The 56,086-nt window shown below is 59.3% G+C and carries 55 protein-coding genes, 4 tRNA genes and 7 pseudogenes (2 of these 66 only partly in view); 22 read left to right on the top strand and 44 right to left on the bottom strand.

Features of this window, described 5'->3' with window-relative positions; translation table 11 throughout:
- From lexA to IPJ12_00615, 8 genes are all read left to right on the top strand, one after another.
- Positions 1-272, top strand: the 3' end of a protein-coding gene (lexA, locus tag IPJ12_00580) for a transcriptional repressor LexA (GenBank protein ID MBK7645708.1). It extends 334 nt beyond the left edge of the window; the window shows 272 of its 606 coding nt (coding positions 335-606); its start codon lies off the left edge, out of view; the stop codon is at positions 270-272.
- A complete protein-coding gene (gene imuA / locus IPJ12_00585; protein MBK7645709.1) occupies positions 269-1,000 on the top strand; it encodes a translesion DNA synthesis-associated protein ImuA in 732 nt (243 codons plus the stop codon). The genes lexA and imuA overlap by 4 nt, the downstream gene beginning before the upstream one ends.
- Entirely contained in the window at positions 933-2,402 is a 1,470-nt protein-coding gene (locus tag IPJ12_00590) for a DNA polymerase Y family protein (GenBank protein MBK7645710.1), read from the top strand. Before imuA ends, IPJ12_00590 begins: the two co-directional genes overlap by 68 nt.
- Before the next feature lie 38 nt (positions 2,403-2,440).
- Positions 2,441-3,250 (top strand): alpha/beta hydrolase, encoded by an 810-nt coding sequence (locus IPJ12_00595; protein MBK7645711.1) that lies wholly within the window; start codon positions 2,441-2,443, stop codon positions 3,248-3,250.
- 16 nt (positions 3,251-3,266) lie between these two features.
- A complete protein-coding gene (locus IPJ12_00600) occupies positions 3,267-6,377 on the top strand; it encodes an error-prone DNA polymerase (protein ID MBK7645712.1) in 3,111 nt (1,036 codons plus the stop codon).
- 35 nt (positions 6,378-6,412) lie between these two features.
- Positions 6,413-7,561 carry a DNA polymerase IV gene (gene dinB, locus IPJ12_00605; protein MBK7645713.1) on the top strand — a complete coding sequence of 383 codons (1,149 nt, stop codon included), beginning with the start codon at positions 6,413-6,415 and terminating at the stop codon, positions 7,559-7,561.
- A 241-nt stretch (positions 7,562-7,802) separates the two neighbouring features.
- Positions 7,803-8,378 carry a hypothetical protein gene (locus tag IPJ12_00610; GenBank protein MBK7645714.1) on the top strand — a complete coding sequence of 192 codons (576 nt, stop codon included), beginning with the start codon at positions 7,803-7,805 and terminating at the stop codon, positions 8,376-8,378.
- 91 nt (positions 8,379-8,469) lie between these two features.
- Positions 8,470-9,060: a hypothetical protein gene (locus IPJ12_00615; GenBank protein ID MBK7645715.1), complete on the top strand. Its 591-nt coding sequence runs from the start codon at positions 8,470-8,472 to the stop codon at positions 9,058-9,060.
- A gap of 198 nt (positions 9,061-9,258) precedes the next feature.
- Here IPJ12_00615 and IPJ12_00620 read toward each other — a convergent pair whose 3' ends face one another.
- From IPJ12_00620 to IPJ12_00630, 3 genes are read right to left on the bottom strand one after another with little or no spacing between them, the layout of a single operon-like run.
- A complete protein-coding gene (locus IPJ12_00620) occupies positions 9,259-9,954 on the bottom strand; it encodes a cupin domain-containing protein (GenBank protein MBK7645716.1) in 696 nt (231 codons plus the stop codon).
- 59 nt (positions 9,955-10,013) lie between these two features.
- Positions 10,014-10,865 (bottom strand): S-formylglutathione hydrolase, encoded by an 852-nt coding sequence (gene fghA / locus IPJ12_00625; protein ID MBK7645717.1) that lies wholly within the window; start codon positions 10,863-10,865, stop codon positions 10,014-10,016.
- A gap of 15 nt (positions 10,866-10,880) precedes the next feature.
- Positions 10,881-11,996 (bottom strand): S-(hydroxymethyl)glutathione dehydrogenase/class III alcohol dehydrogenase, encoded by a 1,116-nt coding sequence (locus IPJ12_00630; GenBank protein MBK7645718.1) that lies wholly within the window; start codon positions 11,994-11,996, stop codon positions 10,881-10,883.
- A 131-nt stretch (positions 11,997-12,127) separates the two neighbouring features.
- Here IPJ12_00630 and IPJ12_00635 point away from each other — a divergent pair, with 131 nt between their 5' ends.
- The 4 genes from IPJ12_00635 to IPJ12_00650 all read left to right on the top strand — a co-directional run bounded on the left by IPJ12_00635 (position 12,128) and on the right by IPJ12_00650 (position 15,965).
- On the top strand, positions 12,128-12,883 hold the full coding sequence (locus IPJ12_00635; GenBank protein ID MBK7645719.1) for a LysR family transcriptional regulator: 756 nt from the start codon (positions 12,128-12,130) through the stop codon (positions 12,881-12,883).
- Positions 12,884-12,991: 108 nt separating this feature from the next.
- Positions 12,992-14,488, top strand: a complete 1,497-nt coding sequence (locus IPJ12_00640; GenBank protein ID MBK7645720.1) for an IS21 family transposase — start codon at positions 12,992-12,994, stop codon at positions 14,486-14,488.
- On the top strand, positions 14,481-15,278 hold the full coding sequence (locus tag IPJ12_00645) for an ATP-binding protein (GenBank protein MBK7645721.1): 798 nt from the start codon (positions 14,481-14,483) through the stop codon (positions 15,276-15,278). The genes IPJ12_00640 and IPJ12_00645 overlap by 8 nt, the downstream gene beginning before the upstream one ends.
- A gap of 408 nt (positions 15,279-15,686) precedes the next feature.
- Entirely contained in the window at positions 15,687-15,965 is a 279-nt protein-coding gene (locus IPJ12_00650; protein MBK7645722.1) for a DUF883 family protein, read from the top strand.
- A gap of 538 nt (positions 15,966-16,503) precedes the next feature.
- On the opposite strand, the gene IPJ12_00655 is transcribed toward IPJ12_00650, so the two are convergent.
- The 20 genes from IPJ12_00655 to IPJ12_00750 form a co-directional block, all read right to left on the bottom strand.
- Complete coding sequence (locus tag IPJ12_00655) at positions 16,504-16,899, bottom strand: hypothetical protein (protein MBK7645723.1); 396 nt, start codon at positions 16,897-16,899, stop codon at positions 16,504-16,506.
- A gap of 271 nt (positions 16,900-17,170) precedes the next feature.
- Positions 17,171-18,268 carry an MFS transporter gene (locus tag IPJ12_00660; protein ID MBK7645724.1) on the bottom strand — a complete coding sequence of 366 codons (1,098 nt, stop codon included), beginning with the start codon at positions 18,266-18,268 and terminating at the stop codon, positions 17,171-17,173.
- Positions 18,269-18,595: 327 nt separating this feature from the next.
- A complete protein-coding gene (locus IPJ12_00665) occupies positions 18,596-19,054 on the bottom strand; it encodes a DUF1178 family protein (GenBank protein ID MBK7645725.1) in 459 nt (152 codons plus the stop codon).
- A gap of 11 nt (positions 19,055-19,065) precedes the next feature.
- Positions 19,066-19,151 (bottom strand) — tRNA-Leu (locus tag IPJ12_00670).
- Positions 19,152-19,229: 78 nt separating this feature from the next.
- Positions 19,230-19,305 (bottom strand) — tRNA-Gly (locus tag IPJ12_00675).
- Positions 19,306-19,500: 195 nt separating this feature from the next.
- Complete coding sequence (locus IPJ12_00680) at positions 19,501-19,749, bottom strand: hypothetical protein (protein ID MBK7645726.1); 249 nt, start codon at positions 19,747-19,749, stop codon at positions 19,501-19,503.
- Positions 19,750-19,927: 178 nt separating this feature from the next.
- The gene (locus IPJ12_00685; GenBank protein ID MBK7645727.1) at positions 19,928-20,116 is read right to left on the bottom strand and encodes a hypothetical protein; all 189 of its coding nucleotides are present in this window, start codon (positions 20,114-20,116) and stop codon (positions 19,928-19,930) included.
- On the bottom strand, positions 20,116-21,255 hold the full coding sequence (locus IPJ12_00690; GenBank protein MBK7645728.1) for a phage major capsid protein: 1,140 nt from the start codon (positions 21,253-21,255) through the stop codon (positions 20,116-20,118). The genes IPJ12_00685 and IPJ12_00690 overlap by 1 nt, the downstream gene beginning before the upstream one ends.
- A 55-nt stretch (positions 21,256-21,310) precedes the next feature.
- Positions 21,311-21,727 (bottom strand): hypothetical protein, encoded by a 417-nt coding sequence (locus IPJ12_00695; GenBank protein ID MBK7645729.1) that lies wholly within the window; start codon positions 21,725-21,727, stop codon positions 21,311-21,313.
- Positions 21,720-22,337 (bottom strand): hypothetical protein, encoded by a 618-nt coding sequence (locus tag IPJ12_00700; protein ID MBK7645730.1) that lies wholly within the window; start codon positions 22,335-22,337, stop codon positions 21,720-21,722. Before IPJ12_00700 ends, IPJ12_00695 begins: the two co-directional genes overlap by 8 nt.
- A gap of 100 nt (positions 22,338-22,437) precedes the next feature.
- Complete coding sequence (locus tag IPJ12_00705; protein MBK7645731.1) at positions 22,438-23,337, bottom strand: hypothetical protein; 900 nt, start codon at positions 23,335-23,337, stop codon at positions 22,438-22,440.
- 3 nt (positions 23,338-23,340) lie between these two features.
- The gene (locus IPJ12_00710) at positions 23,341-23,535 is read right to left on the bottom strand and encodes a hypothetical protein (protein MBK7645732.1); all 195 of its coding nucleotides are present in this window, start codon (positions 23,533-23,535) and stop codon (positions 23,341-23,343) included.
- A 98-nt stretch (positions 23,536-23,633) separates the two neighbouring features.
- Positions 23,634-24,161: a hypothetical protein gene (locus tag IPJ12_00715; protein ID MBK7645733.1), complete on the bottom strand. Its 528-nt coding sequence runs from the start codon at positions 24,159-24,161 to the stop codon at positions 23,634-23,636.
- Positions 24,162-24,263: 102 nt separating this feature from the next.
- Complete coding sequence (locus IPJ12_00720) at positions 24,264-24,683, bottom strand: hypothetical protein (GenBank protein ID MBK7645734.1); 420 nt, start codon at positions 24,681-24,683, stop codon at positions 24,264-24,266.
- Positions 24,684-24,694: 11 nt separating this feature from the next.
- On the bottom strand, positions 24,695-25,498 hold the full coding sequence (locus tag IPJ12_00725) for a site-specific integrase (protein MBK7645735.1): 804 nt from the start codon (positions 25,496-25,498) through the stop codon (positions 24,695-24,697).
- A gap of 154 nt (positions 25,499-25,652) precedes the next feature.
- Positions 25,653-25,726 (bottom strand) — tRNA-Cys (locus IPJ12_00730).
- A 56-nt stretch (positions 25,727-25,782) separates the two neighbouring features.
- Positions 25,783-25,858 (bottom strand) — tRNA-Gly (locus IPJ12_00735).
- A gap of 53 nt (positions 25,859-25,911) precedes the next feature.
- The gene (gene pgsA, locus IPJ12_00740; protein ID MBK7645736.1) at positions 25,912-26,490 is read right to left on the bottom strand and encodes a CDP-diacylglycerol--glycerol-3-phosphate 3-phosphatidyltransferase; all 579 of its coding nucleotides are present in this window, start codon (positions 26,488-26,490) and stop codon (positions 25,912-25,914) included.
- A 3-nt stretch (positions 26,491-26,493) separates the two neighbouring features.
- A complete protein-coding gene (uvrC, locus tag IPJ12_00745) occupies positions 26,494-28,305 on the bottom strand; it encodes an excinuclease ABC subunit UvrC (GenBank protein ID MBK7645737.1) in 1,812 nt (603 codons plus the stop codon).
- A 12-nt stretch (positions 28,306-28,317) separates the two neighbouring features.
- The gene (locus tag IPJ12_00750) at positions 28,318-28,965 is read right to left on the bottom strand and encodes a uracil-DNA glycosylase (protein MBK7645738.1); all 648 of its coding nucleotides are present in this window, start codon (positions 28,963-28,965) and stop codon (positions 28,318-28,320) included.
- A gap of 24 nt (positions 28,966-28,989) precedes the next feature.
- Here IPJ12_00750 and earP point away from each other — a divergent pair, with 24 nt between their 5' ends.
- Entirely contained in the window at positions 28,990-30,072 is a 1,083-nt protein-coding gene (earP, locus tag IPJ12_00755; protein ID MBK7645739.1) for an elongation factor P maturation arginine rhamnosyltransferase EarP, read from the top strand.
- Positions 30,073-30,110: 38 nt separating this feature from the next.
- On the top strand, positions 30,111-30,668 hold the full coding sequence (gene efp, locus IPJ12_00760; protein ID MBK7645740.1) for an elongation factor P: 558 nt from the start codon (positions 30,111-30,113) through the stop codon (positions 30,666-30,668).
- Positions 30,669-30,719: 51 nt separating this feature from the next.
- On the opposite strand, the gene nagZ is transcribed toward efp, so the two are convergent.
- From nagZ to IPJ12_00775, 3 genes are read right to left on the bottom strand one after another with little or no spacing between them, the layout of a single operon-like run.
- Complete coding sequence (gene nagZ / locus IPJ12_00765; protein MBK7645741.1) at positions 30,720-31,739, bottom strand: beta-N-acetylhexosaminidase; 1,020 nt, start codon at positions 31,737-31,739, stop codon at positions 30,720-30,722.
- On the bottom strand, positions 31,736-32,113 hold the full coding sequence (locus tag IPJ12_00770) for a holo-ACP synthase (GenBank protein MBK7645742.1): 378 nt from the start codon (positions 32,111-32,113) through the stop codon (positions 31,736-31,738). Before IPJ12_00770 ends, nagZ begins: the two co-directional genes overlap by 4 nt.
- Positions 32,110-32,877 (bottom strand): pyridoxine 5'-phosphate synthase, encoded by a 768-nt coding sequence (locus tag IPJ12_00775; GenBank protein ID MBK7645743.1) that lies wholly within the window; start codon positions 32,875-32,877, stop codon positions 32,110-32,112. Before IPJ12_00775 ends, IPJ12_00770 begins: the two co-directional genes overlap by 4 nt.
- Before the next feature lie 329 nt (positions 32,878-33,206).
- Here IPJ12_00775 and IPJ12_00780 point away from each other — a divergent pair.
- Positions 33,207-33,395, top strand: a pseudogene (locus IPJ12_00780) (ATP-binding protein).
- A gap of 188 nt (positions 33,396-33,583) precedes the next feature.
- On the opposite strand, the gene IPJ12_00785 reads toward IPJ12_00780, so the two are convergent.
- Entirely contained in the window at positions 33,584-34,456 is an 873-nt protein-coding gene (locus IPJ12_00785) for an antitoxin (protein MBK7645744.1), read from the bottom strand.
- Positions 34,457-34,477: 21 nt separating this feature from the next.
- Positions 34,478-35,552 (bottom strand): annotated as a pseudogene (locus tag IPJ12_00790) (hypothetical protein).
- Positions 35,553-35,722: 170 nt separating this feature from the next.
- Between IPJ12_00790 and IPJ12_00795 the strand changes: the two are divergent.
- Entirely contained in the window at positions 35,723-35,917 is a 195-nt protein-coding gene (locus IPJ12_00795) for a hypothetical protein (protein MBK7645745.1), read from the top strand.
- A 27-nt stretch (positions 35,918-35,944) separates the two neighbouring features.
- On the opposite strand, the gene IPJ12_00800 is transcribed toward IPJ12_00795, so the two are convergent.
- The 6 genes and pseudogenes from IPJ12_00800 to IPJ12_00825 all read right to left on the bottom strand — a co-directional run bounded on the left by IPJ12_00800 (position 35,945) and on the right by IPJ12_00825 (position 39,086).
- On the bottom strand, positions 35,945-36,373 hold the full coding sequence (locus tag IPJ12_00800) for a PD-(D/E)XK nuclease family protein (protein ID MBK7645746.1): 429 nt from the start codon (positions 36,371-36,373) through the stop codon (positions 35,945-35,947).
- Between the two features lie 594 nt (positions 36,374-36,967).
- Entirely contained in the window at positions 36,968-37,246 is a 279-nt protein-coding gene (locus tag IPJ12_00805) for a hypothetical protein (protein ID MBK7645747.1), read from the bottom strand.
- Positions 37,243-37,455: pseudogene (locus tag IPJ12_00810) on the bottom strand (PRTRC system protein D). The gene IPJ12_00805 and the pseudogene IPJ12_00810 overlap by 4 nt, the downstream one beginning before the upstream one ends.
- 52 nt (positions 37,456-37,507) lie before the next feature.
- Positions 37,508-38,252 (bottom strand): annotated as a pseudogene (locus IPJ12_00815) (ATP-binding protein).
- The gene (locus IPJ12_00820; protein MBK7645748.1) at positions 38,242-38,430 is read right to left on the bottom strand and encodes a hypothetical protein; all 189 of its coding nucleotides are present in this window, start codon (positions 38,428-38,430) and stop codon (positions 38,242-38,244) included. Before IPJ12_00820 ends, IPJ12_00815 begins: the two are co-directional and overlap by 11 nt.
- Before the next feature lie 59 nt (positions 38,431-38,489).
- Positions 38,490-39,086 (bottom strand): annotated as a pseudogene (locus tag IPJ12_00825) (PRTRC system protein D).
- Between the two features lie 1,200 nt (positions 39,087-40,286).
- On the opposite strand from IPJ12_00825, the gene IPJ12_00830 reads away from it, so the two are divergent.
- Positions 40,287-41,486 (top strand): integrase domain-containing protein, encoded by a 1,200-nt coding sequence (locus IPJ12_00830; protein MBK7645749.1) that lies wholly within the window; start codon positions 40,287-40,289, stop codon positions 41,484-41,486.
- A gap of 68 nt (positions 41,487-41,554) precedes the next feature.
- On the opposite strand, the gene IPJ12_00835 is transcribed toward IPJ12_00830, so the two are convergent.
- The 6 genes from IPJ12_00835 to IPJ12_00860 form a co-directional block, all read right to left on the bottom strand.
- Positions 41,555-41,971, bottom strand: coding sequence for a hypothetical protein (locus IPJ12_00835; GenBank protein MBK7645750.1), 417 nt, complete (start codon positions 41,969-41,971; stop codon positions 41,555-41,557).
- Between the two features lie 221 nt (positions 41,972-42,192).
- Positions 42,193-42,744 carry a hypothetical protein gene (locus IPJ12_00840; protein MBK7645751.1) on the bottom strand — a complete coding sequence of 184 codons (552 nt, stop codon included), beginning with the start codon at positions 42,742-42,744 and terminating at the stop codon, positions 42,193-42,195.
- The gene (locus IPJ12_00845; GenBank protein ID MBK7645752.1) at positions 42,741-43,661 is read right to left on the bottom strand and encodes a hypothetical protein; all 921 of its coding nucleotides are present in this window, start codon (positions 43,659-43,661) and stop codon (positions 42,741-42,743) included. Before IPJ12_00845 ends, IPJ12_00840 begins: the two co-directional genes overlap by 4 nt.
- The gene (locus tag IPJ12_00850) at positions 43,651-45,090 is read right to left on the bottom strand and encodes a hypothetical protein (GenBank protein ID MBK7645753.1); all 1,440 of its coding nucleotides are present in this window, start codon (positions 45,088-45,090) and stop codon (positions 43,651-43,653) included. Before IPJ12_00850 ends, IPJ12_00845 begins: the two co-directional genes overlap by 11 nt.
- Before the next feature lie 335 nt (positions 45,091-45,425).
- Entirely contained in the window at positions 45,426-45,995 is a 570-nt protein-coding gene (locus tag IPJ12_00855) for a hypothetical protein (protein ID MBK7645754.1), read from the bottom strand.
- The gene (locus IPJ12_00860) at positions 45,992-46,414 is read right to left on the bottom strand and encodes a hypothetical protein (protein ID MBK7645755.1); all 423 of its coding nucleotides are present in this window, start codon (positions 46,412-46,414) and stop codon (positions 45,992-45,994) included. The genes IPJ12_00855 and IPJ12_00860 overlap by 4 nt, the downstream gene beginning before the upstream one ends.
- A 132-nt stretch (positions 46,415-46,546) precedes the next feature.
- On the opposite strand from IPJ12_00860, the gene IPJ12_00865 reads away from it, so the two are divergent.
- Positions 46,547-49,411 (top strand): hypothetical protein, encoded by a 2,865-nt coding sequence (locus IPJ12_00865; GenBank protein ID MBK7645756.1) that lies wholly within the window; start codon positions 46,547-46,549, stop codon positions 49,409-49,411.
- Positions 49,412-49,575: 164 nt separating this feature from the next.
- On the top strand, positions 49,576-49,941 hold the full coding sequence (locus tag IPJ12_00870; protein ID MBK7645757.1) for a beta/gamma crystallin family protein: 366 nt from the start codon (positions 49,576-49,578) through the stop codon (positions 49,939-49,941).
- A 389-nt stretch (positions 49,942-50,330) separates the two neighbouring features.
- Here the strand turns inward: IPJ12_00870 and IPJ12_00875 are convergent.
- Positions 50,331-51,776: pseudogene (locus tag IPJ12_00875) on the bottom strand (transposase).
- An 83-nt stretch (positions 51,777-51,859) separates the two neighbouring features.
- On the opposite strand from IPJ12_00875, the pseudogene IPJ12_00880 reads away from it, so the two are divergent.
- The 3 genes and pseudogenes from IPJ12_00880 to IPJ12_00890 all read left to right on the top strand — a co-directional run bounded on the left by IPJ12_00880 (position 51,860) and on the right by IPJ12_00890 (position 54,519).
- Positions 51,860-52,174: pseudogene (locus IPJ12_00880) on the top strand (transposase).
- A 106-nt stretch (positions 52,175-52,280) separates the two neighbouring features.
- Entirely contained in the window at positions 52,281-53,786 is a 1,506-nt protein-coding gene (locus IPJ12_00885) for an IS21 family transposase (protein ID MBK7645758.1), read from the top strand.
- Positions 53,776-54,519, top strand: coding sequence for an ATP-binding protein (locus IPJ12_00890; protein MBK7645759.1), 744 nt, complete (start codon positions 53,776-53,778; stop codon positions 54,517-54,519). Before IPJ12_00885 ends, IPJ12_00890 begins: the two co-directional genes overlap by 11 nt.
- Here the strand turns inward: IPJ12_00890 and IPJ12_00895 are convergent.
- The 3 genes in view from IPJ12_00895 to IPJ12_00905 are tightly spaced (at most 58 nt apart) and all read right to left on the bottom strand, a layout consistent with a single transcriptional unit that may run on beyond the window.
- The gene (locus IPJ12_00895) at positions 54,511-55,065 is read right to left on the bottom strand and encodes a hypothetical protein (protein ID MBK7645760.1); all 555 of its coding nucleotides are present in this window, start codon (positions 55,063-55,065) and stop codon (positions 54,511-54,513) included. The genes IPJ12_00890 and IPJ12_00895 overlap by 9 nt on opposite strands.
- Before the next feature lie 19 nt (positions 55,066-55,084).
- Positions 55,085-55,801: a hypothetical protein gene (locus tag IPJ12_00900; protein MBK7645761.1), complete on the bottom strand. Its 717-nt coding sequence runs from the start codon at positions 55,799-55,801 to the stop codon at positions 55,085-55,087.
- A gap of 58 nt (positions 55,802-55,859) precedes the next feature.
- Positions 55,860-56,086: the 3' end of an endonuclease/exonuclease/phosphatase family protein gene (locus IPJ12_00905; protein MBK7645762.1), read on the bottom strand. The gene runs 1,060 nt beyond the window's last position; 227 of the gene's 1,287 nt are visible here — the last part of the coding sequence; its start codon lies beyond the right edge, outside the window — the gene reads right to left on this strand; its stop codon occupies positions 55,860-55,862.

A 56,086-nucleotide genomic window follows, 5' to 3' on the forward strand; every position in this document is an offset into this window, starting at 1 on the left:
TTCGCGGGCTGTCGATGATCGACATCGGCATGTTCGATGGCGATCTGCTTGCTGTGCACAAGACCAACCAGGCGCGTGACGGCCAGGTTGTCGTGGCGCGGATCGATGAGGAAGTCACCGTCAAGCGCCTGCAGCACCGGGACGGCTTCATCGAGTTGATCGCGGAAAACCCGGACTTCGAGCCGATAGTCGTTCGACCGGGTGAGGCCGAATTTGCCATCGAAGGTATTGCCGTCGGCCTGATCCGCGGAGCGATCTCGAAACTATCATGACCCCTATGCCGTTGCCGGTCGCTTTGGCGGATGTGCTGGCCAGAGGCGATGTCTGGCGCGGCGACACGCTGGCCTGCCTGCCGGAAAGCGCGATTCCGAGTGGCCATGCCGAACTTGATGCCGAATTGCCGGGTGGCGGCTGGCCACGCGGCAATTTGACCGAAATTCTCGTTGACCGCAGCAGTGTCGGTGAAATGAGCCTGCTGTTGCCGGCCTTGGCCCAGTTGTCTGCGGCGGGGGGCTGGTTGGCGCTGGTCGCGCCACCGTGGCAGCCGCATGGTCCGGCCTGGGCGGCGGCCGGGCTGGCGCTCGAACGGCTGGTCATTGTGCAGGCGGGCAAGAATGCGGCTTGGTCTATTGAACAATTGCTTGCCTGCGGCGGCTTTGCCGGCGTGCTGGCCTGGCCGGATGCTGGCATCAGCCCCCAAGCCTTGCGCCGATTGCAGGTAGCCGCCGAAGGGCGTTCGGTTTTTGCCTGTTTATGGCGGTCGACCGCAGCGGCACAGGCGCCGTCTCCCGCGCCGCTGCGTGTCATGCTGAATGCGGTGGCCGAGACAGGTCAGCTTTCAGTACGCATCATCAAGCGGCGTGGCCGACCCGTTTCCCGGCCACTTGATTTATCCATCCCTCGTCCCATTCCTTATCCCGGGAGATCGTCGCGTGCTGTGGCTGGCTCTTCACTTTCCCTTGTTGCCGCTCGAGGCGCTGCCGCTACGCCAGTCGCCTAGCGCAGTCGTCGCTCGCGGGCGGGTGCTGGTGGGGGATCGGGATGCCATGGGTGCAGGGGTTTGTGCCGGACAAAAACTGTCGACAGCACTCGGCCTGCTGCCCGGGCTGGCAGCTTTTGAGCGTGACGAAAAGCGCGAACGACAGACGCTGGAAAGCCTGGCCTGCTGGGCCGGACAATTTACGCCGACCATCAGTCTGGCGCCGCCGGATACCATGCTGCTCGAAATCGGCGGCTGCCTTCGCCTGTTCGGGGGCGCCGAGGCGATCATCGCTGCGGCGCTGGCCGGTTGTGCCGAACAGTCGTATTCGGCGCGTTGGGCCGCTGCGCCGACGCCGCTGGGGGCTGGCTGGCTGGCGCGGATCGGTGCGGGCAGCGTTTATCCGGACATGGCTGGCATGCAGTCGGCCTTGGCCAAGCTGCCTTGTGCCGTTCCGGGCTGGCCGAAGGAGGTTGAAAATCGGCTGGAATCCTTCGGCCTGAAGCGGCTGGGTGATCTGCTGGCCATTCCCGGCGCGGGTTTGCGGCGGCGTATCGGCCATGAGCCGGTCGATGATTTGCTGCGGGCCTGGGGCGATCTGCCCGATCCGCAAAAGTCTTTTGTCTTTCCCGAAAATTTCGCCATCGACATTGAATTGCCCGCCCGTGTCGAGCATGCCGAAGCGCTGGTTTTCGCCGGACAGCGCCTGTTCGCAGCGCTCGCCGGCTGGTTGCATGGCCGGCAGTTGCTGGTGCGTTGCTGCAGCTTGCAACTGACACATGATGAGGGCGCACCGACTTCGCTGGCCTTGAACTTTGCCGAGCCGGCGGCCGATGAGGCGCGTTTTGTCCGCCTGCTGCGCGAGCATCTTTCCCGGCTGAAACTCAAGGCCCCGGTCGAAGCCTTGCGCTTGCAGGCGGATGAACTGGTCGGCAAGCCCGGTGCCAGCGGGCAGTTGTTCGAGCAGGCGCCGGACGGTGAAGGGGCGCTGGCCTGTCTTGAGCGACTGCGCGCCCGCCTGGGCGAAGGGGCGGTGCAGGCTTTGGGTGAAGCGGCCGATCATCGACCGGAATGCGCGACGCGAGCGCACGAAGTAGCTTTCGATTTTGGCCAAAATTTCGGGTTGACCGTAGCAATGACGAAAACGTCTCAACAGTCGTCAGGAATTGGCCGAAACCGCCCGCTGTGGCTGCTCCCCAAGCCGCAAGCCTTGCCTGAACGCGCCGGCAGCCCGCAATGGCATGGCCCGCTGAAACTCCTGTCGCGCTCCGAGCGGCTGGAAAGCGGCTGGTGGGATGAAGGCGAGGATGGTGCTACTGGCGACGTTCGGCGCGATTATTTCGTCGCCCGTAATCCGCTCGGGCAATGGGCCTGGGTGTTCAGGAACGCCGACGGCTGGTTTCTGCACGGTCTTTTCGCCTGAGTTAATCTGGCTGTTGTGTCGATAACAAGGGGGTTGTGATGCGGAAAATGATTTTTGGGCTGTTGTGCTGGCTGGTGCTGTCGCCATTTTTTCTGACCCATGCCGAAATCGGGCCGGTTGGCATCGTGGTCATGCATGGCAAATGGGACAAACCTAACGGCCATATCATCGATTTTTCAAGCGCCATGGAACGGGCCGGATTACTCGTTGTGACGCCCGAAATGCCATGGTCCGGCCGGCGTTCGTACGATGCCGGCGTTGCCGCCATGGAAGGCGACATTGATGCGGCTGTCGGCCAGCTACGCCAGCGGGGTGCCCGGATAATCATTCTGGCCGGGCACAGCTTCGGGGCGGCGGGAGCCGTCCGTTATGCGGGAAGACACAAGGTGGACGGCGTGATCGCGCTGGCACCTGGCCATTACCCGGAAGGCGGTTATTTCACCAACCTGACGGCAAACAGTCGCAGCAAGGCGCAAGCCCTGCTCGATGCCGGCAAGCCGGATGAAACCGGATGGTTCGACGATCCTAATTCCGGTGGTCGCCTCAAGCAGGTCAAGATGAGCGCCCAGACCTATCTCGACTTTTTCGATCCGGCCGGCCCCATGAATTTCGGCAACAATGCGGCCGCCGTCCTGCCTGGCACCGCCGTGCAGTGGATCATTGGGCAAGCCGAGGAAAATGGCCTGCAGGCTGCGGCTATGCGGGTATTCGAACGGCTGCCCAAAGAGCTGGCGGCACGACAGATTGATGTCCCCGGCGGCCACCTGGAAACGCCAGGCAACAGCGCCAGCGTCGCACTCGACTGGATCCGTTCCCTGCAGCCTGAAGCGGCACCAGCTGCCCGCTGAGAAATGATCCGCAGCCGTGCCGCTACCCGAATACGCCGAGTTGCATTGCCTCTCCAATTTCAGTTTCCTGCGCGGTGCCTCGCATCCGTCTGAACTGGTCGTCCAGGCTGCAGCGCAAGGCTATACGGCACTGGCGCTGACTGACGAGTGTTCGCTGGCCGGCATTGTCCGAGCGCATCAGGCGGCAAAACAGGCCGGACTGAAGCTGATCGTTGGCAGCGAAATGACCACCCTCGATGGTCTGAAACTGGTCTTCATGGCCAAAAACCGCGAGGGCTACGGCAACCTGTCGGCGCTGATTACGCTGGCCCGGCGACGAGCGGAGAAGGGCAGTTATACCCTGCAGCGGCATGACCTGAACGTCGTGTCGCCGAACGGCGCAGTGCCCGATTGCCTGGTGCTGTGGGTGCCGGGCGAAGCGGCATCGGTCGAAGACGGGCGCTGGCTGGTCGAACGTTTTTCCGGCCGACTCTGGATTGCCGTCGAGCTGCATGCCGGGCCGGACGATGTCTGCAAATTGGCTGATCTAAATGCTTTGGCAGAGGCTTGCGACTTGCCGCTGGTGGCTGCTGGCGACGTCCACATGCACATCAAGGCCCGGCGGCCGGTGCAGGATGTGCTGACTGCGCTGCGCCTGAAAACCACGGTTTTCGACGCCGGCTATGCGCTGTTTCCCAATGGCGAACGACATCTGCGTTCGCGCCTGCGCCTGTCGCGCCTCTATCCGCCCGAACTGCTGGCCGAAACGCTGAAGATCGCCGACCTGTGCAGCTTTTCGCTCGACGAGCTGCGCTACGAATATCCGGAAGAGATCGTGCAGCCCGGTCATACGCCGATTTCCTGGCTGCGTCACGAAACCGAACTTGGTTTGCTGCGCCGCTATCCGCAAGGGGTTCCGGCTGAGGTTAAAAAGCTTGTCGAGCACGAACTGACACTAATCGCCGAACTGAAATACGAAGCCTATTTCCTGACCGTGTACGACATCGTCTGCTTTGCCCGCAGCGTCGATATCCTGTGCCAGGGCCGCGGTTCGGCGGCCAATTCCATCGTCTGCTTCGCGCTGGGCATCACCGAGGTCAGCCCGGATCGTTCGGGCATGCTGTTCGAGCGCTTCATCTCGAAGGAGCGCGGCGAGCCGCCGGACATTGACGTCGATTTTGAGCACGAGCGGCGCCCCGAGGTCATCGCCTACATCTACAGAAAATATGGCCGCGAGCGGACAGCGCTGGCCGCGGCAGTGATCACCTACCGGACCAAGGGCGCGCTGCGCGATGCGGGTAGGGTGCTGGGTTTCGAGACGGCGCGCATTGACGCGCTGACAGCTTCGCTCGCCTGGTGGGACAAGCGCGAGCAACTGCCGGAGCGCTTTGCCGAGCAGGGGCTGGACCCGGCCTCGCCACGCGTCGAAAAATGGTTGTGGATTGCCGGGCAACTGCGCGGCTTTCCGCGCCACCTGACGCAGCATGTCGGCGGTTTCGTGATGTCGCGCGGGCCGTTGGCCCGGCTGGTCCCGGTCGAAAACACGGCGATGGCGGAACGCACGGTGATCCAGTGGGACAAGGATGATCTCGATGCGGTCGGCCTGATGAAGGTCGACGTCCTGGCCCTCGGCATGCTCTCGGCGATCCGCCGGATGCTTTCAATTTTGGCCAAAATTTCCGGTCGACCGTGGCATTTGAAGGATATTCCACCGGAAGACCCGGCCACCTACGAAATGCTCTGCCACGCTGACAGCATGGGCGTCTTCCAGGTCGAGTCGCGCGCCCAGATGGCCATGTTGCCGCGCCTCAAGCCGCGCAACTTTTACGATCTGGTGGTCGAAGTCGCCCTCGTTCGCCCCGGCCCGATTCAGGGCGACATGGTGCATCCCTACCTCAAACGGCGGCAGGGCAGGGAGCGCATCGACAAAGTCTCGCCAGCCGTCGACGCCGTGCTGGCGCGCACCTACGGCGTGCCGATTTTTCAGGAACAGGTCATGCAACTGGCCGTCGTCGCCGCCAATTTCACCCCCGGCGAGGCCGATCAGCTGCGGCGGGCGATGGCCGCCTGGAAGCGCAAGGGCGGTCTCGAACCCTTCGAACAAAAGCTGCTCGCCGGCATGGCTGCCAACAACCTGCCGGAAAGCTTCGCCCGGCGCATCATTGCCCAGATTCAGGGCTTCGGCGAATACGGCTTTCCCGAATCGCACGCTGCCAGCTTTGCATTGCTCGTCTACTTCTCCGCGTGGTTCAAGCGTCACCATCCGTCCATCTTCCTGTGTGGCCTGCTCAACAGCCAGCCGATGGGCTTCTATTCGCCCTCCATGTTGATTCAGGATGCCCGTCGTCACGGGGTCAGCGTGCTGCCACCCGATGTCACCGCCAGCGACTGGGATAGCCGCCTCGACGAAAATAGTGCCGTCCGCCTTGGCCTGCGCCAGATTAGCGGACTGTCAAAAAGCGCTGCTGAGCGCATTGCTACGGTCAACCGCGCCCCGAAGGAAGTCCCCTTGGGGGAGAAAAATCACCCATTTTTGAATGTTTCCGATCTAGCCGCCCGAGCCGGATTGCAACGCCGCGACCTCGACCAGCTCGCCGCCGCCGATGCCCTGCAAAGCCTGGCCGGCCACCGTCGACAAGCCGCCTGGGCTGCCACGGCGGCGGTCGTGCAGGGCGATCTGTTCGACGCCACGCCCATGCGTGAGGCGCCCACCGAGCTTCCCGAGCCGAACGCTGGCGAAAACCTCGTCGCTGATTACCGCAGCCTGAACCTCACGCTGCGCAGCCATCCGCTGACGTTGTTGCGCCAGCCTCTGGCCGAACGCCGCTTTGTCACCGCCGTCGACCTGAAAGGCACAGGCCATTGCGCCTTGGTTCGCGCTGCCGGCATTGTTGTCGGCCGCCAGCGTCCGGGCACCGCCACCGGCATCGTGTTCGTCACGCTGGAGGACGAAACCGGGCTGGTCAATGTCGTCGTCCATCCACAACTCGTTGAAAAGCAGCGGCGCGAACTGCTCGGATCAACGCTGCTCGGCGTTTATGGGCAATTGCAGATAGAAGGCGAAGTCGTTCACCTCGTTGCCAAGCGTCTGGTCAATCTGTCGGACTGGCTCGGCCGCCTGGAAACGTCGAGCCGGGATTTCCACTGACAGCAAGGTCTGACAAACTTCGCTATACTGTACAGATGAACAGTCATCGGCGAATCGCCCACCTCGACATGGATGCCTTCTTTGCATCCGTTGAATTGCTCCGTTACCCGGAGCTACGTGGGCAGCCCGTCGTGGTCGGCGGGCGCAACGTTCATCAGCCGGTCGAGCAGCCTGACGGCAGCAAGCATTTCGCCCGGCTGCGCGAATACGCCGGGCGCGGCGTCATCACCACCTCGACCTACGAAGCGCGGGCATTGGGCGTGTTTTCCGGCATGGGGCTGATGAAGTCCGCCCAGCTCGCCCCCGATGCCATTCTGCTGCCGGCCAACTTTGACGCCTACCGCGACTACTCCCGCCGCTTCAAGGCTGCGGTGGCGACGATTGCGCCACAGATCGAAGATCGCGGCATCGATGAAATTTACATCGACCTCAGCGACATTCCAGAGGAAAGCGAATTGCTGGCGCGGCGCATCAAGCAGGCCGTATTTGAAGCCACAGGCTTGACCTGTTCGATCGGCATTTCGCCCAACAAGCTGCTGTCAAAAATCGGTTCAGACCTCGACAAGCCGAACGGCATCACCATCCTCGACATGGAACAGGTTCAGACGCGAATCTGGCCCTTGCCCGCCAAGAAAATCAACGGCATCGGCCCCAAGGCCACGGAGCGGCTGATCGGCCTTGGCATCAATACCATCGGCGAACTGGCGGCAACGCCCGTCGAGCTGCTGGTCAGAAAGTTCGGACAAAGCACCGGCGCCTGGCTACACCGGGTTTCCCACGGCATCGATGACCGGCCGCTGGTCACCGAATCGGAACCCAAATCGATCAGCCGCGAAAGCACCTTCGAGCGGGATTTGCATGCGAAGCAGGACAGGGCGGAACTATCCGAAATTTTTACCGCGCTCTGCATGCGGGTGGCCGATGACCTCAAACGAAAGGGTTACGCCAGCCGAACCATAGGCATCAAGCTGCGCTACTCGGATTTTCATGCCGTGACGCGGGATGTCACCTTGCCGGGCGGCGTCTGCGATGGCGCTGACATCAGAAAGGCAGCGGGAGAGTGCCTGAAACGGGTGCCACTGACGCAAAGGATTCGACTGCTCGGCGTTCGGGCCAGTGGTCTGGTGCCGCTGGGGTTTTCAGAGGTTGAAGCTGTTTCTGTTCAGGCCGAACTACCGCTTTAGCGAATACGTCATCTTCTGGATTTTGCGAATCTATCATCCAGATTTCGGCCAGGAGCGGTCCCTCAAGAAACGGCTCCATAGCGGATATTTGGCTCTGTCCGTATGATTATTGATTGATAAGGAGACCCGTACCGGATAATCTCCATGTCATTCAAAAGCTTATGAGCGATTCAGCTGTGTCCGTACTATTAGCAATAACCCAGACGTTTCTGCGCCTGAATAACAGTTGGGCGTCTTAGCCATGCAGCATTCTGATCAGCCATCACTTGAACTTGCTAAGGCGCGAGCTGCCATTGGTGAAATGCGCGACGCGAAAACACTCGACGCGCTCGAGGAGGCGTGGAAGGAGTTTCTTGGACGCTTGGAGCGAGTTTGGAACAAAGGAGTAAGTCACTTCGGCAAGAGTCCGAAATGGAACGGATGGAAAGGGCAATTTGAGGGTCTCCGAAAAACTGACCCGCTGCTTTCTTATCTCGTCAACGCTCGCGGTGCAGACGAACACACGGTTAATGAAATTGTTGGCAGAGAGGCTCCTGGCATAGGAATCAATCCTGCTAAGGGGAACAGCCTTTATATCGAACGCATGGAAATCAACAACGGCAACATCTTTATCCAGTCACCGCAGAAGATAAGAGTCGATTTTCTCCCGGCAAGAACTACGCTCCTACCGGTAACAAATCGCGGTCGTGTTTACGCCGTTCCAACATCGCACCTCGGCAACCCTGTCGATCTAATGAATGTCATCGCGGTTGCTGACGTAGCTGCTGAGTTCTACGAAAATTTCCTGGCTAGGGCCGAGGAATTCTTCGTCAAATGAGAGCCAACGGACGACGCCCAATCCACCATTCCACCGGACCTGCGCATAAAGCCGCGCAGGCCGGTGAATTCCAACGTTTGCCTCACAAGACATGCTAATCGCCGACCAAATCAACCTCGCAATTGCGATTGTGTCAGGCTTGACTGCGCTTGCCTCTTTAGCCGTCATGCTTGCAACATTCAAAATACTTCAGGCCAACCGTGAGTCGGTGGCAGTTATGCGAGAGCAGGTGCGCTCCCTTAGCCGTCCATACATCCAGATTACACCGTGGGTTCGAACTGGCAGCACCCTTATAATGCTCACGATTCGGAACGCTGGATCAACGAACGCTAGAAATCTCAATCTATCGATGGATCGCGATTTCTACTTCAATGGCGACATGGGGGCAGGTAAGAATCTGCGAGCGTTCTCCGCATTCACTGAAGTCATCGTGTGCTTGCCACCTCACGCAGAGCTAGTCTTTCATCTCGGCGTCGGCCATGTCGTTTTCAGAAGCCAAGAGCACTGCCCAACTCGATTCACGATCACCGCCGATTACGACTTCGAAGGCGAACACGCTTCCGAAGCCACGGTAGTAGATCTTCAACCATTTCAATTCACCGCACAGCCCATTGACCCGGTGGCCGAGCAGATAGAAAAGCTCACGCAGGCGCTCAAAGAAATTGCGCGAGACGCGAAGTGAGGCCGAACTGGCGCTTAGAGGGGACCGCCTCCAAGTTCCGCCCTCCGGCGGCCCCTCAAGCTGAATGTTCCTGAGCGGTCGCTTTTCCAAGGTTCGACCGGCTGCAAAGGGCACCCAGTTGTCGTTCGACTTTGGCTGACTATCGCCAATGCAATTGGATGGTCTAGTTAATACGATTCCCCTAGCACCGCTTGAGCTCTACTCAATTCGCAGCATGGGCGCGCCAAGGTGCCCGACCTTGACGTAAATGAGCGCCCCCTCGCCACCTGTGAACGGGGTGTGATTGCTCCAGCGCGGGTTTCGCAGCCAGGTTCCGGCCGGGTACTCCCCGAATTCATCATGAAATACGCCGTTAAGGACCAGAATTTCCTCGCCGCCGGGATGCGTATGCGCATTGAAGCGAGTGTGGGGCTTCCATGTCACCAAGGCCGTACTTACTCCGTCGAACTCATGAAGCGGCATCACTGACAAGCCCGGTACAAGGCCGGGGCGCCAACTCGTGGTGTTGGTGTCGAGCACAACTTTCTGGGTATCTCCCGGGGAGAACTGCCATAGCTTGGCGAAAATTGTGCAGCCTTCCCGGGTGAAGGGCGTGTGCTTTGAGCCCGGTGGATTTCGCACGTAGGTGCCGGCCGGGTAATCGCCATGCTCGTCGGAAAACACGCCGTCAAGCACCAGAAACTCTTCACCGCCGCCATGTGTGTGCTCGCTGAACTGCGAACCGGGCGCATAGCGCACGATGCTTGTGGCGCGGGCGATCTCGCCGCCAATTCGATCAAGCCGATGCCGCCAGACGCCGGGGCAGGGGGAGGGTACCCAGGCGTCTTCTGTCACCGGCGGGATGACGACACGTTGATCAAAATCGGCGTTGATGCGGAGGTCGGTGTCGTTCAAAACAGTCTCTGGGTAGGTTCAATGCAGATAAGAGTGAGCATTCGGCAAATCGTTCTGCTTCAGGCTTTCCCGTTCAGTATCCTGGCGTGATAGCGCAGATGGTCTTCGATAAAGCTGGCGATGAAATAGTAGCTGTGGTCGTAGCCGGCCTGCATGCGCAGCGTCATCGAATGGCCATTCGCCTTGGCAACCGCAGCCAGCACTTCGGGCTTCAACTGGATCGCCAGAAAATCGTCGCGGTCGCCCTGATCGATGAGGATCGGGAGTTTTTCGGCAGCGCTGGCGAGCAGGGCGCTGGCGTCCCATTCACGCCAGGCCGAACGATCTTCGCCCAGGTAGCGGGAAAACGCCTTTTCACCCCAGGGTGCCGTCATCGGATTGCAGATCGGCGAGAAAGCCGAAACCGACTGGTAGCGCCCCGGATTGCGCAGGGCGCAAACCAGCGCGCCATGGCCGCCCATGGAGTGGCCACTGATGCAGCGTTTGCTGGAAACCGGAAAGCTGGATTCGATCAGCGCCGGCAATTCATGCACCACGTAGTCGTGCATGCGGTAATTTCGATCCCACGGCGCCTGCGTTGCATTCAGATAGAAGCCAGCACCGAGACCGAAATCCCAGGCGCCATCAGGGTCCCCGGGAACATCGGGGCCACGCGGGCTGGTGTCCGGCGCCACGATGATTACCCCCAACTCGGCTGCCATCCTTTGTGCGCCGGCCTTCTGCATGAAGTTTTCGTCGGTGCAACTCAGGCCGGATAGCCAATACAGCACTGGCAGCTTTTCGCCTTGTTCGACCTGCGGCGGCAGATATACGGCAAATACCATGTCGCAATTCAGCACTACAGAGCGATGTCGGTAGCGTTTGTGCCAACCACCAAAGCTTTTCTGAAAGGAAATGTTCTCGAGCGTCATCAGGGACTTTCCAGCTTAGAAGTGAATGACGGTACGGATGCTCTTGCCTTCGTGCATCAGGTCAAACGCGGTGTTGATTTCTTCGAGCGGCATGGTGTGGGTAATGAAGGTATCAAGCGGAATTTCGCCCTTTTGCGCCTTTTCGACGTAACCCGGCAACTCGGTGCGTCCCTTGACCCCGCCGAAGGCCGAACCGCGCCAGACGCGGCCAGTGACCAACTGGAAGGGGCGTGTGCTGATTTCCTGCCCGGCGCCCGCAACGCCGATGATGGTCGATTCGCCCCAGCCCTTGTGGCAGCACTCAAGCGCCGCTCGCATCAAATGCACGTTGCCGACGCACTCGAAGGAATAATCGACGCCACCATCAGTCATTTCGACGATGACTTCCTGGATCGGCTTGTCGCAATCCCTGGGATTGACGAAATCGGTCGCACCCAATTCCTTGGCGATGACAAATTTGGAGGGATTGATATCGATTGCGATGATGCGCGAAGCCTTGGCCATGGTCGCACCGATGATCGCCGCCAATCCGATGCCACCAAGGCCGAAAATGGCCACCGTTGCGCCTTCTTCAACCTTGGCGGTGTTGAGCACGGCGCCAATGCCGGTGGTGACGCCACAACCCAGGAGGCAGACCTTTTCCAGCGGCGCTTCCTTGGGAATCTTGGCCAGCGAGATTTCCGGCAGCACGGTGTATTCGGAGAAGGTCGAGCAGCCCATGTAATGGAAGATCGGCTGTCCCTTGTAGGAGAAACGGCTCGTACCATCCGGCATCAGGCCCTTGCCCTGCGTAGCACGCACAGCCTGGCAAAGATTGGTCTTGCCCGACAGGCAGAACTTGCATTTGCCACATTCGGCGGTGTACAGCGGAATCACATGATCGCCAACGGCCAGCGAAGTAACACCATCACCGATGGCTTCGACAATGCCACCGCCTTCATGGCCGAGAATGGTCGGGAAGATGCCTTCTGGATCGTCGCCGGAAAGCGTGAAGGCATCGGTATGGCAGACGCCGGAAGCGACGATTCTGACGAGCACTTCACCCGCCTTCGGCGCCTCGACATCCACTTCAACGATTTGCAAGGGTTGGTTGGCGGCAAAGGCTACGGCGGCACGGGATTTTATTGTCATGGAAGCGCTCTCAGGATGGATGTGATGGGGACATTATAATTATTGCCAGTCGGCTAATGAATCACCATCGTGCAATTGATTATTGTTCATACGGGATAATGATCGAATGAATATCTGATGGAGCGTCATACATGAACCGCTGGGATGGTCTCGATGAATTTGTTGCCGTTGCGGAATGTGGAAGTTTTTCCCGGGCGGCAGAAAGTTTGCGTGTTTCGTCGTCGCATGTGAGTCGGCAAGTTGCCTCGCTCGAAGAGCGCCTGCAAGCCCGCCTGCTTTATCGGACGACCCGACGGGTTTCATTGACCGAAGCAGGGCAGACGTTTTTTGCGAAATGCCAGCGACTGATTGAAGAACGCGACGAAGCCTTCTTGACCATGGGTGACCTGCAAAGCGCACCAACAGGCTTGTTACGCATGACGGCGGCAGTAGCTTATGGCGAGCGTTTTATCGTGCCATTAGTAAATGAATTCATGGCTCAATATCCAATACTTAAAGTAGATATTGAACTTACCAACCGCGCGGTTGATATGGTCCATGAAGGTTTCGACCTGGCCATACGCCTTGGCCGACTCAATGAATCCAGCCTGGTCGCAACACGCATTGCGCCGCGAGCCATGTATCTATGTGCTGCGCCCTCATACCTTCGGCGCTACGGGCGTCCGCATACCCTGTCGGAGCTCGGGCAACATAACTGCCTGATCGGCACCAGTGATGTCTGGCTGTTCCAGCAAGGTGATCGCGAGGTTCAGTTCAGGCCGAGTGGCAACTGGCGTTGCAACAGCGGTCCGGCGGTACTGGACGCAACGATGCGTGGTTTCGGTATCAGCCAGCTGCCGGACTATTACGTACTTGATCAATTGAAAAAAGGAGCGCTGGTGTGTTGACGCTCGTTGAAAACTGACCAGAAAAGCGAGGTTGTGCGCGCTGAAAATTGACCAGGGTGATTAACTAGTCCGCTCATTTTTTGAGCAGGATTTTAGGAGATGATCACCATGAAGGATCTGGGAAGGATTCGGCGGTTGTTTTACCGGGATGGCGTGTCGCTATCCGAGATTTCGAGGAAGACGGGGTATAGCCGGAACACCGTCAAGCGTTGGTTACGGACGCCGGAAGGCACGGAGCCGAAGTACGAACGGGAGAACCCGAACGTCAAGATTGCGCCCTATGCGGCGCGACTCATCAAGGCGCTGGAAACGGATGCTCGGCGCCCGAAACGGGATCGGCGTACGGCGCTGAAACTCTTTGGTGAATTGCAGGCGGCCGGATTTACGGGCACCTACTGCCGGGTCACTGAGTTCATCCGGCGCTGGCGTTCCGATGGTGGCGCGGCGGTCAGCAAAGCCTTCGTTCCGCTCCACTTTGAATTAGGCGAAGCCTTCCAGTTCGACTGGAGCGAAGAGCATTTGGTGATCGGTGGTGTCTGGCGCAAGATTCTCGCCTCGCATCTGAAGTTCTGTGCCAGTCGGGCCTTTGTGGTTCAGGCCTACCCGACGCAAGGCCACGAAATGCTGTTTGATGCCCATACCCGTTCGTTTGCGGCCTTGGGCGGCATTCCTCGGCGCGGCATCTACGACAATATGAAGACGGCCGTGGATAAGGTGCAGAAGGGCAAGTCCCGTATCGTCAATGCCCGCTTCTCGGCCATGGCCTCCCACTACCTGTTCGACCCGGATTTCTGCAATGTCGCCAGCGGCTGGGAGAAAGGCGTTGTCGAGAAGAATGTCCAGGATAGCCGGCTGCGGCTCTGGCAGGATGCCGGCAAGGAACGCTTCAGCTCTTTCACCGAACTGAACGTCTGGCTGCTCGAACGCTGCCGTAGCCTGTGGCAGGAATTGCGCCATCCTGAGTACGCGGATCTGACGGTGGCCGAGATGCTGGAACACGAGCAACCGAGCCTGATGCCAATGGTGGCGCCCTTCGATGGGTATGTTGAAACCCTGGGCAAAGTCTCCAGCACCTGCCTAGTCACGCTGGATCGTAATCGCTATTCGGTGCCGTGCGAGTTGGTCGGCCAGGTCGTTAGCCTGCGTCTCTATCCGGAGCGGATTGATATGGTGGCGCACGATCTGCGCATGGCCAGCCATCCACGTAGTTTCACCCGGCAACAAACGCTCTACGACTGGCAGCACTACATTCCGCTGATTGAACGCAAGCCGGGTGCCTTGAGAAATGGCGCGCCATTTGCCGACATGCCGGAAGCTTTGCAGCGCCTGCGCAGTTTGTTGCTGCGTCGAGAAGGTGGTGATCGGGTGATGGCCAAGGTCCTGTCAGCGATTGCGCAGTTCGGTCTGGAGTCTGTGCTGGTGGCGGTCGATCTGGTTCTGGAATCAGGCTTGCCCAGTGCCGAGCACGTCGAGAACATGCTCAATCGACTGAAGTCTGGACCCATGCCACCACCGGTGGAGACCCCGCTGACGATCAGCGAAGCACCGATCGCCGATACGGGTCGCTACGACCAGCTGCGCGTGGAGGTGAGCGACCATGCGTGAGCTGATGAGTGAGTTCAAGGAGCTGCGCCTGCACGGCATGGCTGGTGCCTGGGAAGAGCTATCGGCCAACGGTGGCGCCGGCATCGACACTTCTCGCTGGTTGATCGAGCATCTGCTGCAGGCCGAACATACTGACCGGGTCATGCGCTCGATTGGCTACCAGATGCATGCGGCCCGCTTCCCTGTACATCGGGATCTAGCGGGATTCGACTTCGATCAATCGAAGGTAGATCAGAAACTGATTCGGCAACTGGCCGACCTGTCCTTTACCGAGGAAGCGCAGAACGTGGTGTTCATCGGTGGCACGGGAACCGGCAAGACGCACCTGGCCACGGCACTGGGTGTTTCGGGGATTGGGCACCATAACAAGCGGGTTCGGTTCTTCTCGACGGTGGATCTGGCCAATGCCCTGGAACAAGAGAAGGCGGCCGGCAAAGCTGGCCGGATTGCCTTGGGACTGCTGCGCATGGATCTGGTGATTCTCGATGAGCTGGGCTATCTGCCGTTCAGCCAGGCTGGTGGTGCCTTGCTGTTTCACTTGCTGTCGAAGCTCTACGAGCACACCAGCGTGATGATCACGACCAACCTGACCTTTGCCGAATGGCCGAGCGTCTTCGGCGATGCCAAGATGACGACGGCGCTGCTCGACCGGCTGACGCATCACTGCCACATCGTAGAAACGGGGAATGAGTCATTTCGCTTCCGGCACAGCACGGCGACCGCCAAGTCGAGGATCAAGGCAAGGGAGCAGAGCAAGCGGGGAAATCCACCCGAGGAGGACGCATTCTGATCAGGGCCGCGTTGGGAAATCCGTTCCGGACTTCGTCCTCCACGGCTTTCCCAACGCATTCATCGTGGCTCGGAAATCGGTTGTTCTGAGCTACACTTATCCACAAGCCAACCTATGTCAGGTGGCTATCACACCTGGTCAAAATTCAACGAGCACAGGTGGTCAAAATTAAACGCGCGCCGACAGTCATGTAGTTATTTCTCCGTGAGTTGTTGAGGTTCCCGCGCTTGCCATGCAGGAATGGCGCCTATCACCATGTTATCGATGCCATCAACAAGGTCTGTTCGCCAACGCACAGACCCGTTATCTGCTAGCGAGCAACATTTGCCACAGAGGCGTGATACGGACAGCTGAAGCAAACACCGCCGTATCCCTCTCCCTCCAACCATTACAGGAATCAGGAAAAAAATGACCACAGAAACCAGCGCCATACCAGCAACGACCGAAACTTCGAAGGAAGCGGTTATCCGTGATTTCAAGCGAATTCTGGACAAGGCAGACCATCTGCTCAAGGATGCCGGACATTCCGTCGCCGAAGAGTTTTCGGCAAGCCGCCACGCCATGTCCGAGAAGGCTTGTAGTGCCGCCAATGCTACGCATGAATATGTACGCGGCAACCCTTGGAAAATTGCCGGCATCGCAGCGGCGGTCGGCGTATTCATTGGTGCCTTGATCAGCCGTCGTTGATACCACGACAAAGGGCTGCTTGCCGTCGCTGACATGCCATCAGTTGCGGTGGTATTAGAAGCGGGCTCGTAACGACCACATCGGTTATGCACGCCACCAGTCTGCCCCCTTATCACGAACTTTTGGACAATCGGCTGCTGGCCGGATAGCGGCGGTCAGTCTCGCGGAGCACGATGCCTCGCGAGACTTTTTATTTACGCGAAGGCATTTAATTGCCAACCGACTCACCGGGACATTGGCTGAAGATTTGGCAACCAATGCTTCAGGGAGATAGTGCTGCGATGCCTGCGATCTTAAATGGCCAGTTCAACCAGCGTTGCAGAATAGAGGAGGGTGGGGGGCCACGCACATCCCTTCATCGGCTCAAGCCGTCAGTGTCTGGCTAGTCCGCCATCGGCCGGTGTAACCGTCTCGACTTGGCCTGAGATAGCTTGACGTTCGGTACCGGCGTCGGGCGTCGGGCGTTGCCTTGGCCTTGAGTTTTTGTCGACAAAAAAGCCGGCAATTAGCCGGCTTCAATGAAAGAGCGGTCGCCCGATTACTTTGCTTCAGCTTCGCATTTTTTCATGAAAGAGTTCTTGGCAGCACCGACCAAAGGCTTTCCATTTTTGCTGACTGCTTTTGCTGCACAGCCAGATGGTCCTGCCGCTTTGCTGCCACCTTCGCACTTTTTGATGGAAGAGGCTTTGGCGGCGCCGGTCAGTGGCTTGCCATTCTTGCCAACAGCTTTTGTTTCGCAGTCAGATGCAGCGGGAGTTGCTGCAGGTGCCGCAGCTTCAGTTTTTACTACTGGAGCGACCGGTTTTGCAGCCACAGGCTGGGCCGGTGCCACAACGGCAGGTTTGACTGGCATTGCCGGTTGGGCGGGCGTTTGGGCATAAGCGAAGCTGACAGCAAACAAGCCAGCGACCAAACCAGAAATCATCTTGTTCATATTTCCACCATCTCTTTCTATGAAAGGCAGATTGCCTTCAGCAATAAACGTGGCGGCAGCAAATCAGTTGACGCCACTTGTGAGGTAAAAACTATAGCCATGCATGATGACGAATAAGCATCTATTGCAGCAGCCCCAGCATTTTAGGGCGCCTTCCAGATTCAACGTACCAAGTTGATGCCTGCCTGTGCCGCTTGCTACGGTCAACCGGAAAAAATGGCCAAAAATTAAATCCGGTCCGGCCGCATGTATGCGCTTTCCAAAGAACAAATCAGCTTGTCGCTGCAGTTGGCTTTTGCCATCCAAACCAGGCTACCGCCATGGCCACCAATTGAACGTAGGCAATGGCCATGACGGATGCCAGCCAGGCACCCTGTTCATAAGCAATGCCGACCACCCAGCTACCAACCGCCCCGCCAGCGTAATAACTCATGTAATACAGCCCGGTGGCCAGCGAACGGCCTTCGCTGACGCAGTCGCCAATGAAGCTGATGGTGACCGACTGGCAGATGAAGACACCGCAGGAGCAGATGATCAAGCCGAGAATGACGGCCGGTAGCGAGGGCAGGAGCGTTAGCAGCAAGCCGGTTATTGACATGAGCAGGGCGTACATCAGGGATTTCCGAAATCCAAGGCGGACCACGTGCCGCCCGATCAGCGGTGTAACGACTACGCCGACCAAATAGACACAAAAGACATTGGCCAGCCCGGCCGTAGTGAGGCTGAACGGCGGCTGGGCAAGATGCAGATTGACGTAAGTAAAGGTACCGACCAGCGAGTACAGTACGCAAAAGCCGACACCGCTGGCCGCCAACAGGCGCGGGTGGGAAAGGTGCCGGCGCAGCATCTGGAAAGCGCCGTTGAAATTGCGGTTGGCCACGAAGTGGCGTGAAGCCGGCAAGGTCCGGATGGCGACCAAGGCACCCAGCAGATTCATGAGAGCCAGGGTGACGAAAGCGCCGCGCCAGCCAATGAGATGGCCAACGTGGCCGGTAATGAAACGCCCCGAAAAACCACCCATGACGGTGCCACCGACGTAGGCAGCGGTCATCCGGGCAGCACCGATGACGCGGAATTCCTCGGCAATGTAGGCAATCAACACCACCGCAATACCAGGAATAGCAAGCCCCTGCATGAAGCGCATCAGCAGGATCGTACCGAGGCTATCGGCCAGCGATATCAACGCCGTCGGCAATGTCAGCAACAACAGCGATGTGCCGATGATGACCTTACGCCCATAGGCGTCGGACAGCATGCCGATGAATGGCGAAACCAGCGCTACAGCCAGCACCGTCGCCCCGACCGTGGCGCCGGCCTGAGCAGGCGAGGCGTTGAAATCGTGCATGACTAGCGGCACCAGCGCCTGCATCGAATACACGTTGAGAAAGGCAAAGAAACCGAGTATCCAGACCAGTAGCCGGGAAGCATTGCCGTGCTCGTCGACGAGAAAGTTGCGCAATTGATGGAAAAACACGAAAAGACGCCGATTGCTTTGTCGGTGGAAGGATGGATAAGCTAACTCAAGCACCAATATTTGGCGAGTGAGCGGCTGACGTCATCGCAAGGGAGAGCGCAGGCAATTGCTAATAAGTTGGCGAAGTAGCATTTTCGCGAGACTACGCACAGCTTCGGCCAACCTTCACAAAACGCATAATTTGTATTATGTAAACTAATATCCAACAAGAAAAAACCAGGATCAATTAAGATCCTCCTCCTTTAGCTGAGGCAAATGCATCACGTTGATTCCCTCGTCACGTAAAGCCTCGCACTCATCCACTGTCGCCTCACCGCGAATTGGCCGCTCAGGGGCTTCGTTGTAGTGAATCTTTCGAGCCTCTTCAGCGAACGATGGGCCGACGTCTTCGCTTTGATTAACAATGGCTTCGACGAGCTGACGATAAATTGCCATCGCCTGCGCACCGACAGGCATCAGTGCCGTGCTGCCGGATGCTGTTGACGGAGTCGGCGCCCTATCTACTGGTTCGGTGTGATGCCCTGAAATAGCGACAGCAGATGGAATGCGTCGGACGCTGTGGCTATCACACTGTGGACAACAGATCAGATCGTCTTCAAGTTGGGTATCGAATGCCACCGCATTCTGAAACCAGCCTTCAAATCGATGATTGTTGTCGCAGCTAAGGTCGTAAATGATCATTTGTTCAATCGTGGTGCCCGGGACGGGGGTCGAACCCGTACACTCAATGAGCGAGAGATTTTAAGTCTCTTGTGTCTACCAATTTCACCACCCGGGCGGATTTTTCGATTATATCGTTGCAGTGCCCCGATATGAAAAAAGGGAAAGCGACCCGCGCTTTCCCTTTTCTCTATTTTGGAGCGGCAGAAGAGTCTCGAACTCTCGACCTATACCTTGGCAAGGTATCGCTCTACCAACTGAGCTACTGCCGCAAAACCTTTGGAGGCGCGAGCCGGAGTCGAACCGACCTACACGGATTTGCAATCCTCCTGTTCCGCTTGGAAGCCTTGGAACGAGCGGCATTCTATCGGATGAGATGGGATGTGTAAACCCTGCGGATGATTAATCCGGCTCATTGCGGGTAGTCCGATGCATATTTTTGTGCTGCGCCCTACTCTGCTCAAACCTCAAAATTCACCGCGTAAATGCGCAGCCTCGACGGCAATGTATAGCCGGGCCTCAGCAACGTCGGTATGCGTTTTCACGGCATAACGATCAGGGTGTTTGATCAGTTGGTTGATCGCTACATCCAGCAACTTGCTTTGCACGCGAACGGGTAATCGATCCAGGCGGCCGGCGCATCGCGGGCAGATCGCAAAGGAGAAGGTCACGCCCGCGTCATCACGAAATGCCAGCAGGCGGCCAGCGGTGTGCATCGGCAGGCGGCATTGTGGGCAGGGCGATGACATCACCAGAGAATGATTTTGATGTTGGGAGGTGGCCTCTTATTCGCTGATCCCTGGCAGCGCCCCTGAGAGGCCGGCCAAGCACTGTAACGATGCTTGGCAGGGGAAATCCAATTGGCTGGAGAGGTGGCCAATTGGACCGGGACAACTACTTAGAAGAAACCGCAGGCCCGATGATCTGGCCGCGTTTCACACCGACCAGAACAAGCGCATCCTGCCGGCTACAGGTAATCTTGTCGCCGGGCTTCCTAGGTTTACCCTCGCACATCACCGGACGGGTAATGAGCACGTCAGTGGGCGTGAGGTCAGGCTTCCATTCTTTCTCCCAGTAGGCCATCACATTTCCTCCCAATCAAGATGAGTGATGCCAGTAAACTTCATCCATGCCTCTGGATGAATGACGGCGATGTCGCAGTCAATTAGCATACGAGCAGCAAAGAAGCCCTTTTTAAAGTCGTTCGCTTCGTAGGGGTTGATTTCCAGAACAGGGGCGCCCCACATTGTGATAACACAATCATCCCAAGGCCCGGCAACCATGGTGTCATCTGGGCAAGCGTTCGAAACGAATGCCGGCCAATCAAGGAAGCGGCCGCCCTCTGGACCGGACTTCCAGGCACTCAAGGCATCGGTGCCAAAGGGATAAAGATTGGTTCCGCTATTTCTCATTACAAAGCGAACAATTGGGTGGGTGATGTAACCGAATTTGTCGTCATTCCCGTTAATAGCTGCATTGCATTCGGCGGTAAGAACGGACTTTTGATCGGGCCCACCTGTCGAAGCGGCGACGCCAACGGTATTCACAATCCCCTTTGGCTGACCGTTCAGGCCGGTGCCAGCAATGGCGGCGGAATCGACCAAACCACCGACTATCGATAACATGTGTTGCTGAAGCAGCGCATCGGCTACGTTTCCTTGCTTGGCCAACAGCCGAGAGAACTTGGTCAAGGCCCCGCCTGTTTTGGGGGATAGCGTTACCTGACTAATTTCGGGATCGGACTGCGTAAGACTGCCGCCCTCCCCATTGACCCAGTAAGTCACAATTTTTTTCGAGATTCTGGGAATGATGATGTTGCCCTGCCCTACTCGGCTAACATCACCCGAAACGACGGAGGCGCCAGCCTTTATTACGGTCGACCATGGTTTCATCATGTCATTGATAGGCGATACGGTAGTGCCAACCAGGTTTCCGCCTGCGGTAGAGCTGCCAGCCGACATATCACGCATAAGCGATTCAATATGAATAGTCGGATCACAGAGCAATTCAATCGGCAATGCGGCCCGTTGTGGGTCATAGCCACGGCCGGTCGCTCGACCAATTTCCACCAAAAACTCACGTTCATAGCCATCAAGGCGCAAGCCGTCGTCACACATGGCCGCCAACACTCGTGAGATAGAAAAAGTTCGGGAGCTGCGCTGATTGCGCTCGTTTTGGACTAACGCGCCCGCTTCGCTGTAGCGCTTGAAAACTGTGGCCATTTGATTAACCCATGCTGATTGAACATGGCCACATGTTTTCAGTTTAGGGCGGCATTCATTCCGGAAACGATTTCCGCACGATGTTCCGCCATTGACGCTTGCCCAGATCCATGGTCGCGCCGGAATCTGCAGCGAAGAACAAGGCGGCCAGGACTGGATCGGCATCCGCGGGCGGCTGGCTGGAACAGCGCCATATCGGCCAATCGTTTTTCATGAAATCCTTGACGATGGCGGCCAGCTGAGAGGCTGGAAAATCCCCCTGCAGCTCTTTGCAGGACACGCCCAGCCAGTGGTCTCGCTCGGCTATGGCTGAGCGCGAAGCGGTCGGCAGGCGCAAGAACATAGCCAGGCGCTCCGGGTCTTTGCCATCACGCCACCAGGCAGAGAACGCGCTAATGATCCAGGCTTCGGCGGCCTCGTTGATTTCCTTTTTCGTGGCTATCTGCCGGGCCAATGTCATGGGGTCATTCATCTTCGCCTTCCCCTTCACCCTCCTTGAGCAGCGCGGTGATATCGCCAGCTTGGCCTGCTCCCACTTGGAGCGCCTTGTGAAGCCACCCGATGATGATTTCGGCGCCGGCGTTTTCTGGCATATCAGACAAGGCATGCCAGGTGGCCGGTAGCTGATCAATCAACGCGTCGAATAGTTCGAGGAACTCAGACGCGGCGCCGGCTTCAAATTCGGCGTTTTCTTTCGCGTTGGCGAGGTCGGCGCGCAGCGCCTGTGACTCCATCATCGATTTGCCGAGCGCGGCCTCGATGTCGGTAATGCGAGCCCGGTATCCGGCTAGCTCAGCGACGAGTGGTTGCAGCACCTTGGCCCGCAAGCGGGCAGGATCGCCAGTTCGCAGCAAGTCGGCCACCGCCTTGCACGGATCGAAGCGGCCGTCGGCGCCGACTGTCAAGCGGCCGGCGTTCACCCACTCGGTTACGGCTTGGCGGCTGCAGCCCATCATCCGGGCGAACTGGGCACGCGTGACGCGGATTCCGGCCAGCATTTGCTCGTTGCTTGACAGCAGCGAGGCGGTCGATGGAATTCCAGCCAAGTCTTTGGTCAGGTCAAAATCAAGGTCATTTGCCATGTTGTCGGCCTATCCGTTCACTATGTTTGTCCAAGACCTACACCAGAAAAAACGAGGTGCGAATTACCCGCACGGCTTGAAGCCAGGGAGGACCCGCGATTCATAATTGCTTCAGCACACTTGAAACCGGGCGAACGGATCGCAACGCCGCGCTAAAAGCTCTCTCGAACTCTTGATCGAAGATCCGTTGTGCGTGGCGTTCAGCGATACCGAAAAAATCAAACCGCTTTCTATATGCAGGTTGATTCACGCGGATAAGAAGCGGCTTTAGTGAAGAGACCCTGCTTCCACGGCCCTGCTTCACACGAGCCCATATCCCAAACGGCAATGCCGGGTTGTTTTTAGGCATGCCGACAAACACTTCGCCATACCGACCGGAAGCACGAAGCTTTTGAGCAATTAGAGCAATCTGCTTAACGCCCAGGTTGCCAGCGGCATTTAGCGTGCTTCCCTTGCCAGGAACCCAATACCCATGGGTCTTTGCGTCGTACCCTAATCTCTTTTCAAAACGCTTCTGACCGCGGCGGCCGCCGACGATGTTGGGCGATAGATACTCAGCTTGCCGATCCTTGATGAACAGTTTTGATTCAAGGCTTTGCTTGGTGGCTGGCACTGTGCCAAATGCCCGCACTGAAAAGGCAGTCGGCTTATCAAATGATTTCCTTACTGCATCCTCCATGATCGGAACGAGTCGCTTCGTTGTTCTAGTCAGGGCTACAGCCGTCGCATAAGCAACCTGCTTTTGAACATCACCAACCCAGCGGCGCGTATCGTAGAGATTTGTCTTTATCCTAATCTTAGACACAGCTTGCGCGGCCTTTGCTGCCTCCGCTCGCATAGCCCCTGTTTGATCATCCGCCAACTGCAAAGCCAGAGTGAAATAGTCGATAGCTGATATCAAGTCTTGGAACAACGCACCTCTACCTGCGAAGGCACGCACACTCAACGCACGGGAAAACGACAGTACTCTCGAACCAGCGAGAAGAAGACCAGGAATCATGAATCATCCTTCGCCAATTGATTGATCAACTCTCGGTGGTAAGCAACATACCCTGACCAGCGCACCGGCCTGAAGCAATTCACGCTCTACCGGATGGATGTAGTAATGCAGCATTTTTGGGCTGCTGAATACGGTGTTTCCGTACTCACGGTGCCAATCTTTGATTGACAAAAAATCAAGTGGAGAAACGTCATTCATTTTCATATCCTCGCTAAAACGCTCAAGGCTTGGCGGCGCTTGGAACGTTTTAGTAGGATATGGATTCGGCCATTAACCCTTAAACAAAGTAAAAATATTTACTTTGCAGGAACGTGTAATTGATATCCGATGTTGCTCAAAATTTCCAAAGAAGCAATTCTTTGGCTTTCTTGGTCTCCTTGAATTGCGCCAGCCGCTAGCAATAGATCAACACAGTTTTGATTAAACGCATTCTGATCGGCAACGAGATCATCGAATAATCTCTTTATAGTCCTATCGTCTGGCGGGTCGCTGAACGTATTGCCAAGGGCGCGCAAGGAATCTTTGTAGGCGGCTCCGCTTTTCAGGTGAGCAATGACCACATTTCTTTGTGGTGATCCCATTCTGAATTCGCGGGCCTTGAATTGGGTATTCTGACGCTTCTGACGTTTGAGCAGCTTTCGGCCTTCTGTCGTATCAATAAGCCTCGCTAATGCCATCGATGCCACCAGCGCATCATCTAAGCTGATAGCCGCACTATTGCCACTAGCGACCGCAAATTTTACTGCGCCGATAAAGCAAGAAATGTATTTCTCGCCATCACCATTTTTCAGAAGCTCAGCTGCTTCAAGTATTGAAAGTCCCACTTTGCGCTCCTTCTGCGCCCTTCAAAAGGTGCCAACCCCAGGCGGTGAAGGTATCCGCCGTTCGCCTGGCCGGGCTAGGGGTTGGCGTGCTCTTAAATCTGGTTATCCGACGCGTCCAGCACTCTGCTTGAACGTTCGATTTACTACCTTTCCATCAGATCCACTAGCGATTAAATGCATGGTTTCTAGGTAGCCAGAAGCGAACGCTCGAGCAATCGCTAAAATTTGATCAACATTATTTGGGCGCGGCTTCAAAGTTATTAGATTTCCTTCTCTAATTGGCGATTCTTGTTCCATGTAAGGCAAGTTCATATCCCGTAGAAAACCGGCGCCCTTGCCGGCAGAAACCTGATACACCCGATTTTCACTCTTGCTGGACGCTATGACGCAGACCACATCGGCATCACCGGACTCTAGCTGCTTTAACGCCCTTGTAACTGCTCGAGGAATGGCCGGCTCTGACGCACGGACTTTCCGTGATGTTTTGGGGTTGGCCTTATTGACCAATGTCAGATGGTTCATGTCTTCCTCCCTCACGCAAAAACGCTGTTGATCGTATTGGCGCGACCTTTGATGCAAAGATGGCTGTAGCGGCGCGTCATGGTCAATGAACGGTGCCCAGCATGTTCGGCAATGGCGAGGATATCGACGCCAGCTTGTGCAAGCCTTGAGCAGCTCGTATGCCGCAACGTGTGGAAGGTCACACCGATTAGCCCAGCCATCCTGCAAGCCTCGGTAAATCCATGCCGGAAGTCGTGCGGAACATGCAGATGCTTGCCGACAAATACCAGGCTGTTATCGAAAGTTTTTACGCGATGCATGCGTTTGAACTCCTGGACGAGATCCGGGGTAATCGGTGAAACGTGCGAATCGCCGTTTTTGGTGCGCGCGACGGTGACGTGCGGGTCGTCGCTATCCAGTTTCACATCACCCCAGGTCAGGCCCAGCAGCGCCCCTCGCCGCAAGCCAGTGACGATCGCTAGACGAATCAATAGCGGCAACAGTACCCATTCCTGCAGCCGGGCGGCATCCATAAGGCGCTGCTCTTCGTCTGGCGACAGGAAACGCACCTTGCCGGGGTTTTCTTTATGCTGGGGGATATCTTTGAATGGTGAATTCCAGCCGCGCGGCAATAGGCGTTTTTGCCGGGCAAAGCGGATGGCTGATTGCATGGCCATCCGATAGCGGTTCACGGTGGGGCCGGAACGCATCTGGCCTTTGCTGTTCGGCTTAGTTTCCAGCTCGGCCAGCGCGGCGTCGACGTCATCCGGCGACAATTCGGCCAGAGGTTGATTGCCGAAACGCTCAGTCCAGAAAGCCAGGCGCGTTTTCAGCATGGGGTCGTGCACCGGAGTTAACGACAAAAAGACAGAGGCGATTTCCGCTACTGTCTTTGGGGTTTGGTACTCAGTTTTCATGATGGGCATCCTAAAATCCGCTGCGGATTAATAAAATGTCCCAATGGCCGCCAAGCCTTGTGCTGCAATGATCTGGAGGCGCGAGCCGGAGTCGAACCGACCTACACGGATTTGCAATCCGGTGCATAACCGCTTTGCTATCGCGCCTATCCGAAAACGTCTTTTACAACTTTGGCAAAGCCCTAAGGCTTTACCCTAAAATCTGGAGCGGCAGAAGAGTCTCGAACTCTCGACCTATACCTTGGCAAGGTATCGCTCTACCAACTGAGCTACTGCCGCGTGAAACAGAGCGCGCATTATAGGCGACGCAAGGATATTGTCAACATCACCTTCTATTTTTCTGCGGCTCGCTTCGCAATTTCAGGCCACGCCATCCTCAAGTAATACCCCATGGACCACAGCGTTAACAACGCCGCTATCCAGATCAACCAGTTGCCAAGTTCTCGCATATCGAGGCCGAACAATGGGAGGTAATAAAGCAGAATAGGTATGGCCAGCATCTGGGCGGCAGTTTTAACTTTACCGATCATGGAAACGGCTACACTCTTTGCAGCACCGATCTTGGCCATCCATTCACGCAAAGCCGATATGGTAATTTCGCGTCCGATGATAATGGTAGCAACGATGGCATCAGCTCTGCCCAGTTGCACCAGGACGATCAGCGCCGCAGCGACCATTAATTTGTCGGCAACGGGATCCAGAAAGGCACCGAAGGCCGAGGTCTGATCCAGCTTTCGGGCAAGATAGCCATCAGCCCAATCAGTGAATGCGGCTGCAACAAATATTGAGGTGGCGGCCAAATCGCGCTCATGGGAAGTGGCCCAGTCCACCGGGAGGTAGTAAGCGGCAATCAATAGCGGTATCGCAACAATACGAAGCCAAGTGAGCAAGATGGGGAAATTTAAAGGCATGGTTTAGTGTAATGCGGAATATATCTTTACGGCCATGTCCCGGCTGATTCCGGGCACTTCAGCTAGTTGCTCCTCATTCGCAGCAAGGACTCCCGGAAGTCCGCCAAATCGAGCAACCAGCGCCTTCCGGCGAGCCGGCCCAATACCCGGCAGACTTTCCAGCTTCGAGGTTTTTCGGGCTTTGCCGCGTCGGGCACGGTGCCCGGTTATCGCAAAGCGGTGCGCTTCGTCGCGAATTTCTTGAATCAGATGCAGGGCTGGGTCTCCAGCATTTAATTGTAATGGCTCCCGTCCATCTGGGAAAATCAGCGACTCCAAGCCCGGCTTGCGCCCTTCTCCCTTGGCAACACCGATCATGGGAATGTGAGATAACCCAAGGTCAGCCAAGGCCGAAAAGGCGCAGCTAACCTGGCCTTTTCCACCATCGATCAAAATAAGATCGGGCGCTGCGCCCTCGCTAGCGGCAATCCCGTCATAGCGCCGGCTAACTGCCTGTCGCATAGCCGCATAGTCGTCCCCAGGCTGAATATCGCGGATATTAAAACGCCGATAGTCGGCATTTTTCATGCGATTTTCCTGGTAGACCACGCAAGAAGCAACGGTCGCCTCCCCCATGGTATGGCTGATGTCAAAGCATTCAATGCGAATGATGGGTTCCGTGAGTTCCAGCGCCTGTTGCAGGGCAGCTAGCCGCATTTCTTGCTGGGCGGTCGCTTGATTTCTTGCCAGGATGGCTAAACGCGCATTCTGCATCGCCATTTCAACCCAGGTCTTTTGAGTCAAGCCACGAGCTTCCTGCAATGGAATGGTACGCCCAGCAAGCTCAGCGAGTGCCGCTGCTGCTTCACCGGGCTCATCTTCGACTGGCAAAGGATTAACCAGTACGCGCGATGGTGCTGGATGTGCAGCGTAATGTTGGCGGATGAAGGCCGCGCAGGCATCGGCAGCATCGGAGTCCCCGGCATTGGTCGGGAAAAATGGCCTGTCACCGAGATGACGCCCACCTCGAATCATGGCTAGATTCACACATAACTGCCCTGCTTCCTTAATCGCAACCAGGATATCGACATCTTCACCATTACTGCTTGAGACAAACTGCTTCTCCTGCACTTGATGCAACGACTGGATAAGGTCTCTATAAACCGCCGCCTGTTCGAATGCGAGTTGATTTGATGCGGCCTCCATCGCGTTATTCAGGCGCCGTACGACCTCATGCTGCTTGCCGAGCAGAAACATCGATGCCAACTGGACATCATTGGCGTAATCGTCGGGTTTGATCAGTCCGACACATGGCCCGCTGCAGCGCTTGATCTGGAAAAGTAGACATGGCCGCGAGCGATTTGAAAAGACGCTGTCCTCGCAGGTGCGCAAGCGGAATATTTTCTGCATCAGGTGAATACTATCGCGCACTGCCCAAGCAGAGGGATAGGGGCCGAAGTAATCAGCCTTGCGATCCGGGTTGCCTCGGTAAAAGCTCAGACGTGGAAATTGGCTTTTTGTCAGGGCAATATATGGATACGATTTATCGTCACGAAAGAGAATGTTGTAGCGTGGCGCAAGTGATTTGATCAGATTGTTTTCCAGCAACAACGCCTCCGCCTCAGTTCGTGTCGGCGTTGTTTCTACGGTAGCAATCTGACTGACCATATGAGCGATGCGCGGGCTGGAAACATTTTCCCGGAAATAGGACGAAACCCGTTTTTTAAGGTTCTTGGCTTTGCCAACATAAAGCACCATGGCGTTCGCATCCAACATGCGATATACGCCTGGTAATTCAGTTAACGTAGCCAAAAAGGCTTTGTCATCGAAGGTCATCTAGGCAGCCTTTTAGGCGAGACGGGCTTTGACTCCGGCAAACACGGCCTCGAAGCTTTCTCGCGAAAGCCGGCCGGTACGCCAGTTATAGCCGCTGCAATGGTAGCTATCGACCAGAGTGACGCCATTCGGCAATACGTGGCTGACGTTATGACCGAAGGTAAATTCCTTTAGCTTTAGAGCGTGGGCCCAGAGCAATGCCTGATGAGCGATCGCACCTAGTGCAACGATTACTTTGAGGCTTGGCATTGCAGCCAATTCTGCCTTGAGGTGCCCATTGCATTGGCGGATTTCGGCAGTGGTTGGCTTGTTGGCGGGAGGCAGGCAGCGCACGGCATTGGTGATGCGGCAGTTGCTCAGCTCCATGGCCGGATTGGCCCATTGATCATCCCCTAGTGCTTGGGGCTGACTGGCAAAGCCGAACCGATGCAATGCCGGATACAGCAACTCCCCTGCAACGTCGCCAGTAAATGGGCGGCCGGTTCGGTTAGCTCCTTTTTCGCCGGGGCCAAGGCCGACGACAAGCAGTTCGGCGTCCAGCGAACCAAAGGCAGGAACTGGCAGGGCGTGCCAGTCCGGATCACGCTGGCGAACGTTGGCAAGGTGCTCAGCCAGACGCGGGCAGGCAATACAGGCGGTGGGGTCTTGAAATCTTGGCATGACGTCGATGGTAGCATGGTGGCCATGCAGCTTCATTGGGACATCTTTTGCCGGGTTATCGATAACTACGGCGACATTGGCGTTTGCTGGCGATTGGCCAGGCAACTTGCCGCAGAACATGGCCGCCATGTTCGCTTGTGGGTTGATGACCTGGCGAGCCTGTATCCCTTGTGTCCTATGCTGGATATCAAGGAGCCAGCACAATCGCATCAAGGGGTTCAGATTTGTCACTGGACTGAAAATGCGGTGTTCCCCAGCCCTGCGGACGTAATCATTGAAGCATTTGCGTGTGAGATTCCACCCGCTTACTTGCAAGCGATGGCGCTGTGCGAACGAAAACCCTGCTGGATCAATCTGGAGTATCTGACAGCGGAGCCTTGGGCAGAGGCATGCCACGGCATGGCATCGCCCCACCCTGCTCTACCGCTGACCAAATATTTTTTCTTCCCTGGTTTTACGGCAAGTAGTGGCGGTCTGCTGCGGGAAGCGAGACTGTTGAGTGATCGTGACCAAAGAGCTGCAGCGAACCTCGAGTCCAATAGACTTGAAATCAGTCTGTTTTGCTATGACACCGCCCCGGTGGGAGAATTACTCAGCGCTTTGGCTCAATCAGAAATGGCGGTCACTTGCCACGTTCTCCAAGGCAAGCCATTGGCAGCAGTGAACACACATCTGGCAGGACGCGGCCCTTGGCAACTCGGCAAGGCACTGATCAAGCCAATCCCCTTTATGCCCATCGATGACTATGATCGATTGCTTTGGCGTTGCGACATCAATTTTGTGCGTGGCGAAGATTCATTTGTTCGCGCCCAATGGACCGGAAAGCCTTTCGTCTGGCAAATCTATCCTCAAGATGACGACGCACACCTCATCAAACTGGAGGCATTTCTTGATCGTTATTGCCGAGGGATGGCTGCAGACGAAGAAGCCGCCATTCGCCGACTCTTTATGGCTTGGAATACGGGTAGAGGCGTCGAATCTGCATGGCTGAATTTCATTGGGAAACGCGAGTTTTTTACGGCTTACACTGCCGACTGGGCCAATCGCTTGGCATCGATCCCGGACATGGCGACCACACTCGTCAATTTCTGTGCGCACAAGGTATAATCGAAGGTTTATCTTTTTCTGACTTTTGAGAATCCCGTATGAAAACCGCAATGGAACTCCGCTCCGGCAACGTCATCATGGTGGGTGCCGACCCGCTCGTCGTTCAGAAGAGCGAATACAACAAGTCTGGCCGCAATGCCGCTGTTGTCAAAATGAAACTCAAGAATCTGTTGACCGGCGCCGCTTCCGAAGCGGTTTACAAGGCGGACGACAAGTTTGAAATTGTCTTGCTCGACAAGAAGGAAGTGACTTATTCCTACTTCGCCGATCCAATGTATGTCTTCATGGATGCCGACTACGAGCAGTTTGAAGTCGAAGCCGAAAACATGACCGACGCGCTTAAGTATCTGGAAGACGGCCTGGCTTGTGAAGTCGTGTTCTATAACGGCAAGGCAATTTCTGTCGAACTGCCGAACAGCGTCGTGCGTGAAGTGGTGTACACCGAGCCTGCAGTCAAGGGCGACACCTCTGGCAAGGTCATGAAGCCGGCCAAGCTGGCTACTGGTTTTGAACTGCCGGTTCCGGCTTTCGTCAGCATTGGCGACAAGATCGAAATCGATACCCGTACTGACGAATACAAAAACCGCGTCAAGTAATCTGCGGTTTTCCGGTATTTATTCGGGCAGCTTCGGCTGCCCGAATGCATTTCAGGCCATCAACCCCGCAATGGTGTTGCGAGCGTCCTGATAAGCCACATCTGTTTGAAGCCCGTCCCAGGACATTGCAGGCAGTTTGGGGATCAACGCTTCAACACGCTTACCGCGAGTCGGATCGACTTCCGGCGTCCAGTGATCAAGCACATCACTGACCACATCTGGCGCATTGCATACGAGCAACATGTCACATCCGGCGTTGTATGCAGTCTCCACCCGGTTGAGCATTCCGCCAACAACACCCGCGCCCGCCATCGACAAGTCATCCGTAAAAACGACACCATTAAACTTAATGTCATTTCTTAGATAACCTATCCATTTATTTGAAAATACTGCAGTATTGCAGTCAACACATTCGTATATGACGTGCGCCGCCATGACCCCATCAAGTGGCAGTTGCCGGTAGGGTGCCATGTCGTCCTGCATGTCTGCCAAAGGACGATCATCGACAGGAAGTTCCACATGCGAATCCGGGATAACGTACCCGTGCCCTGGATAATGTTTGCCACAGCTACCCATGCCGGCCTGATGAAGCCCTTCGCCAAGCGCCTTTGCCAGGGCGATGACGGCTTCTGGCTGCCGATGAAAAGCGCGATCTCCAATCACTCGCGACGGGCCATAATCAAGATCAAGCACCGGCGTAAAGGAATAATCAACGCCGCGAGCACGAAGTTCTGATGCCAGCACATAGCCAACTTGGCGAGCAGTCTTGAGCGCTGCTTGCTGATCGACGTCCCATAATTTTCCCAACGCAGCCATCGTCGGCAAACGCGTGAATCCATCACGGAAGCGCTGTACCCTGCCCCCTTCGTGATCGACTGCAATGAGCAACGGCGGCGAGCGCAAGGCGTGAATTGCCGCAGTCAATGCGGTCAACTGCGCCGGACTCGAGTAATTGCGGGTAAACAGAATGATCCCGCCGACCAAGGCGTGGCAAAGGCGCTCCCGATCAATGTCAGTCAATTCGGTACCAGCGATGTCAATCATCAGCGGACCGAGCGGAAGATGCTTCATGCTTGCTCCAGAATAACGTGGGCGACGGCATATTCGGCTTCGTCGCTAATCGAAAGGTGGGCTTTAAGGTTTTTGTTTTTGAGCATTTTTTCCAGTTGACCGCAGAAGTCCAAAATTGGCTTGCCCAGATCATCATGGCTGACCGCAATGGCCGTCAGCGTGGCCGGTGGTCGAACGCCTGTCCCTAGCGCCTTGCTGAATGCCTCCTTGGCCGCAAACCGTTTGGCGAGAAAACGCCCCTTGTCGGCAGCCTTGGCAAAATCGTCCATTTCCTGCGGTGCAAGCAGCTTGTCGAGCACACGTTCGCCGTGGCGCTCCCACATGCCACGCAGGCGGGAAACGGCAACGATATCAGTGCCTATTCCGTAAATCATTCGCGGCGCGCATCCGGCAAGTTTGCGGCTTCTCGTATCAATACCTTCATTTCACGCACTGCAGCGCGCAGACCTACAAAAATGGATCGGCTGACGATAGCGTGACCAATGTGAAGTTCGCGGATTCCTGGCAAATGAGCAATAGGTTGAACGTTGTGATAATTCAGCGCATGCCCGGCATTGAAGCGCATGCCAAGTTGGCAGGTCAATTGGCCAGCTCGACGAATCTTGTCGAGTTCAATAAGTACTGCGGGCGCCTCGGCATCCCGACCTTTATCGTAAAAGGCGTGCGCGTAAGGACCCGTATGGATCTCACAGACGCTGGCACCAATTCGAGCAGCGGCCTCGATCTGTGCCAAATCAGCATCAATGAAAACGCTGCTCACAATGCCTGCATCGGCCAGGCGCGAAATGATCTCCTTCAGGCGAACTTCCTGCGCGACGACATCCAACCCGCCCTCGGTAGTCACTTCATGGCGCCCTTCAGGCACCAACATGGCCATTTCCGGCTTCAATGCACAGGCAATACGTACCATTTCGTCGGTTGCTGCCATTTCGAGGTTCAGCTTGATCTGTGTCGTTTCGCGCAGTCGCCGGACATCAGCATCCTGAATATGCCGGCGATCTTCGCGCAGATGCACTGTAATTCCATCAGCCCCGCCCAAATGGGCTTCGACAGCCCCCCAAACAGGATCTGGCTCATAGGTGCGTCGCGCCTGCCGTATGGTCGCAACGTGGTCGATATTGACGCCCAATTCGATCATAATTCTTGCAACTCTATAGTTATCGGGCGCTAACGCCCATGGTCATTAGAATAATTGTCTTTGTTACTTAGCAAGCTACTCAACTAGCTACTCAATACCGCCATGGTAGCCATTATTTTAACTGTTCCATGCTGCCCAAGCACGGCTGGTTAAATACCGTGTTTCCCTACAGTTACTCGCTCGCCCCCATGCTCGTCACAGTCCGCCTAATGTGTTACCAAGGTCGGCGCCTGCCGTCGTGGAGCGAGATAGACCACGGCAAAGCCTACCGGGGCAAGCTGCAGACAGTCTGTGGCAGGGGACTGTCAGCCGTCTATGTGCACACCCCGCGTCTCTTCGAGGAACTGCGGATCGCCCATGGCGACGGGAGCTTCGGCAAGCGCCTCGCCTCGCTGGCCAAGACGGATTTGCTGATCCTTGATGATTGGGTATTGGCGCCGCTCAATCAGGCCGAGCGCAATGATTTGCTGGAGGTGCTTGATGATCGCGTCGGCACGCGCGGCCAGCGTTTCGAATAGCGTGTCGACGATCTCGTGACGCTTAAGTGGATTCTCACCGTCTATCTGCAGGCGCCCTACTTCGGCCTTCGTGCATCCGTGCTTCTCAAAAAACCCCAGGATGTCCTTGCGCGGCCAGAACAAGGACAAGATGCAATCTTTCATGCATCCTTTGATGTCCGTCGGGAAACTCATGCCGTTCCCTCCCATCAACCGATCAGACCGAGGAGCCGATCGATGATGTCGCTCGCCTGCCGTTGCCTCAGGGCCCGAGCCTCACGCAGTTCAGGCTCATCGCTCTCGCCGAGCTCAAACTTGGCCACCGAGACCGGGCCATCCTTGCGATAACCTTCTGTTTTGTCGTCCTGGGTGAAGCGATTGCGCAGGATTGCTAGGGCGGCCTGGATCACTGCACCATGCTTGCCGCCCAGTTCCGTTCGGAAGGCTTCGGCGACGGCGTCCGTTCCCTCGTGCGCATGCTCGATGCAGTAGACGAGGTCGTGCGCATCCTTGCGCTCGAAACGCTGATCAAATGCGAACGACTTCAAGCACGTGAAGCTGACCAGGTTGGCGTGCTTGATCTTCTCGGTCGCGACGCCATTGCCGCCAAGCAGTTCTGCCTGGATCTCGGTGACCTGGTGAAGGTCGAAGACGATGGATGAATGCGGGATGTTCAGTGCCGAGATCGTACCTTCGGTTGGCAGCGGCTGCACCTTGCCGCCGGCGATGTCCGGCGCGTCCGCGAGCAACTCCAGCACCATCTGAGCGCCGTGTTCGGTGCGAGTTTGCCAACGCCAGGAGAGCTTTTTTCCGGCCTCGTTCTCGGCGCGATCGAAGCCCATCTTCTTGATGTTGTCCTCCAGCGAGTGATATGCCTCGGTGTCGGCCAGTATCTGGAGGTCGATCACGATATCCACATCCATGGTGCCCGCATGCGCGGGGACCACCGGCGGCCGGGCGGCGACCAGGTACCTCGGGGTGAGGCCTCCCACCAAATAGACCGAATCCTTCCAGGGGCCGAGTCCGCGCAGCAGCGTCACGAGAACACGTTCGCAATCCTGTGTACTGGTCGCTGTAGCCATCGAGTGTCGTGGGCTTGGCCATCAGAAACGGATCCTTTCTCGACGCAGATGCTGAGCCATCTCTTTGGCCCGGCCTTCGCCGCGCAACAAGTCGAGATAGACCTGAATGGGACTCGCCAGCCAAACACCGCCGACTTGCTGGCGGAACAACAGTTCTCCCGCCGACTTCGTCTCGATGACCGCGAGGTTCGCCCCTTCATTGACAATGCGCGCATCCAACTCGGCCATCGCTGTGTCAGCGCCGGCGCTGGCCAGCAGCCGAGTCCGCACCTGTGAGATACCGGACAGGAAGGGGGCATAGCGCTGGGCGGCGGCTTCGTAGCTCACCGCGTAGCCGACCTGATGCGCATCCAAGACTTGGCCGAGCCACTCAATCAGGGTTTCTGCCTTCGCGCCGGGAACGAAATAGCGACGCAGCGTTGGGGCGCGCTGCGTGGCAAGCTGCTTGGCCCAAGCGTCGAGTAAGGCGCCCGGTTCGCGCAGATGGCGTTCCTTGCTTGGCCCCTGCCCGCGGGACACCAGCCAGTCGAACCGCTCCAACTCACCCAATACGTCCGAGGCGGTGGACGGCGCCACCTGCGCCTGCTCGGCCACCTCGGTGACACCAAACCATTCCTCGTGATTGACCAAGAGCGCGTGCAGCACCTGCGCGCGCCGCCCCGAGAACAACGACCGCACCGACTTTTCCAAGGTCTTTGGAGGCGGCTTGTCGATGACGTAGGCGCCGGAAGCCGGCAGAAATAGGCTTCCGCCGTTGTCGTAGTAGCCGATGCGCTCGGCCCTGAGCAGTTCCTTCGCACCAGGCGAGAGGGATTCGGCAATGAGGAAGTTCTGTGCGTCGGCATATCGGCCGTGCTGCAGCGACTTGAACTGCCACAACACCTGGCGCACGTCCCGGGGTGACGGTTTTCTTCGCCTCGACCAGTAAGACGATCGACTTGCCGGCGACATTCAGGTGGATTTGGGCGTCAACGCGATCATCGGCTGACGCGCCGGATTCCAGCGCGTCCAATTCGGCATGCACGTCCGGCAACTCCCGGAGTGACTCCAGGAACTGTTCGATCAGAGCACGTTCGACAGGGGGCGACTCGGTCATGTCAGCAGTTATTTCCTGTACAGCGAATAACCGCACTATACCGAATATTCGACGGAATTGCCATATTCGCTGATCAGCGAATTTCGCACGATCCCCTGGCATCCCGGCGTACAGCCGTCTGGCTCGCGGGCAAGTGCCCCGCGCTTCGTGCAAATCGCGGCCATCCGGCTATGATCTCTGACGCCTCCGACCCTTGCGGGCCTGCGCGCTACCGGCTGGCCACCGCCGACCGTATCCTGGAAGCCATGCGCCAAGTTATCGCGCGGTGCGCTGATCACCTCGGCGAGCCGGTGAAGCACTACCGGCACACACCTGTCGTCGCTTCGTTGCTATGGGCCCACAATATCAATTTGGCGGACGCCTGATTAGATTCGGCGATGCCCCGAGCTACCTCAAAGATGGGGATAGTCGCATTGCGCTCGGAACGCGCACGTAAGGCACGTCTTCCGAGACAAGGGCCAGCGCGGCAGAACTTGGCCGGCGAGAATGTCTTCCCGCCGCCTCACCAAGGTGACCACTTGCTCGTCAGTCATCAGTTGGACGCGATGCGCGATCGGTAAGGCTCGCCTGGTCGGCGCCTTCACCATCACGTACCCGTGGGATGCCACCGAATGCCCCGTTTGCCCAATCATCGCCATCCTCTGCGCGGACAACTGAATCACGTCCGACAGGAAGGGCTGGTTGCTCCAGCGAGTCTTGAACTCCACCAACACGAGCAGACCGGAGGGCATCCGGTATGCCCGGTCAAGTTTCGCCACCAGTCCGACGGGCGTGGAAATCCGGAACAGTCTTTCCATGTAGACCAATTCGGCATTCCGCAACGCTGCCGGCCGTGAGGCCCGCTCAGCTCGTGCGGCATTGGTCTCAAGTGATCGCCTCCACGCCATGACTAGCGCGAAGCACACGACGGCAGTGGCGCTACCGACGCCCCACGCTAACGCCGACACTTGCCACCTCCACACGAGCCTGACCACCACCGAAGTCCCGTTGCTATCGCCCCAAAGACCACGCGCATCGGAACCTGCAAGGCGGGCCATCGGCGCAGGACAACGCAGATTCCGGGCGCCCCGCGATAGTAGAGGCGGATCACCTGTCGTCCCCAAACGCTTGGTCGCAGCGCCTCGTCCCTGAACCGGCGCAGCACCTCCGTCTGCCAAGCCTCGCCGAACAGGCAGGTGGCGATGAAACAGCGCCCGTTCCGATCGGCCTGCGCGGAAGCCGCTATGCCTTCCCGATAGAACTGCTCGTGCTCGACCAGCCCGCGCGCCCGGGCTTGCCGCTGCCGGGCGGTGCGCCGACTGCCATAGAGTTGCTCGAACACCACCAATCTCTCGCACCGGCCCATCTGGGCCAGGTCCGAAGCACTGACCATCCGGCCGCTCATCGGCCGGCGCGATCGCTTGCCCATGGCCGGCTCACGCGTCGATCGCTGGCGCGAAGAGGTCGTTGGTGATGTCGCCATTGCCCTCCTGCGCGCTACTTGCGGAAGGCAGATGAGGCGAGCCACGTCCCATGCCGGCGAATACACCGCTCTGCGCCAGCAACCCATCGTAGGCTAGCAGCCGCAGGCGATTGATGCGTTTAACGCCTTTCTGAAACTGGATCAGATCGTCGTACAGACGGGGATGGTCGGCACGCGCCAATACGAAGACCAGGCGAATGGGCGCGGCGTCCTTCACGGTATTGGTGCTCATTCAATCTCTCCCGACACGCCCTGGACGCGCTCCTTCCCGGTGGCTGCCATTGAACTGCGCGCATAGTTCTGCCCGGCCAGCTGAAAACCCCGCACATTGGCGAACATCGGCTCCTTCACCTCGTGGATGCGGTGCTTCGGGAACGCCGCCTTCACCGCCTTCCGGAACAGGAACGCCCCGCCGCCGACCAGGATGATGTTCTGCAGTGTCAATCAGCGTCCAATAGTTTCCAGTTGTCAGCGTCCAAATTTTCCCAGTTGCTCAGTCTGATTTGACTGATTTTTTCCGCTGTTTGAAGCGGTAGGAATCGTTGCCGGTTTCGAGGATTTCGCAGTGATGCGTGATGCGGTCGAGCAAGGCCGTGGTCATTTTTGGATCGCCGAACACGGTCACCCATTCACCGAATGACAGGTTGGTTGTGATGATCAGCGAGGTCTTCTCATAGAGCTGGCTGATCAGATGAAACAGCAGCGCCCCACCCGACACCGGGAACGGCAAATAGCCAAGCTCATCGAGAATGACCGCATCAAACAGCACCAACTGTTTGGCCAAGGTGCCGCTCTTTCCCAGTAGTTTTTCCCGCTCGAGTTGGTTTTACCAGATCCACCGCATTGAAGAAACGCACCCGTTTTCGCTGATGGATGGCTGCAACACCGAGCGCAGTTGCCAGGTGGGTCTTCCCCGTCCCTGTGCCACCGACCAGAATCAGGTTGTGGGCGCTCTCCATGAAGGTGGCAGTCGCCAGTTGCTCAATCTGCGCCTGCGGCAGTGGCGTCTCTGTCCAGTCGATGCCCGTGAGATCGCGATGAATCGGGAAGCGTGCTGCTTTCATCTGGTAGCGCAGGCTGCGTACTTGCCGATCCGCCTGTTCAGCGTCAATCAAGCGATCCAGCCAGGCTTCCGGCTGCATCGGCCGGCGTGTGCCTTCTGCCAGCAACTCGGACCACGCGGCTGCCATGCCGTAGAGGTGCAGGGATTTCAGTTGGGCCAGTCGGTCAATGGACATACTGGCCTCCGCGCAGACGGTCATAACGACTGCAATCAGCCTGCGGTTCGACCTGCAAACGCAGTTGTTCCGGCAAACTGATCGCCTTGGGCTGCGGTGGCGCGGTCAGCCGCCTCAGTTCATTCATGACGACGGCCGCGGTAATCACGCCGCCATCCAGTGTCAATTCGCACGCCACTTGCAGGGCTTCCAGCCCGACTTCGCGAGCAGCCAGTAGCAGTTCTACAAAGGCCCGATCTGCTTCTGCACAAGGCGCATGCCCCGGGCCACCAGCCAGTCGAAGGTGCGCGAGCCCGGGTCGATGATCAGGCTCTGCTCGTTGCCGATGATCGCCATCTTCTGGTGCTCGGAGGCAAAGTGCGCAAGCGCCCCTTGCGGCTGAGCGACGGCCAGGGCCTTGCCAACCGTCACGACCTTACTGCCCCCGATGTCGTGCCGGCCGGTCATGGCTTTCTCCAGCGCCACCTTCTTGACCGCGAAGAGCGCCACCGGCAGCCCCACCACCAGGAGGTCGATGTGGCTCATCTTCATCATGGAGAGCGCTCCCCTGAGCAGCGCCATGTACTCGGGCGTCTCGGTGTATTCATCGTGCAGTTGTTTGGCGCGAAAGGTATCGGCGGCGAGGCTCACGTCCGGCCCGACCTCGTAGAACAGCGGGCCGATGGGGATGCACACGGTCTTCTTGCGTTCACTGGCCGGCCACGACGGCGAGTCGTCGCTCGACGGATAGGCAACGGACGGGAAACTGGCGCAGCGGATGTCGGTACCGGCCGCGGCCGTGACAAATTTGGTGTTGCCGGATCCGACATCCACCGCTCTGACGATCAATTCCATAACATGGCTCCGAGGTAGGGTTGAGGTCGATCAGCATCGACAGGGCGATCTGATCCCGCCACACGAAATCCCCACTCAAAGAGGCCGATTTCGGCATCGGGCCCGGCCCGCTGTCAGCGAACCGGCGATGCACGGACATTTCGCTGACATCTGAAAGCGTCATCCCCCGGCGGGGCTGCGTGTGTGTCACTACGCTCTCATTCAAATGGCGGGCATCAACCCCGTTCGCTGGATGCGCCATCGGTGCACAGGTCACACGAAAAATGCGCTGGGTTGGCCCGCCATGGACCAGAGGCAGAGATTTCACCCGTCAAGCCCGCCCGCCGCCTCGTTGCCCGCCGCTTTGCGACAATAAATGCGCCTTACCGCAATCTCCCGGGCGCGCAAGTGCCACCCGCAATCCTCCGCAAATCGCCCCGCTTTCGAGCCGCCCGCTTGACCGCCCTACCCGCTTGGCGTCAACTACGGTTTCCCGAGGGCCATCCTGGCCACGCTCCATCGCGGAGCAAAAGGCGTCGCAGTCGTTACCTGCCATTGAAGCGCCGGTCTCGAACCGGCAATGCCGTCGCCCTTGAGGCGGCGGTCCCGCGGTCTTTCTCGTAGTGCATGTCCCTGGCTTGGCCAGCGTTTATCGCTGGGCGCTCCCTGAAGCGCGCCACGGCCAACAGAGCACCCGGCCGGCACCCGATGCCGTGCCCCTGTTCCCGCCCTCCTTTGAGCACGCGTTCCACGCAGCGCGCGGTTGTGTTTGCCCACTTGGGCTCCCCGCGCGCCTTCGCTCACAAGCTCGACACCACCCTGGACTTTCGGTCAGGGGCGGACCCATGCGAGTGGATGGCGCTACGACTCCAGAACCGATCCACCAGATGGCGCGAGGCCAGACCTCGCCGCCGATGCCCAAGCCACGCCCCAGAGGCCGGCCGGCATCACAACCCCCATGGCTGCAGAAATGCACGGATGGGCCGGATCAACCCGTTTCGTTTTTAAGACCGACCGAGTTGGCAAGCGCAGACGCGCTGGCCGACGAACCCCCTGGGTAGGTGCCGCGACGTCGTGGTCGCGCGCGGTACCGAAGTTCTTGACCACTGACCGGCGTGGGCGACGGAATCCGTCCCGCCGGGAACTGCCCTGGATTCCACTTTCATCGCCAACATTGGCTTGCCGTTCGGGCGGCGGGCCTTCGACCAAGGAGCCATAGCCATGTCAGACGCAATCCCCAGCAACACTGTTCGCCGCATATCTCGCCGCCGGCGGCAGGAACCCGCCAGCCCCGGTCGTTCGAGCCAGCAGCAGCCCGCTCGCCCCCAGGATTGGGCGGGAAAGACCCCCCGGGAAATCCTCGCCCGCTACCAGCCGGGCAAGGCGCCGCCGCTCAAGGTGCTGGAGGTCCTGATCAAACTCTTCAACACCCAGCACACGGCGCTGGAAAAAACCGTCTCGCATAAGACGCGGCAGGAACGCGCGCAGTTTCTGCGGCGTTTCTTCCGCGACCTGAAGCAGAAGGCGGGCTTCAAGACCGTGCCGGACCCGCGCAACCTCGGGCAGAAGCACATCCACGCCATGATGCAGGTCTGGCAGCAGGCGCATCTGGCGCCGGCGACGATCCAGACCTACTTGAGCTTCCTGCGGGGGCTGGCGATGTGGATGGGCAAGCACGGCTTCGTGCGCAAGCCGGGTCACTACGGTTTGAGCCTGGAGGAGTACCAGCGCCACGAGACCGCCCAGCGGGACAAGAGCTGGACCGCCCAGGGGATCGATGCCGAGGCGGTGATCGCCGACGTGTGCAAGTTCGACCTCCGTGTCGGCGCGTCGCTGCGGCTGATGTCGGCCCTGGGGCTGCGGCGCAAGGAGTCGGTGCAGTTCCGGCCGTTCCTGCACGTCATGCCGTTCTGCGAGACCGGGCTGCCAGAGAACCAGCAGCAGGCGGATCGGTATGCATGGATCAAGGGCAAGGGCGGCCGGGTGCGCTGGATTCCTCTGGACGATCCGCTGCAACTGGCCGCGCTGGAGTTTGCCCAAGGCGTGGTCGACGGACGCGACGCCCACATGGGCGATCCGCGTCGGGACTTGAGGCGTAACCTGCGGCGGCTGGACTACGTCCTGGAGAAATTCGGCATCACTCTGCGCAAGCGGGGCGCGACAGGTCATGGCCTGCGCCACGAGGTTCTTAACGATGCCTATGAAGATGTCGCTGGCGTGCCCTCCCCGGTCCGGGGTGGCGGACCGGTATCAGCGGAACTGGATCGGGCGGCGCGGCTGGCAGTGTCGCAACTGGCGGGACATGCACGCGCAAGGGCCGCAGGTGCCTACATCGGCACGATCATCAAGCCAGGTGGCCGGCCGGTTGGCTCGCCCGAGCCGAATGGCGACGATGACGACGGGGCGGCCGTGCCGGTGTGAGCGGCGTCCGGACAAGGCGGTGCCGGGCGGGAATGATTGCGCCGCCCGGCATCGTCTTGCGGCGTGCCTCACGCAGTCAGGGCTGGCTCGCCGGGCACCCTACGCGTGTCGTCCGCTGCCGCTTCGGTCTGCCTGGTCTGGGCGGTGTTGATGCGCAGGCAGGCGGGCAACGGCAGCATCCGGCTGCCGAGACCGAGCGTGGCCAGCATCGCCGCATCGGTCGGCCGGCTGATGTTGCCGGCGCTGTCGGTCCAGTTTACGCGCACGAGACAGACCTTCGGCGCCGGGACGCTCAGGAACCACAGCTGCGCCGATTCTGTCGCCCGCACGCCCGACATTGGCCCGTCGAGCAGAGGCCACAGTCGCACCGTCGCCTGCATCGAGCCGACCTTGCAGAAGTAGGCCGGCACGACGAAATTCAGCGCGCAGTTAGAGACGGTCGGCGCGGCCACGACGTAGCCCGATCCACCGCCGGGCAGCAGCATCTCGCGCTCCCACGAACTGCGGTCGATGCGGGACGTGGAGCCGACCCACTTCAGTCAACCATTGTCTTGACTGAGTAGCCGAGTTGCGGTCGTTCAGTCGTCGATGACGAGTCCGCAGGCATCCGCCGTCCGGGTTCGACACGGCAAGTGGCGCACGGTCCGTCCAGCCCACCTGGCAACCGCGTCTGTAAGCCTTCGGCTACTTTCTGGTATCGGGCTCGCTAGTTCCCATGAACCTTCGGGACGCACGGACGGCGGCGGCTGCGGCCTTCCGCGCGTCGCCGCATTAACCTCTCCGGCAACGGAGCGTCCGGAGCTGAGTCGTTTGACAGCCATTCGAGCAGGTCCTGCAGGCGCTCGAACACCGCGTCGGCGCAACTGAGAGCCCAACCCGACAGGCGTGCCCGGTCAGGGCAGATGATGAAGATCGGCACGCCGTTGAGAAACGCTATCGCGAGCTCCGCATAGGTGCCCATGCGGGCGTGCTCGTCGACCATCGCAACGATGCAGGTGGCCCGCTCGGCGACGAAGCCGAGGTCGTGCTCGATGACGCGGCGTGTCTGCTGCTTGAAGCGTTCTTCATCCGTGCCCCGAAGCGCGATCAGCGCCTTGACCTCGAGCCCGAGCACCGATGCCTGCATCTGCGCAGGATCGGCAACCTCGCAGCCGCGCGCCTGCAGGAAGTCGGTAATCTGCCCGCGCCAGCCGCCGCCCAGATCCGGGGCGAGATCGATGGCCCCGGCGAGATAGACGAAGGCAGCGGTGTCGCTCATGCGGTTAGCACCAGTTCCTCAGGCTTGGACATCCACACCCACTGGCGCCCACCCGCCTCGACCAAGCGACCCTTGACCCTGCCCCTGCACCCTTGTCGTAGGAACCACGACAGGTGAAGCGCACCGGCGAGCGCCGAGCCGGGCACAGCGGCCATGCAGACGTATGGCGCCACGCCGGCGACGTAGCCGGGCGACAGGTCGACCAACACTTCGGCGGGTGTCTCAGAAATCTCGGCCGGTAGCGACCCGAGGCCGGTTGTAGAGGACACCGACACCAGGCGGGTGCCGATACCGAGCTTGCGCCACCATTGGTCACGGCGGATGGACCTAAGCATATCTGCGTCCAGTCCGAGTTCGGCGCGGCGCGCGTCGAACTCCGGAAACGCCTGGTCGGGAAGCACCCGAGCGGCGCCGCGCCGAATCCAGTCGTCGACCACGCGGGCGGCCGACGCCCACCCGCCGGCACCTTGCACCGCGATGTCGAAGTCGGACTGCGCTTCGACCCCCGCGGAGGCAACCAGGCGCGACCCGATCAGTCCCGTCCGGCCTGCGCCCGACAGAGCTACCGCCGAGCTCAGTTCATCGAAGAATAGGGCGACGTTCCCCCCATCGTCCAGTGCCTTGTCGCAGCGGACGGCAAACGGATCCCACACACGATCGATCGCATCCACCGCAACCAGGTGAACCGCGTCGCGCGCAAAGCGCGAGATCAGCGGGTAGGCGTTCACCGACTGCTCGCCTATATCTACTTTCCTGTAGGCCTGCCCATCGATGCGCAAGGTTCCACCTGAGTCGGGAACGTAGCTCAGGCGTCCGGCCACCTCCGTCCCGTCCGCGCTCTGGCAGCGAACGATGAAGACATGGCCGTGGACCCGTTCGCGCACATAGCTCAGGTGGGCGAGACCCTTAAGGGACATAGACGACTTCCACGCTGGCCGGTTTGTCCGGCAGGAGCTTGGAGCCGATGGGGCCGCCTGCGCGGGATTGCGCCACGACTTCCATGCGGACCGCGGTAGTCGGCGGGTCTACCAGGTTCCAGCTCAGGCGTGCCTTCCCGGCGGCGTCCGCCGCGGCCAAGATGCGTGCTGGCGCTACGGGCCGCACCTCCACCCGGGCCCCGGCGAAGGGCTGACCCGTCGACCTGTCCGCGACGATCACTTCGAGGTTGCCAACCAAGCGAGCGGCTACAACGCGGCTGGCCTCGTCCATGCGCGGGGCGGCGGCGGTCCCGAGCGCGAACACCGCCGACGCGGCCGAGCCAGCCACGGTCAACGCCGACAAGACGATGGCCACTTGGGCGGCAGGAGGGCGACGCCTGAAGACGCTCCATGTGGCACCGACGAAGCTTTCGGTGGGAGATGCGGTCGGCGCCTCGACCGCCACGGGGGCGTCAGCCGTGGTGGGCACGGCCGCAGGTCCGGACAGCGCGGCGCCGGGGTGGCGTCGTCTCATCACCATTGCGCCGGTCAACAATGCGCCTGCGAGCAAGCGCGTCAGCGCCTGGCCGGCAGCGTCGCGTAATAAGGCCCACGCGAGCAGGCAGGAGGTTGCCTCCTCGATGTCGAGCGTGCTTGCCGTGGTGTGCATGTCGACGAGCAGGGCCACCGAATGTAGTGCGTTGAACAGCAGCTGGAAACCGGTGTCGTCCGGCGGCGCCCCGCGCTGGAGAATTCGCTGCACGATGTGCTCGAGGCGAGCGCGATGTGCGTCCGCATCGTCGATCATCACCTGGTGCGACGCGTTCACCATTCCGCGCACGGCCCATGCATAGGCGAGTTCGACCTTCGCATCCTTTCCCACCTCGGGTGCGAGGACGGTCAGCTGGGCCTTGAAGAAGGATCGTGCCCGCTCCAGTGAGTCGGCAATGGTCTTGTCCGCGTTGCGCGCCTGCGCCTGCCGCAGTGCCAGCGTGCAGGGCAGCGAAGGTCCGATCTCGCCGTGCGGATTGAGGACGACATCGGTGCCCTCCAGGGCCCAGCCGCCGTCTGCCAGCTGATGAGCCTGGATGTGACGGATCGTGGCGCTCAGGTCGGTGGTCGGTTGCGTCTCGGCCCATTGCAAGGCGACGGTCGCACGGGCGGTCGGTTCGACGTCGGCGTGCGCGACCCGCCACAGGCCCGAGGGCAAGCGCATGGACAGCAGCGTCTGTGCCGCCGCGTTGATTTGCGGCGTCGCGCGCCGTCCGGCCGCACATAGCGCGTAGAGGGACACATAGTTCGCGAACAGTTCGCTGTCCTTAGTGTCGGGGGGCCATCCCTGTGGCACGCGGCATCGGGCTTCGAGCCGCATCGCCAACACGCTGAGTTGTGATGACAGTGCCAAGCTGGCGTTGCTGGACAAGCCCATAACGGTTCACCTCCCAAACAGGAGCATAAATCAATTTCTGGCTGTGGTGTCACCGCCGACTCATGCCATTCTCCGAGCGAGAATTCCGCGCACTCGTCGAAGCGCCGGCGCCGGGCTGGCGTTCGACCTCGACCCAGGACTCCTTGGAGCCATTCTGATCCGGCTGCCCATAGCAGGCATTCGCGACCGCCCGTTCCTGGCCGTCATGAGGCACTAGGACAAATTCTGGCCCAAGGACAAGCATCACTGTTGCGCCACACAATCACATGCAAATTACGCAAATCGGATACCAAGAAAATGCCCCACAGCCTTTCGGCCATGGGGGTGAAATCAACTCAAGCGGCTTGCCGCACCTCTTCGGCATCGACCTTCGCGCTACCCGCTTCGTCCTTGTCCAGGTCGAGTTGCTTGAGCAGTTCGCGTTGCCGGACCAGCAGGTCGGTCAGCCGGCCTTCATGCTCGAAGGGGCGGGCCAGTTCCAGCCGGAGGTCTTCCAGACGCTTGCGGCGGGTCGCCAACTGCGCCACGCAATCGGCGTGATGCTTGGCCACGGATTCCAGCGCTGCCAGCACGGCGGCCACCAGGGCCGGTCCTGTTTGATAGGGCTCGGCGTTGTACAGGCAGTGTCCCGCCAGGTACAGGTTCGGCGTCTCGTCGCCGCGGGCCGCGAGGATGCCGAGGTCGAAGCCGCCAAACCGGCCGACGATCCGTTCGATCATCCGGCTGGCCGTGCGCACCTCTTCCCTGGCCGTCCTCACCAACCCGCGTAGCGCTTCGCCGACCGCATCGGGGCCGACGATCCGGCGCCCCGCCAGTTCCACGGCGATGCCCTGCATAGTCTGTGGCTCGATCCGGGCCGCATCCTGTGCGTACAGCGCCACTTTCTTCTCCAGCGCTTCGATCACATCATCGGCAGCCGTCCCATTTCGCTTTCGTTGGCATAGCGCTGGTTGCGCCACACCGAGAACAGCGTCGAGAGCTTGGCCACCTCCGCGTCCACGCCGGCTTTCTCGATCACCAGCGGATTGCCCGACGCCAAGGCCTTCACCTCGGCATAGGACAGCGCCGCCAGTTCCACATCCTCCAGCGACCGGATGCCCTGGTCGCCCTTCATCACCTGAGCGATGAAGCGTGCCTTGGTCTCCAGCGTTTGCCACATGTAACTGTCAAAACTGCCTTCCGTGACATACCGGAAGATTTCCACTTGCGGCCACTCTCCATGCATCAGGTAGTGCTTGCGGTGCCATTTGGGGCGCCTTTCGGTCAATCGCGACAAATGCCGGCCCAAAATCGGCGATTGACGGCTGCACCCGGCGTCAGCCATACTCCCCGAAAGCCCATTGGATTTCCTATCCTTCGGAGGCCAGCCATGCCGAACAATGCGCAAGCGCCCCGGGACACAGCCGGTTCGGCGTACCAACAAGATCCTGGGGGCCAGTCGATGCCGGCTCGGTCGATGTGGCTGCTGTGGCTGCTGCTCAGCGCGCGCATGGTCGTGGCCGATCGCGGCGACGCGGTCACGCTGAGCCTGGTTGCGTTGGCACCGTTGGCGGCCGCTTGGGCGGTGGTGCGCTTCGGGCCCCGCCTGATCCTGCCGCTGCTGTCTTTCGCGCTCGTGCCGTCGGTAAGCATCCGCGTGGACGATGTGCTGTCGTTGAGCCTGACGCCGGTGCCGCTGCACTTGCTGGTGGTCGGCATCGGTTGTGGCGGGTTGTTCGCGGCACGTCACCACCCTGAGGCTTGGCTTCAGCTTGTGCACCGACGCCGCGTGGGTTGGCTGGTGCCGGCTCTCACTGTGTTGTGGCTCGCGCGCTTCGAGTGGCCGTTGCACTCGATCCGCGATCTCGGCATCGGCCTGTCGATCGACGTGGTGAGCGGCCTGGTCACGCTGCTACTCGTCTCGATGATCGACTGGCGCGCGCTCGTCGCGCAGCGGCCCGTCGCCGCGCACCCACGCGAATTGCAGCAACTGTTCTGGCGCTTCGGCGTGCCGGGTCTGCTCGTGCTGTCGCAAACATTGCGCACCGGCGTCTCGTTCGGCATGGTCGGTGTGGCTTGGAGCTCGGTCTCGGCGTTCGGCCTGGTTACCGCGGCGAGCCTGCTCGGCTTGCTGGCTGGTGTGCTGCGCGCGCGCGCCTGGCTCGCGGTATCGGCTGTAGCGGCGGCGCTCGAAGCCTTGCGCCTGATTAGCGGGCTCCCACCCGTGGCCGAGCTCGTGCACGAGGTGCGGCACCAGTCAGGGTTCGACGAGCTCGGCAGCATCGCTTGCGACATCGTGTCGGTCGTGCTGTTCGCGGCTGTGCTGCGCCGGTTCGTCGAGCGCCGCCGGCTCGAACCCGGTCGGTGGCTCTGGCAGATGCTGGCCGGCATCGCGATGCTGCAGTTCGTCGTCGCGCCGCTCATCGACTCGACCCGAGCGACCTTTTTCGCGCTGAGCGCCGGTGGCTGGCTGATCGGCGGCGTTGCGTTTGCCGCGGTGCTGGCGCGCGGTGCACCCGCCCTGGCGCTGGTGCCGCTGTTGCTGGCCGCTGCTGTGCTGCCGGCAGCTCTGCTCACCGCGGGCGAGAACCCGGCGCCTGCGCTGCTCGCCAACGCTGTCGGCGTGTCTGCGTTGGCCGCGATGACCGGCTTCATCGGCATGCTGGTTCGGCGCGCATTCGCAGACGTTCCGGCTGCCTCGACCCGCGACGCGGCCCACGCCACGCTGGACATCAGCCGGCTTGCGCACTTCGTGCAGCGGCTCGACACCTCGGCCACGCTGCGCTCCTTCAGTGCCCTGCCCAGCGTGCTCGGCGTGGTTGCGGCCAGCGTCGCACTGGGCGCGTTTGCGGTGGTCATCCAGTCCTGGTCGGGCGAGCTCGAAGCCGACCCGATCGAGGTGGTGCAGGCTTATGCCCTCGCGCTGTCGGTGGTGCTCGCGCCGCTCGCCTTTATCGTGCAAGACGGCATGAACCGCCAAGACCGCTGGCGGCCCGTCTCTGCACTCAGCGGCGCGGTGCTCGCCGCGCTTGGCCTGGCGGCCGCCAGTTGCGTGCTGGTCGCAGCTGCAATGCTGCCGACCCTCTGGCTCACCGATGACCAGACGGCGCGGGGTTTTGGCGTTGTTGCGCTGGCCGTCAGCGTCGCGTTGCTGGCTGGCCTGTTGTTGACGAACCAGCGGCGACATCAATTCGTGCTCGGCAGCATGCTGGGTCTGGCGGCGCTCATCGTGCCGCTGTTCGCGCTGACGCCTCCGCAGCATGAAGACCGCAGCACGGCCGCGAGTGCCCTGCTGCTGGTGTTGATCGCGGTCGGCGTCGCCCTCGTGCTGCTGGTGCGTGGCGTGCGGCTGCGCGCCGACTTGGTCGGCGATGTGCCGCGCGGGCTGCTGTTCGGCGAGATCGCCGGCGGCCGGCTCGGGCCTCGCCTCGCGTGCCTGATGGGCTTGCCGGCATCGATGTGGCACCGCGCGGCGCTGCGGAGGCCGGCGTTCTGGGCGCTGCTGCTGGCGCGTCCGCTGGTCTACGCCGGCGTGGTCGGCGCGTGGCAGGGCCATGCGCTGTTCGCCGTCGTCGCGGTGGTCGGAGGCCATCTGCTTTTCGAAGGCGGCAAGCGGCTGGCGGCGCGTGACATCTGGCGCCCCGAGGATCACTCCCCGCTTGCGCCGGTGCTCTTCCTGCGCAGCTTCGAAGACGACCAGCTCGACTTGCGGAGTGCGTCGCCCAATCCGCTGCGCCGTTGGCTTGCGCTGTGGTCTTTTCGGCGCAACCTCGACCAAGCGATGGTCGACGAAGTGGCGTGCTACGGGCCGGTCGTCGCCCTCGGCCTGCCGGGTGAAACGCGCGTACCGTTCGGCGCCGCGCGACACTATTCAACGCACGACTCGTGGCAGCAGCTCGTCACGACGACGGCGCGGCGCGCTCACACGATCGTCATCGTCGCCGGCCACACGCCCGGCGTGCGCTGGGAGTACGCGCTGCTGGCGCGCGAGCGGCTGCTCGACTGCACGCTGCTGCTGTTTCGCCCGGGCGCCGCTGCGCAGGCCGACAACCGCAGCGCGCTGGCGGCGTTTCCGCTCGACGATGCAGAGCGCCGCCGACTCGGCGATACCGGCAGCCGGCCTTGGGTGGCCCTCTTGCACACGCACGGCAAGGCCGTGCTGCTGAGCGCAGATTCGCCCGATCCGGCGGCGTACGTGTTGGCGCTGCGTGCGCACTTTCAGCGCCGTGACCCATCGACCTTGGCGCAGGCGGCAGCTGCCGCCCCGCCGCCGCTGTCGTTCGCGCCATGGGCCGCCTGGTTGGCTACGTTGAAAGCACGCCGAAATCGCGTGACGGGCTAAACTCGCGTGGTGGCTTCAACGCGTCTCGGTGGGGGTGGGGGTGTTCGTGCCCAGGCGGTGGCTTGTCGATGACGAGATGCGGGCGCGATGGTGTCTTTTGTCACGCTGGAGGGGTAGGCCGACGAACTAAACTGCGCGGCTCGAAGCATCAATGGAAAGGCCCCATGAACACAAGCCTCAAACCCCTCCTCGCCGTTGCAGCCGTCGTATTCGCAGCGCAGGCGTCTGCGCAGGTCACCTTCTACGAAGGCGAGGGCTTCCGCGGCCGCGCCTTCACCACCGGCAAGTCGGTCGGAAGCTTCTCGGAGTTCGGGTTCAACGACCGCGCATCGTCGGCCGTCGTCGACCGCGGCCGCTGGGAAGTTTGCGAAGACGATCGGTTCGAGGGCCGTTGCGTGCTCTTGCGTCCCGGCAGCTACGACTCGCTGCGCGGACTCGGCATGGAAAATCGAATCTCTTCCGTGCGGTCGGCCGACAACCGTAAGCGCTACGACAACGAAGCACCGGAGCCGCTCGCCGCGCCGATGTAGAACGAGAACAACAACACGCTCAAAACCAAGGGCTACCACTTCGAACACAACTTCGGCCATGGCAAGCAGCATCTGTCGAACCTGTTTGCGACCATGATCCTGCTGGCCTTCCTGGTTCACACCACGCTTGACTGGATCGATGCACCCTACCGCGCTGTTCGCGACTCGCTGCCGTCTCGAAGGATAGGAAATTCAACCACCTTCCCCGAAGTGTCTCCGCATTTTCCGCCTATCGTCAACCGTAATTTCCCGCCAGTTTTTCCGCCTGGTTCGTCTGATCTATCCTGAAATCCGTGTCTGTTACCCTGAAAACGCTCTTGGCCTTTCGTTTTCGGGGTAACAGACACGAACGCTCCCATCGGGCAGCGTCAGAAGCCCGCCTTCACCAGTCACCACGCAATGCGCTGATCGAACTCGTACTCCGGCAGGGGTTGGATCAGCAAATCGTCGCCACACTGCCCGGCGGCTTCCCACAGCGGCGGGCCTCTAGCCGGAGTGATACGCGGCGGATCGACCGGTTCGCCCAGATGGGTGAGTATCTCCCGGATCACTTCGCCTTCGTCGATGAAGGCGATGATCTTCATCATGCCGCCGCATTTTGGGCAGATGAGGGGGAACACTTCGTAGATGCGCGCCAGCAGCATCGCCCACACAAACCTTGCCGTCTGACGGACGGGCGTTTCCTCCGTTTCGGCCTCGGCTTTGGCTTTGCCTTTGCCTTCGTCCGTTGCCATTTCTGGCGATTCCGGCGCTGCTGCCAGCGCCGTCACCGCGCTGCGCCAGGGGGAGTTGGGTGCCAGCACGCCGTAGTAGCGATGCCGGTGTCGGCGCGGGGGCGGTATCAGTGCCGAGAGTCGGTCGAGCAGTTGGTGCGGGGTGAGCAGCACGCTGACTTTGCCACCCGGGCCGGGTTTCTTGCTCTCGTAGACGAGATGTTCCGGGTCGAGTTGACGCAGCCGTTCCTGTGCAAAGGCTGGTCGGGCACAGTAGCGCAGGAGGCGTTCCAGTCCTTACCGGTCATTGGCTTCGATGCGCACGCTGGTGTCGAGGGAGAAGCCACCGTCGTGTTTGCAGGTGTTCATGGCTTGGCCTTCGGCCTTGTCCAGCAGTCCGCGCCGCACGAAAATACGGACGATGCGTTGGCGGATCGTCCGTTGCAGGTGTGCCATTTGTTCGGCTGTGAGGCACGTTTCCTGAAAGTGTAAGTGCCCGGCATCTTCTCCGCAAAACACACCGTCGATCATCACTACATGAAAATGCAGGTGGGCATTGAGCAGACCGCCGAAGCGGTGGATAAAGACGACGGCACCGATGTGTGTGTTGGTTTGCATATGGAGGTGAGTTCCGCCGTCGGATTCCGGCAGGCTTTCTCGCAAACCTTGTTCGATGCCGTGCAGGAGGCTGTGCAGCACGGCGTTTTGCAGATTGGCGTCGTCGAGGTGGTAGCGTAGCCTTTTGGGGAGCGAGAGTACCCATTGCCGTACCGGCAGACGCGGGAAAACGTGATCGACGAGATGCGCGGCGGTTTCGACCATACGCCGGGTGGTGCAGGAGGGGCAGACGCCGCGCCCTTTACAGGAGTAGGCGATGATGAAGTCGTGACCGCAGTCGGCGCAGCGGGCGCGGGCAAAACCGTGGGCGAGAATGCCGCATTCGAGGTAGCGGCGGAATTCGCGCTCGGTCAGTACCGGGGCATGGCCGCCACAGCCGTCGTCGTGCAGCGCCAACCAAGTGGCGAGGCGGTCCTGCGCCACGCGGTAGAGCAGCGTGCCTTCGGGCTGGCGCCGGTGGTAAACGGCAGGCGCACAGCACGATTTGGCGGCAGTGGCAGACATGGGCATCCGGATCGGGGGATCGGATAAATGACTGTATGCCCATAAGGGGTATCCACTTAGCTCCACTGGGGTAGTATTACTGGATGGATGTACAGATACTATCACCCGTTGCTGGGAAAGACTACCCACGGAACTGGAACGAGTTTTTGGATTGGTTCCCGACGGAAGAGGCATGCCTGACCCATTTGGAGAGGTTGCGTTGGCCCGATGGATTTGTGTGCCCACGATGCGGCAGTATCGCTGATGCCTATCGCGCCACCCGTACCCGGCTAATGTGTCGGAGCTGCAAATACCAAAGCACGGTCACGGCCGGGTCAATTTTCGACAAGACGCGTACGCCGTTAAGGGTGTGGCTGGCGGCAGTTTGGTATGTCACCAACCAGAAACAGGGCGTCAGCGTGTAAAACAGCGTGCAAAACTTTCCAGATTTCCGGGGTGATCAGCGTCCAAAAGTTGCCACCCTGGGTTGTGTAACCTGCCGGCGTTTTAGCCGGGGAATCTGGGGTGTTAAACATGGAAGTCATAGCCGAAATCCGGCGTCGTCATTGGGTCAGCGGCGAGAGCATCAGCTCGATTGCGCGTGACCTGAAACTATCCCGTCCGACGGTGCGCAAGCACCTGGCTACCGAGGTCGAACCGGTCCACGTTCGTCAGCAACAAGCAGCCCCGAAACTGGGTGCATTCCAATCGGTACTGGAAAGCTGGCTGGTCACCGAGCGCCACCTTCCGAAGGGGCAACGGCGCACCGCCCAGCGACTCTTTGAAGGCTTGCAGACCGAGGGGTATCGCGGCGCCTACGACAGCGTTCAGCGCTTCGTAAAGCAGTGGAAGTCGGCACAAACGAGGCCGACGATCAAGGAAGCCTTCGTCCCGCTGGTCTTTGCCCCCGGTGACGCCTGCCAGTTTGACTGGAGCCAGGAACACGTCGAGATCGGCGGCGCTGCGCTGACCATCAAGGTCGCGCACTTCCGGCTCGCCTACAGCCGACAGATGTTTGTTGCCGCCTATCCCTGCGAAACACAGGAAATGGTCCTTGATGCCCACAACCGCGCCTTTGCCTTCTTCGGTGGCGTGCCCAATCGCCTGATTTACGACAATCTGAAGACGGTGGTCGACACCATTCTGGTCGGCAAGGATAGGCACTTCAATCGCCGCTTCATGGCGCTGGCCAACCACTACCTGTTCGAACCGGTGGCCTGCACGCCAGCCTCCGGCTGGGAGAAAGGACAAATCGAGAACCAGGTCGGCAACGTGCGTGAATGGCTATTCACGCCGAAAGCCCGCTTCGAGAGCTTTGCAGCGCTGAACGACTGGCTGGCCACCCGCTGCCGGGAATTGGCGGAACGCAAGCATCCGGTCGAAACGACCCGCACCATTGCTGACTGCTTTCTTCAGGAAGGCCCCAGCCTGCGGGCTATCACCAGCACCTTCGATGGCTACGTCGAACAGATGATGCGCGTTTCCAGCACCTGCCTGGTCCGCGTTGAGCGAAATCGCTACAGCGTGCCGGCCGACTTTGCTGGCAAGGTAGTCTCGGTGCGTTTATACGCCGACAAGGTACGGATCGTTGCGGAGAGCAAAGTCATTGCCGACCATGAACGGCGATTCGGGCGTGATCAACTGATCTGCGACCCCTGGCATTACCTGCCGGTACTTGAGAAGAAGCCGGGGTCGCTGCGTAATGGTGCCCCATTTATCGGCTGGGATTTGCCGGTGCCGATTCAGTTGGTGCGAGATCGTGTGCTGAAGCAGCCGAAAGGTGATCGGGCCTTTGTAGAACTGCTACTGGCTGCTCGCGAAGTCGGGCTGGAAGCCCTGCAAGTGGCGTGCGAATTGACACTGGATGGCGGCGTGATTACCGCGGCCGTCGTCATGAATGAACTGAGGCGGCTGACCGCGCCACCGCAGCCCAAGGCGATCAGTTTGCCGGAACAACTGCGTTTGCAGGTCGAACCGCAGGCTGATTGCAGTCGTTATGACCGTCTGCGCGGAGGCCAGTATGTCCATTGACCGACTGGCCCAACTGAAATCCCTGCACCTCTACGGCATGGCAGCCGCGTGGTCCGAGTTGCTGGCAGAAGGCACACGCCGGCCGATGCAGCCGGAAGCCTGGCTGGATCGCTTGATTGACGCTGAACAGGCGGATCGGCAAGTACGCAGCCTGCGCTACCAGATGAAAGCAGCACGCTTCCCGATTCATCGCGATCTCACGGGCATCGACTGGACAGAGACGCCACTGCCGCAGGCGCAGATTGAGCAACTGGCGACTGCCACCTTCATGGAGAGCGCCCACAACCTGATTCTGGTCGGTGGCACAGGGACGGGGAAGACCCACCTGGCAACTGCGCTCGGTGTTGCAGCCATCCATCAGCGAAAACGGGTGCGTTTCTTCAATGCGGTGGATCTGGTAAACCAACTCGAGCGGGAAAAACTACTGGGAAAGAGCGGCACCTTGGCCAAACAGTTGGTGCTGTTTGATGCGGTCATTCTCGATGAGCTTGGCTATTTGCCGTTCCCGGTGTCGGGTGGGGCGCTGCTGTTTCATCTGATCAGCCAGCTCTATGAGAAGACCTCGCTGATCATCACAACCAACCTGTCATTCGGTGAATGGGTGACCGTGTTCGGCGATCCAAAAATGACCACGGCCTTGCTCGACCGCATCACGCATCACTGCGAAATCCTCGAAACCGGCAACGATTCCTACCGCTTCAAACAGCGGAAAAAATCAGTCAAATCAGACTGAGCAACTGGGAAAATTTGGACGCTGACAACTGGAAACTATTGGACGCTGATTGACACACAAGCCGTTTTTCGTGTCCTCAACGCTGCCTTTGAAGTTCCCGAATTTCCCGAGCTCGCGCGTCCAGTTGGCAAGGTATCCGCCTACCTCCTGGTAGACGATGGGATACGGCGCCGCCTGCACTAGTCGCGCTACGTCCTTCCAGAGCTCTTGCTTCATGTAGTCGATCGAAGGCGGCACGAATACCTTGTAGCCCTTTGCTTCGAGTGTCGCTACCGTGCTCTTATCAGCCGAGTACACGATAGCTATCACAAGGTCCACGGGGTAGACCGAATTCACCAAGTCGATGTACCCGATGGTTGTTGCCAGGACGTGCTGCAGAATGATGGAGTGTGTGTTATCTGGGTTCTTGGTTTCGGCAGTCAATTCTCGCAACACCCTGAGTTCGCCAGTGGGGTCAATGGACACCTTACCGACCTGCTCTCCGTGATCGAGCTTGGCAGAAAACAGAGCACGGTCCATCTCAGCGTTTGCACTAGTTTGCTTCATCTCACCCTCCTAGGCTCACTTAGTGAAGCACCGTCTGGTACCCGGCATCGACGCCATCTTGATAGTCGCCCGGCTCGACAGGGTGGCCATCAAAATAAATAGCAATGTCTTCCCCAATCGGCCTCTTGATATTCAGCGCAAGGACAATGTTCCACTCGTCGTGAGCGCCCTTGCTGAATATCGTCGAACCGCGAAGGCCGTAATACCTGATGAACTTCTGCCGCGCCGCGTCGTCCTCGTAGATAGCCTTGTATCCAGTGTCGGCTTCGGCCCGCATCTTTAGCCACATCTCAACAGACCCAAGCCTGTCAACGTCACCGAGACTGAAGAATTTCCAGACATCGGTCGCACCGACGAAGTAGGCGACATCGAAATCTGCTCCCGCCCCATCGGCACCGGCGAGAACATCCGACCAGACGGCCATGTAGTCGCCGCCAGAGGCAGACTTGGGCAGATTGTATGCCGCCGGATTCAAGAGCCAGAGCTTCGGGCCGAACTCAAGCTGAACCCGTTCGGCAATCTTTGCTGCCATATCCGTATTAGTGCGAAAGTCGCCACCGCTTTTCGAACTTACCGGTACGGAAAGGTACCCAATAAAGCAGCCCGCGGCTCGTTTCGCTGAGATCTCACCCCGAACTTGGTCTATGAGCCTCTCGATGTCGGGGACAAGGTCTGGCGCCACGCTGAACATTGAGCCTGAAGTAGACTGGTACTGAAACAGAACCTTGGCTGACATCGTCTCTCCTTGGGCAACTGTTTTGGTAACTAACCGGACGTGCGGATCACTGGCGGTTTCAAAACTCAATCTCAGTCACCACTGGACAGTGATCCGAAATCGCAAGCTGAGGGTCCACGAACTGTGGCGGTCTAGCGGCAAGCGAGATGCCTAGGCTTCCTATAGAGACTTTGCTCGTAGACTTGACGCTCGCTACAAGTGACTGCGAGACTAAAACGTGATCGAGGCCCACGGGATTGCGACACCCTAAGCCTGTCGACGCCGTTAGCACCTGGCGCTGTACAG

It is taken from the genome of Betaproteobacteria bacterium (assembly GCA_016709965.1).
GTDB lineage: Bacteria > Pseudomonadota > Gammaproteobacteria > Burkholderiales > Rhodocyclaceae > Azonexus > Azonexus amarohabitans.

Excerpts from the sequence above, each read along its gene's own strand:
- imuA (MBK7645709.1), top strand. The coding sequence starts at position 269 with ATGACCCCTATGCCGTTGCCGGTCGCTTTGGCGGATGTGCTGGCCAGA.
- IPJ12_00595 (MBK7645711.1), top strand. The coding sequence starts at position 2,441 with ATGCGGAAAATGATTTTTGGGCTGTTGTGCTGGCTGGTGCTGTCGCCA.
- dinB (MBK7645713.1), top strand. The coding sequence starts at position 6,413 with ATGAACAGTCATCGGCGAATCGCCCACCTCGACATGGATGCCTTCTTT.
- IPJ12_00610 (MBK7645714.1), top strand. The coding sequence starts at position 7,803 with ATGCAGCATTCTGATCAGCCATCACTTGAACTTGCTAAGGCGCGAGCT.
- IPJ12_00615 (MBK7645715.1), top strand. The coding sequence starts at position 8,470 with ATGCTAATCGCCGACCAAATCAACCTCGCAATTGCGATTGTGTCAGGC.
- fghA (MBK7645717.1), bottom strand. The coding sequence starts at position 10,865 with ATGACGCTCGAGAACATTTCCTTTCAGAAAAGCTTTGGTGGTTGGCAC.
- IPJ12_00630 (MBK7645718.1), bottom strand. The coding sequence starts at position 11,996 with ATGACAATAAAATCCCGTGCCGCCGTAGCCTTTGCCGCCAACCAACCC.
- IPJ12_00635 (MBK7645719.1), top strand. The coding sequence starts at position 12,128 with ATGAACCGCTGGGATGGTCTCGATGAATTTGTTGCCGTTGCGGAATGT.
- IPJ12_00640 (MBK7645720.1), top strand. The coding sequence starts at position 12,992 with ATGAAGGATCTGGGAAGGATTCGGCGGTTGTTTTACCGGGATGGCGTG.
- IPJ12_00645 (MBK7645721.1), top strand. The coding sequence starts at position 14,481 with ATGCGTGAGCTGATGAGTGAGTTCAAGGAGCTGCGCCTGCACGGCATG.
- IPJ12_00650 (MBK7645722.1), top strand. The coding sequence starts at position 15,687 with ATGACCACAGAAACCAGCGCCATACCAGCAACGACCGAAACTTCGAAG.
- IPJ12_00655 (MBK7645723.1), bottom strand. The coding sequence starts at position 16,899 with ATGAACAAGATGATTTCTGGTTTGGTCGCTGGCTTGTTTGCTGTCAGC.
- IPJ12_00660 (MBK7645724.1), bottom strand. The coding sequence starts at position 18,268 with ATGCAGGCGCTGGTGCCGCTAGTCATGCACGATTTCAACGCCTCGCCT.
- IPJ12_00665 (MBK7645725.1), bottom strand. The coding sequence starts at position 19,054 with ATGATCATTTACGACCTTAGCTGCGACAACAATCATCGATTTGAAGGC.
- IPJ12_00680 (MBK7645726.1), bottom strand. The coding sequence starts at position 19,749 with ATGCACACCGCTGGCCGCCTGCTGGCATTTCGTGATGACGCGGGCGTG.
- IPJ12_00685 (MBK7645727.1), bottom strand. The coding sequence starts at position 20,116 with ATGGCCTACTGGGAGAAAGAATGGAAGCCTGACCTCACGCCCACTGAC.
- IPJ12_00690 (MBK7645728.1), bottom strand. The coding sequence starts at position 21,255 with ATGGCCACAGTTTTCAAGCGCTACAGCGAAGCGGGCGCGTTAGTCCAA.
- IPJ12_00695 (MBK7645729.1), bottom strand. The coding sequence starts at position 21,727 with ATGAATGACCCCATGACATTGGCCCGGCAGATAGCCACGAAAAAGGAA.
- IPJ12_00700 (MBK7645730.1), bottom strand. The coding sequence starts at position 22,337 with ATGGCAAATGACCTTGATTTTGACCTGACCAAAGACTTGGCTGGAATT.
- IPJ12_00705 (MBK7645731.1), bottom strand. The coding sequence starts at position 23,337 with ATGATTCCTGGTCTTCTTCTCGCTGGTTCGAGAGTACTGTCGTTTTCC.
- IPJ12_00710 (MBK7645732.1), bottom strand. The coding sequence starts at position 23,535 with ATGAATGACGTTTCTCCACTTGATTTTTTGTCAATCAAAGATTGGCAC.
- IPJ12_00720 (MBK7645734.1), bottom strand. The coding sequence starts at position 24,683 with ATGAACCATCTGACATTGGTCAATAAGGCCAACCCCAAAACATCACGG.
- IPJ12_00725 (MBK7645735.1), bottom strand. The coding sequence starts at position 25,498 with ATGCTGAAAACGCGCCTGGCTTTCTGGACTGAGCGTTTCGGCAATCAA.
- pgsA (MBK7645736.1), bottom strand. The coding sequence starts at position 26,490 with ATGCCTTTAAATTTCCCCATCTTGCTCACTTGGCTTCGTATTGTTGCG.
- uvrC (MBK7645737.1), bottom strand. The coding sequence starts at position 28,305 with ATGACCTTCGATGACAAAGCCTTTTTGGCTACGTTAACTGAATTACCA.
- IPJ12_00750 (MBK7645738.1), bottom strand. The coding sequence starts at position 28,965 with ATGCCAAGATTTCAAGACCCCACCGCCTGTATTGCCTGCCCGCGTCTG.
- earP (MBK7645739.1), top strand. The coding sequence starts at position 28,990 with ATGCAGCTTCATTGGGACATCTTTTGCCGGGTTATCGATAACTACGGC.
- efp (MBK7645740.1), top strand. The coding sequence starts at position 30,111 with ATGAAAACCGCAATGGAACTCCGCTCCGGCAACGTCATCATGGTGGGT.
- nagZ (MBK7645741.1), bottom strand. The coding sequence starts at position 31,739 with ATGAAGCATCTTCCGCTCGGTCCGCTGATGATTGACATCGCTGGTACC.
- IPJ12_00770 (MBK7645742.1), bottom strand. The coding sequence starts at position 32,113 with ATGATTTACGGAATAGGCACTGATATCGTTGCCGTTTCCCGCCTGCGT.
- IPJ12_00775 (MBK7645743.1), bottom strand. The coding sequence starts at position 32,877 with ATGATCGAATTGGGCGTCAATATCGACCACGTTGCGACCATACGGCAG.
- IPJ12_00785 (MBK7645744.1), bottom strand. The coding sequence starts at position 34,456 with ATGGCTACAGCGACCAGTACACAGGATTGCGAACGTGTTCTCGTGACG.
- IPJ12_00795 (MBK7645745.1), top strand. The coding sequence starts at position 35,723 with ATGATCTCTGACGCCTCCGACCCTTGCGGGCCTGCGCGCTACCGGCTG.
- IPJ12_00805 (MBK7645747.1), bottom strand. The coding sequence starts at position 37,246 with ATGAGCACCAATACCGTGAAGGACGCCGCGCCCATTCGCCTGGTCTTC.
- IPJ12_00830 (MBK7645749.1), top strand. The coding sequence starts at position 40,287 with ATGTCAGACGCAATCCCCAGCAACACTGTTCGCCGCATATCTCGCCGC.
- IPJ12_00835 (MBK7645750.1), bottom strand. The coding sequence starts at position 41,971 with ATGCTGCTGCCCGGCGGTGGATCGGGCTACGTCGTGGCCGCGCCGACC.
- IPJ12_00840 (MBK7645751.1), bottom strand. The coding sequence starts at position 42,744 with ATGAGCGACACCGCTGCCTTCGTCTATCTCGCCGGGGCCATCGATCTC.
- IPJ12_00845 (MBK7645752.1), bottom strand. The coding sequence starts at position 43,661 with ATGTCCCTTAAGGGTCTCGCCCACCTGAGCTATGTGCGCGAACGGGTC.
- IPJ12_00850 (MBK7645753.1), bottom strand. The coding sequence starts at position 45,090 with ATGGGCTTGTCCAGCAACGCCAGCTTGGCACTGTCATCACAACTCAGC.
- IPJ12_00860 (MBK7645755.1), bottom strand. The coding sequence starts at position 46,414 with ATGGCTGACGCCGGGTGCAGCCGTCAATCGCCGATTTTGGGCCGGCAT.
- IPJ12_00865 (MBK7645756.1), top strand. The coding sequence starts at position 46,547 with ATGTGGCTGCTGTGGCTGCTGCTCAGCGCGCGCATGGTCGTGGCCGAT.
- IPJ12_00870 (MBK7645757.1), top strand. The coding sequence starts at position 49,576 with ATGAACACAAGCCTCAAACCCCTCCTCGCCGTTGCAGCCGTCGTATTC.
- IPJ12_00890 (MBK7645759.1), top strand. The coding sequence starts at position 53,776 with ATGTCCATTGACCGACTGGCCCAACTGAAATCCCTGCACCTCTACGGC.
- IPJ12_00895 (MBK7645760.1), bottom strand. The coding sequence starts at position 55,065 with ATGAAGCAAACTAGTGCAAACGCTGAGATGGACCGTGCTCTGTTTTCT.
- IPJ12_00900 (MBK7645761.1), bottom strand. The coding sequence starts at position 55,801 with ATGTCAGCCAAGGTTCTGTTTCAGTACCAGTCTACTTCAGGCTCAATG.